Raw genomic sequence first — 45,433 nt, 5'->3', positions numbered from 1 at the left:
TCAAAACAGATCATTTATTTTTATTCGAAATGGGGTTGCTGCGCAGACTCCCGTTTGAAGTAATTAAACATATGAAAAATGAAAACCTATATTAAACTAACATTAATTTCATTATTGATTATTTCTTGTTCTTCAAATGAAAATGATACTACTAAATCAATAACATATCCTTCATTTGGTTCTGAAATAGAAGTGACAATTAATGGTTTATCGTTTGATGCAATGGAACCATTCGTCTCACCTAATGGTAATTATCTGTTCTTCAATAATTTAAATGATGGAATTAATACAAAACTTTATTATGCGACTAAAGTTAACGATTCAACCTTTAATTATGTGGGAGAGTTAATAGGGCCAAATCAAACAACAACACCTCATTTGGATGCAGTTGCCGATTTAGATAATAACGGAAATTTCTATTGGACATCTACAAGGAATTACCCTACTGAATTGAATAATCTCTTTCACGGAACTTTTGATTCTGGAAATGTTAGTAATATTGAAAGAGTTCAAGGAGATTTTAATAAGAGTATTCCTGGTTGGCTTGTTATGGATCACGGAATAAGTTTGGATGGACAGTATTTGTACTTCAATAATGCAAGGTTTGATGAAGCAAATTGCCTAGGCCCTTGTGAAACTACTTTAGGTGTTGCACAAAAAGACAATGCTTCAACATTTAATACGCTTCCAAATTCAGTGACAATCCTACAAAACATTAATGATTCAGATTATATTTATTATGCGCCTTGTATCAGTAGCGATAATCTCGAGTTATATTATACAAGATACTTAAAAGGACAAATTACTTCAAGCACAGTTTTTGAAATATGCGTTGCAGTTAGAAGTAATTCATTATCCGAATTTTCAGTTCCCAGAGTTTTATTTTCAGAAGTCATTTCTAATTTAATTGAAGCACCTACACTAACAGTAGATAAAAATATTATTTATTACCATCAAAAAACTTCTGATTCACATAAGATAATAATGAGATATCGAAATTAATTGTAAAATAGTAATGTGATACAAAAATTACTGCCGACACCTTATATAATTTATTGCTTGTTCAAGCATACTTGCAAAAATCCTCTCAGATTTTCTGTTCGGTTTTTATTTGCTTAATTTACTGATAAACCAACACAACCAATCTTATACAAAACCGTTGACAACAATATGAAAAAAATAGTTTACATAATACCTCTACTTTTAACTTGTTGCAAAACGACTGGTTTTATAAGAGAAATCAATACCTAAATCACGGAGTTAAAATCTAAAAAAATATATACGCTGACAACGTACCAGGAAAATGGAGAGCCAAAGAAATAAATACTGTTGCCAATAACGGCTATAGCAAATAGGGCAAAAAGAGCTAAATTTAATGGCTTCGGTGTATTTACTAAGTCCGACAAATCCTTTGGATTTGGCTTTTAAAATGAAAAAGTTAAATCAAAAGGATTTTGCTATGTGTTTGCACAAAAATTCAAAAGTGAGATTGATTGCAAGTTATAAGCCAATTATTAACAACCATAAAGTTTTGCAATAGTTTAATAATCAACTTATACTAAAACCAGTAAACTAAAAATGATACAAAACGATTCGAAGAATACCCTTAAAATAGGAATGGCTCAAATCTCTCCTGTTTGGCTGAACAAACAAAAGACTATTGATAAAATAAAAACATATATCAAGAAAGCTGCTGATGATAATTGTGAGCTTCTGGTTTTCGGAGAAGCATTGCTTCCTGGTTATCCTTTTTGGATCTCACTAACTGATGGGGCCAAATTTAATTCAACCACCCAAAAAGAAATACATGCACATTACATCAGGAATTCGATACAAATTGAAGCTGGTGAACTTGATGATATTTGCGCTTTAGCGAAAGATAAGAATATGGCCATTTATTTAGGTATTATGGAACGTGCCAAAAATAGAGGCGGTCATAGTATTTACTGCTCGCTTGTATATATTAACGCGAACGGTGAAATTAAATCTGTCCATAGAAAATTACAACCTACTTACGAAGAGCGATTAACTTGGGCACCAGGTGATGGTAACGGACTAAGAGTTCATGATTTAAAGGATTTCTGTGTCGGCGGATTGAATTGTTGGGAAAATTGGATGCCGTTATCAAGAACAGCTCTTTATGGTATGGGCGAAAATCTACATATTGCTGTTTGGCCAGGGTCTGATTATAATACGCTCGACATTACACGGTTTATAGCTAGAGAATCTCGTTCATTTGTTGTGTCAGTTTCTAGTTTGATGCGTATAGAAGATTTCCCAGATGATACTCCACATCTCCAAGAAATCCTTAAAGATGCCCCTGCGACTATGGCGAATGGTGGTTCTTGTATTGCTGGTCCGGATGGAGAATGGATTATTCCTCCAGTTATTGATAAAGAGGGACTAATTACTTCTACCATTAATTTTAATCGAGTTCTAGAAGAAAGACAAAACTTTGATCCTGTTGGTCATTATTCTCGCCCAGACGTCACAAAACTCACTGTTAATAGAGAGAGACAATCCATATTAGATATTAAAGATTAGAAGTAGAAAGAGAAGAGCTTTAAATCAGGCTGGCTTTAATTATAATCGAAAGTAAAAAGTTTACTTTTTTTCAATAACACTTATATTCAAATTACGACAGCTTCAAAAAGAATCAAACATGGAAGGAATAGGAAATACACCTCTTATAAAACTAAATCATCTTACTGGTTCTAATGACGCCGATGTTTATGTAAAAATTGAGGGGGCCAACCCTACCGGTAGTATGAAAGACCGAATGGCACTAGCGATGATAGAAGGTGCTGAAAAAAGAGGCGATTTGAAAAAAGGAGGAACTGTTGTCGATTATACTGGTGGTAGCACCGGTAGTTCTTTAGCAATGATATGCTCCGCTAAAGGTTATAAAGCCCATTTTGTTTCGTCGGATGCCTTTGCCAAAGAAAAGCTACAGACTATGCGGGCCTTTGGTGCAAAGCTTGAATTGATACCTAGTGAAAATGGCAAAATTACCGCCAATGTTATTGATAAGGCACTTGAAAGAGTTAGAGAAATAGCAAAACAACCAAACACTTTTTATACAGATCAGTTTAAAAATATTGATAACCGTAATGCCTACCATAAAATGGCACAAGAAATAATGGCTGTTTTAGGAACGGACATTGATGAATTTATAGCTGGTGTAGGCACTGGTGGTTGCTTTTCTGGAAATTCGGAAATATTTAAAAAGGAAATCCCTAAAATTAGATGCATTCCTATTGAACCTTATAATGTGAGAACATTATCAGGCGGTGATACGTCTGGCACTCATCGTCTCGAAGGTATGGGAGCGGGATTCATTCCTGAAATTTGTCGATTAGATTTAGCTGACGAAATTATAGCTGTGAAAGATGAAGATGCCTATGAAACTGCCAGAAAATTAGCCAGAATTGAAGGTGTTTTTGGTGGCATTACCTCTGGTTCAAATGTTTGGGCAGCCTTACAAAGAGCAAAAGCAATCGGCAAAGGAAAAACAATTGTCACCGTAATATGCGATTCAGGATTAAAATACTTGAATGGCGATTTATACTCTTAAAGAATATACTCCAAAACGAAATACCCAATCCTAAATCACACTAATAGATTACTAATCAACTAATTAATCTATACATCCTCATTATTCAATTCACGCATAATTTCTGCAAATAGTTTATATGATTTAATACGATCATTGCCATCGTAAATATTAGTAACCGCAATAAGCTCATCTACCTGAGTATCTGATATAAATTGTTTTACTTGCTTTTTAACCGTCTCTTTACTACCAATAAAAGAATATTTAAGCATTTGCTGTACCGATGGGTTTTGACTCAACTCGCGTAAATCATCTGTCATATCAGTTGGGGCTTGCATAAACCCTCTGTTACCGGTTAATAAGCCAATAATCATTCTATACAATGAGGTTGAAATACGTTCTGCCTCTTCATCCGTATCTGCCACGATAATATTCACCCCAGCTAATGTATACGGTTTCTCTAATTCCACAGATGGTTGAAATTCATTGTGATATATCTTGAGAGCATTCATTAAATGTGTTGTCGCAAAATGACTAGCAAAAGCATAGGGCAGACCTTTTTTAGCTGCTAAATGAGCACTATCGGTACTTGAACCTAGTATATATAACGGTACCTCTACTCCTTCGGCCAGCGTAGCACGAACTTTAGCATCAGCATTATCGGTTGAAAAATATTGCTGTATTTTTTGTACCTCGTCAGGAAAAGACATGGCGGCCTGATAAAAATCTGACCTAATCGCTTTTGCTGTTTCTTGATCTGTACCTGGGGCTCGTCCTAATCCCAAGTCTATTCTATTTGGATAAAGAATACCCAGAGTCCCGAATTGCTCTGCAATTATTAACGGAGAATGGTTAGGAAGCATAATACCACCAGAACCTACTCGTATTGTTTTTGTTCCTTCAGCAATTTTACCTATTAAAATTGATGTGGCACTACTACCTATTGCTATTGAATTATGATGTTCTGCCAACCAAAAACGTTTATACCCTTCGGCCTCAGCTTCTTGAGCTAATACCAAAGAATGATCAAATGTTTCTAATAACGAACTCCCTTGAGATACTATTGCAAGATCAAGTATAGAATATTCAATTTTTTTCATTAAAATAATTTCATTTATATATTTAAAAGTTTCAATATATTATTGAAAAAATATTACAGATTCTTCAACGTTAAAATATAGTTGTCCCATACCTCATGATTGAGTGAGTAATGATAATTTCGCCCAATCTTATGTTGATTAATAAGTTGAGCCTCAACTAATTTTTTAATATGATGACTAATAGATGGCTGTGCTAAATCAAGCAATTTACAAGCATGGGTACATTCGACCTTTCCTTGATTCTTCTGCATGAATTGCAATATTTTTAAACGATTGACATCACTTAATGCTTTAGATAATTTCTCTACTTGTTTTAGCTCCATGATATCTTTAATACATTGATATATGCAAATGTATTGATTATTTTATAATGATATTAAATGACTATTAATTTCTTATAATTAAATTAACGTTTTTAACTCAATGCAATCTGCTTTGATTGAAATCGATAGAAAAAAGGAGGTTCAACTAAATATTTAGTCAATAAAAACAGTATAATACTAAAGTTAGAATTGGCAAAATATGATACCCTCTAAGGGCGAAATCGAAGTAGAAAGCTTAAAACAGACAGGGAGTATTTTGGCATAATTTTAACCTATACACGGTTGAACAAACACGCTATTTAATCATTGTTTTTTGATAAAAAGTCTAAATTTGCGCTGACCAATTTAAGACCTAAATAACAATGAACCTTACTATTGAAAACATACTACTAATTGGTTCTATCTTACTATTTATCAGTATTATAGTAGGTAAGACTTCATATAAATTCGGCGTACCTACCTTAATACTCTTTTTAGCCATTGGTATGCTTGCCGGATCCGAAGGTATTGGCGGTATTAAATTTGACGACCCAAAGCTTGCTCAATTTATTGGTATTGTATCCCTTAACTTCATTTTATTTTCTGGCGGACTTGACACGAATTGGAAGTCTGTTAAGCCTATTTTAAAAGAAGGCCTTGTCTTATCTACGCTAGGTGTTTTACTCACAGCAATTTCCTTAGGTACATTTGTTTATTTCGTTACCGATTTTACTATCTATGAAAGTTTGCTGTTGGGATCTATTGTTTCCTCTACAGATGCGGCAGCTGTATTTTCTATTTTACGTTCAAAAAACTTGGCGTTAAAGAGTAATCTTAGACAAACGTTAGAACTAGAAAGCGGTAGTAATGACCCAATGGCCTATGTACTAACACTTGCCTTTTTGACTTTAGTTATTAACCAAGATTTAAGTATTCTCTCAATTATTCCTTTGTTTTTAAAACAAATGATTTTGGGTGGTATTGGCGGATTCGCATTCGGAAAGTTGAGTGAAATCATCATCAACAAAATCAAACTCGGGTTCGAAGGTCTTTATCCGGTTTTAGTCATTGCACTTATGTTTATTACATTTTCTGCAACCGATGTCGTCGGCGGTAATGGGTTTCTAGCTATTTACATTTGTGCTGTTTATTTAGGTAATCAAGATTTAATACATAAATCGACTATTTTAAAAATGTTCGATGGTATGGCCTGGTTAATGCAAATTGTGCTGTTCCTTACCCTAGGATTACTTGTTTTTCCTTCTCAAATTATGCCATATATCGGTATAGGGCTACTGATTTCAGTATTTCTTATTCTTGTTGCTCGACCGGTTAGTGTTTTTTTAAGTTTGATGTTCTTTAAAATGAAACTTGGACGAAGGTTCTACATTTCATGGGTTGGTCTGCGAGGTGCTGTTCCAATCGTATTTGCCACCTATCCCCTATTAGCAGGTATTGACAAAGCAAATATAATATTCAGTATAGTATTTTTCATATCGGTATCATCGGTTCTAATTCAGGGAACAACATTATCCATTTTTGCTAAGTGGTTAAATGTAGCCTTACCCGACGAAGTAAAGCCCATCGCAGAAAATGAAAGGTACATTCTAAATTTACCAAAATCTGCAATGGAAGAAGTTACTATACCTATAGATAGTTACGCCGTTAATAAAAGAATTATTGATTTGCATTTTCCTAGGTCTGCATTCATTGTAATGATCAAACGAAATAGTAAATTTGTACGACCAGGAGGAGCAACAATAATCGAAGCTAATGATATATTGGTTCTCTTGTTAGATAATGAAGATAGCTTGAAAGAAGTTAACGAAATACTCGACCAAGGTGTTATAGTGTAATATGAAAAGTCCGAATCAAATATTTAGGGTTCTTCTACTCGTTTCAATTTATTGTTTCGGGGTTTATAGTTCTGCCAATTCATTACCATTTTCTAATGAGATTTCTGTTGACCAAAAAAATGAACAGAAAACGTATTTTACTGCCTCAACTAAGCTACTATCGCCTCATTCACAACAATCGGAAGTTTCAATATCTGATGTAACTGAGAATGTAACTCCCAATTTCAAACTACCGTTTGCGAGTGTTTCAATAAGCTTAAAATCTAATGAAGTACTGTTTAATTCAAAATATAAGCAGTACCAAAATTACGCAAACACCTTATTGATTAGGCATCGCAAGACTGACCTAATTTTTCCTTTCCATAATTTCTGGTAACCCATTTTTCTTCAAAGCCTACTATTTAGGTAGCAACAGGTAATATATTGATATGTTGTGATTTAACACAACATACAAAAATTAGCATCTCAAATTTAAAAATATATAAAATGGAATTAGGAATAGCCGCTATAGGCATAGCATCTGTTGCACTTTGTGCAATGCCTTTTGTTATAACAAACAGAAGTAGAAAAATTAAAGAAAAAGTAGTATTAACTTCTCTAAAAGAGGTTGCACATCAACATAACTGTGAAATTTCTGAACATGAAATTTTTGGTCATTACGCTATTGGTGTAGACCGAACTAAAAACTTCGTATTCTTTGTTTTAAAAATAAAGGAAGCTATTCAGCAGCAGTATGTTGATTTAACTACAATAAAAACATGTGAAATAGCGAATATTGGTAAATCTTATGCACGGAAGGAAAAAATCATTGACCGATTAAAGCTAAATTTCTTTCCGGTCGATAATAACAAACCCGACACAGTTTTTGAGTTTTATAATGCTGATATAAACTACCAATTAAGTGGTGAAATTCAGTCTATAGAAAAATGGAATTCGTTAATAAAAAATATGCTGAAAAATAAAGAATAAGCATTGTAGTTATTTTAATTATTGAATAATGGCAGATGAATTACGTTTTCAAAAATTGGCGTATGAAATCTGCCATTTCTATTATACATATTCTAGTGCTTATACTCACTATGATATTTTACTTGGTTGCCGTAATACTGATTCTTATTAAAAAATTACCTGCAATCTCATTAATGATTATATAGTTGATTTTTAAAGATTAAGTCACGCGTAAATTCAAATTAGAAAGTACGGGTTTTACATATCATTTTGAGCGCAGAAGAATAGTGTTGCAGATACACGTAGAAATAGAGTAACTTGTTATCTTATATAAATGTTAATGGTGCTTACACCAACGATTAACATATAATAATCATTTCTTCTAATTATGAAATTAAAAACTATTCTTGTTTTATTCCTTTTCCTAGTAATATCAATTAACAGCTTTTCGCAATTAACCAGTAAGGAAAACACCTTATCAGAAATTCGCAATGAAGGATTCAATAATTCTGAAGCCATGAATATGTTGAGTCAGTTCACTGACATATACGGCCAGAGGCTTACAGGAACTAGAGAGTATTACAAAGCTGCAGAATGGATTTCTAATGAGATGAAAAAAATTGGTCTTCAAAATGTACATTTTGAAAATTATTGTTCTGATTGTAGAGGTTGGAATGTTAACACTTTTAATGTTGAAATGATTGCTCCAAACTATATGAAAATTTCAGCGTATCCTTTGGCGATGTCTAAAAGTACAGATGGCATTGTTTCTGGTACAATCATAAGTATTGAAAGTTATGCTGATATGAATATAGTGCGAAGTGAATTTTCTGGTAAACTGAAGGGAAAAATAATCCTTTTAGGAAAAGAACCTAGAAAGAAATCGCTGTTAGATACCATTGAATCTAGATATTCAGAAACACAATTAAAACAAATGGAGCAAAAAGTAACCGCCAAGGTTAAAGCAACTCCATTACCTGAACTTTTTGAGCAATGGAAAACTGACGATTTTTCCGATGAAACTTTCCTCAAGTTTATAGAAGCTGAAGGCGCTATAGCCGTATTAACTACAAGGCCTATGTATTTAGGAGTTTTACACCCTCAAGGTACTTATTATTATAAAGAGGGTGATTTAAAACCTTTACCGTATTTCACTATCATGCCTGAGCATTTTGGAAGAATATACCGTATGACAAAATTAAATGCAACACCCACTATACGCCTAAATTTGGAAACAGAATTTTACAGTGAACCCGAAAATAATGTAAACATCATAGGGGAAATTTCAGGTAATGATGCTAAACTAAAGTCAGAAAGTATAGTATTAGGAGCTCATTTCGATTCTTGGCATTCTGCCACAGGTGCTACCGATAATGGTGCTAATTGCATAGTTTTAGTAGAAGCTTTACGCATTCTAAAGCAGATTGGCTATGAACCCAAAAGAACTATTAAAATTGGTTTTTGGGGAGGTGAAGAACAAGCTTATTTAGGGTCGGCTGCCTATGCTAAAAAACACTTTGGAGATTTAAATGAAAAACCGAATATAGCATCTAAAAAAATAGCTGCATATTTAAATTTAGATAATGGTGCCGGGTTAATAAGGGGCGTATTTTTGCAGAATAATGAATTGGCAAGACCCGTTTTTGAAAAAGTATTTGAGCCAATTTCTACTATAAGTTCTGGAGCTATTGCTATTGAAAATACGTTATCTACCGATCACGAAACCTTTGATCACTACAATATCCCATCATTTCAATTCATACAAGATGATTTAGCTTATGGGTCTGCAACTCATCATACAAATCTTGACTTTTTAGAATATGTTCCTGAAAATGACATTATGAAAAATGCTGTGATTTTAGCTTGGACAATTTATTCTTTGGATACTATGAAAGAAAACATCCCTAGAAAGAAAAAATAACTAGCCGTAACACCATTTAAAATAGATTGCTAGTGCACCCCTATTCTTGAAAATCCTGACAGATTTTTCCTTGTTATGTGTATGCTATAAATTAAGTGTTAATAAAGGAAATTCATCTTATATGCACAGTCTCAACTCTTAAAAAAACATTCTGCATACAATGAAATTCATAAATACAATCTTTACTATTCTTAGAAATTTATTCCTATTAATATTTCTGATGATAAGTATTTCCTGCCAAAATTCAATAAACAAACCGAGTACAACTAAAAGTGAATCTATAGGTCCAAAAAACGGTGCGTTATTAATTGGTGGTGGCGGAATGACCGATGACATGTGGCACGTATTTCATGATTTAGCTGGTGGTGAATCTGCAAGACTTGTTATTATCCCAACTGCATTCGACGAAAACTCCATCAACTACGACCCAGAATTTAAAATTTTGGAAAGACAATTTAAAGCTCGTGGATTTGATTCTATTCAATTTATGCATACAAGGGATACAGCTATTGCAAATAGCGATGAATTTATAAAACCCTTAAAAACTGCAACAGCGGTTTGGTTTACAGGTGGTCGGCAACATAGAACAGCAGATACATATCTAAATACTAAAACTCACACCGCATTGAACGAAGTTTTAGAGCGAGGTGGGATAATTGGCGGGCATTCTGCAGGAGCGTCAATACAAGGCTCTTATTTAGCTCGTGGCGGCCGCGGATTAAATGACAGTTATAAACTAATCAGTAATCCTGAAGTCGGTTTCAGTTTTGTTACCAATTCAGCTTTTGACCAACATCATCTCGAAAGAAACAGACACTATGATATGTTTGAATTGTTGAAAATTAAACCTGAATTATTAGGGATAGGTTTAGACGAAAACACTGCCGTACTTGTACAAGGAAATGAATTTGAAGTAATTGGAGATAAATATGTGGCCATCTATGATGGAACATTTTGGTCGAACTATTTTAACGAGATTGATACTTTGGAAACCGGTAAAAACAAGTTCTATGTTTTGAAAAATGGTGAAAAATACAATCTTAAAGAAAGACGTGTTCAGCGTAATAAGTTTTTAAAACCAAAAAATCTAACTTCTAATGAACAGAAAGAATTTGCGGGCACATATCTGTTTGAAAAAAGTAAAGTTCTTTGGAATAATATTGTGGTTGAGAATGATACCTTGAAATTTCAAATTGTAAGACGAAATATTGTTCGAGAACCAATTCCCATTTATGCTTACGAAAAAGATTTGTTTTATGACACCGATGCTGAATTATGGTTTCATTTCAAAAGAGATAGCATAGGAAACATTATCGGATTCGATAAAAGAACTCACAAATTTATAGATGGTCTTAATCAGCGATTCAATAAGATTGTTGAGTAAAAACCAAATACTATAAGCTCCATAGTTAAAAGTATATAAGTTCTTAATTAAATGACTTGGCCTTTCCTATAAAAAACCTTCTACTCTTAGATGTAATAGAATAGTCCGTCAAAAATGTTGAATCTTAATAAATTCTAACTTATGGTCTTCACTGATTTTAGTACTTTCACAATAATCACGCAAAACAATTTATGAGTAGCAAGAATCGGGTTTTATAACCTGTTGTTGTAAAATACATTTGACATGTAAAATGTAAAGAAATGACAACACAAGAAAACATAAATTATAATCGAATTGCCGAAGCGATAGACTATATAAAAGTAAATTTCAAACAACAACCTACTTTAAATGAAATAGCTGCAAGCGTTCATTTAAGTCCGTATCACTTTCAGCGCCTTTTCACAGATTGGGCAGGCGTAAGTCCTAAGAAATTTATGCAATTCATGAGTATTCAATATGCTAAACAGTTACTAAAAAATAATCATGCTACTTTGTTTGATACTGCACATGAAACTGGACTCTCAGGTACGAGTAGATTACATGACCTATTTATCAATATTGAAGGAATGACACCTGGCGAATTTAAAAATGGGGGTGAAAACCTCATCATTAAATACAGTTTTGCAGAAAGTCCGTTTGGAAATATTATCGTTGCATCGACCCAAAAAGGGATTTGCCATATGGCTTTCTTTGATAATGAGGAGGAAGCGCTACAGAAATTGATAAATAGATTCCCAAAGGCCACTTACAATCAACTGGTCGATAATTTGCAACAAAATGCCCTATTCATCTTTAAGCATGATTGGAGCAAACTACACCAAATAAAATTGCACTTAAACGGAACTCCATTTCAGTTAAAAGTATGGGAAACATTGCTAAAAATTCCAGTCGGTGATTTGTCTACTTACGGCGCAATCGCCAAGGAAATTGACAAACCAAAAGCCTCAAGAGCAATTGGTACGGCAATAGGCAGCAATCCGGTTGCATTTTTAATTCCTTGTCATAGGGTTATTCAATCAACGGGAAACATTGGTGGCTACATGTGGGGAAATACCCGTAAAACAGCTATTATTGGTTGGGAAGCTGCAAAAATAAATTCAAAACAAGTATAGCAAGTTTCGGGTTTTAAACCCATTCTAATCGCCAGAACTTTGTGTTATAATCTTAACACATAGAGCAATGAAAACCTTTATCTTAATACATGGTTCATGGCATAGCGCATGGAACTGGCACAAAGTAATTCCCTTATTAGAAGAACAAGGGCACAAAGTTTTTGCTATTGATTTGCCCGGTATGGGCCGTGATAATACGCCTATTGAACAGGTAACATTTTCTAATACCGTTTTAAAATTATGCCATTTGATTGATAGTATTGAAGGGCAGATTATTTTAATTGGACATAGTAAAAATGGTATTATGATTTCACAGGTGGCAGAATACAGACCTGAAAAAATTGAAAAATTGATTTACTTGGCGGCATACTTGATTCCGAATGGCAAAACCCAGTCCGACTATTCCTCACAAGATATTTATGGGGTTCTTAAACCTCATGTAACCATGCATCTAGAAACCAAATCGCACACATTACAGCCAAAAATTTATAAAGAGGGACTTTATCATGATTGTGAGGATGAAATTACAGAAATGGCTAAACTAGTATTAAGTCATGAGCCTATTGAATCTGGTATAACACCCTTCATTAACTAATGAAAAATTTGGTAGTGTTAGAAGATTCTATATCGAATGCACTGAAGATAGAGCCGTTACTCCATTCATTCAACATAAAATGTATAGTGAAACAGTTTGTGAGAAAGTGTTTAAAATACAAACCAGTCATTCGCCATTTTTCAGTAAACCAAAGGAACTCACTACTATTTTCCTTGAAATAGCATCATTGTAATTATGACAGAAAAATTAAATAAGATAAACTGGCCTTCAGTCGCTGAAGAGATGCACGAGAAAGGTTATGCCATACTCCCTAAACTACTTTCAAGTGATCAATGTCAAGTATTAATCAAATCATACAACACTCCCGCATTATATAGAAAAACTGTTATAATGGAGCGATATCGTTTTGGATTGGGTGAATATAAATACTTTGATTATCCGCTGCCAGAATTAATTCAATCATTACGTGAAAACTTCTATCCTATGTTAACGCCAATAGCTAACTTATGGATGAAGGCTTTAAAAATTAATACGGAATTCCCAACCACATTAAAAAAACTTCACCAGCAATGTCACGAGAATAATCAGATGAAACCTACTCCCCTAATTTTAAAATATGGAAAGGGAGGTTTCAATACCTTGCATCAAGATTTGTATGGTGATGTATATTTCCCCCTTCAAACGGTACTGTTTTTAAATGAACCAGGTGTGGACTATGAGGGTGGCGAATTTGTACTTACCCAACAAACACCAAGAGCGCAGTCTAAAGCCATAGTGCTGCAACCCAAAAAAGGAGATTTGCTTATTTTTACTACGAATTTTCGTCCTATAAAAGGTACAAAAGGCTATTATAGAGCTACCATGAAACATGGTGTTAGTGAAGTAAAAAGTGGAGAAAGACATACCTTAGGTATCATTTTTCACGATGCAACGGCATAATTATGATACATCATACTTCATTTAAAGATAAAGAGATACGAACCAAAATTAGAACTGGTGATATCAAGTTTGGTGGAAATAAGAATCTGAAAATTTATGGCACGTTAAATTGCAAATCGGGCTTACGAATGAAAAGAGAAAACAAAGTATTTTTCTCATCAATAGAAGAAGCTATTAAAAGCAATTTTCGACCTTGTGGAAATTGCATGAAGGAAGCCTATAAAAAATGGAGAAATGAAATTGTTTGATATAAAAGTAGACCCTACTAAAAACTTACTCCCACAGGGTGGAACTGTAAATTACTATGGTAAAATTCTTAATGACCTGGAAGCAGCTAGTTATTTAGACCTATTACTAAATCATATTGAATGGAAAAACGACGAGGCAATAATATTTGGCAAGAAAATAATAACAAAGCGCAAAGTGGCATGGTACGGAGAAAAACCGTTTGAATACACCTATTCAAAAACCACCAAATTGGCACTACCCTGGACTACCGAATTAGTATACTTAAAAAATAAAGTGGAGCAAGAAACAGGTGAGACCTTTAATTCGTGTCTGCTCAATCTTTATCACGATGGCAACGAGGGAATGGCCTGGCATAGTGATGGTGAAAAAGATTTAAAAAAGAACGGAGCCATTGCCTCTTTAAGTTTTGGCTCAGAACGAAAATTTGCCTTTAAACATAAAGAAACCAAAGAAAAAGTTGGATTGATTTTAGAACATGGCAGCTTATTAGTTATGAAGGATGAAACCCAAACCATTTGGTTGCACCGATTACCACCTACAAAATCAAGCACGCAACCCAGAGTCAATTTGACTTTCAGAACGATTATAGAAAAATAGTAATACAAATATATCTCAATACAGCATTTTTAAAACTCCATAGTTTACATCGTCTTTTTTACTTTAATTTTGCAGCATGGTCAGAAATGTACAGTTACGATTAACGTTAAAGGAAGAAGCTACCCCTAATGGTTTAGAAATACGTACTGCAAAATATCTTGGACTTGTAGATGGTACTTTTAAAATAAGGGTACTTAGAAAATCTATAGATGCACGTAAACCTAAAATAGTTTTCAATTATAATCTGGCCGTTTATATCAATGAACCCGCCCCAAGCGATGCCTTATCATTTAAATACAAAGATGTATCAAAAGCCAAACCTATTCATATTATTGGTTTTGGACCTGCAGGCATGTGGGCTGCGCTTCGTTGTTTAGAAATGGGGTACAAACCCATTGTAATTGAAAGAGGCAACAATGTAAAAGATCGTAGACGTGATTTAAAGGCAATCAACCAAGACCATCTAGTGAACCCAGAAAGTAACTATTGCTTTGGAGAAGGTGGTGCTGGTACGTATTCTGACGGAAAATTATATACCCGAAGCTTAAAACGTGGCGATGTACGTCGCATATTTGAAAGTTTGGTTTTTCATGGTGCTACAGACCAAATATTGGTAGATGCACATCCGCATATCGGGACAAACAAACTCCCGAAAATTGTTCAGAACATTCGAGAGGTTATTCAACATCATGGTGGCGAAATTCATTTCAATACCAAGGTGACTGATTTTGTTATCAAGAACAATACGCTAAAAGCTATCATTCTCAATGAAAAGGATGAAATGGCCGTAGATCGGGTCATTCTAGCTACCGGACATTCCGCACGTGATATATTCGAGCTATTACACAAAAAAGATATTGCATTAGCCGCAAAATCTTTTGCTATGGGTGTTCGTGTAGAGCATCCGCAACATATCATTGACAGTATTCAATATCATTGTTCTGGTGAGCGAAACGAACTGTTACCTGCCGCTTCTTATAGTTTAGTTGAACAGGTGAAAGAGAGAGGCGTATACTCTTTTTGTATGTGTCCCGGTGGATTCATTGTACCAGCTGCAACCGCACCCGGAGAAGTGGTTGTGAATGGTATGTCACCGTCGAAACGAAATAATTTGTATGCAAACTCTGGTATCGTTGTAGAAATTAATGTAGATACCGATATACCTAAGTACGAAAAATTCGGAGCCCTAAAAGGATTGGAATATCAAAAAGACTTGGAACGTTTGGCTTTTACTTCAGGTGGAAGAACACAAACTGCACCAGCACAACGGTTAACTGATTTTGTTGATGGAAACCTATCCGTAGATTTGAACCCTACCTCCTACCAGCCCGGATTAAAATCAGCTCCCTTACACTCCCTTTTACCAAAATTAATAGGCAGTAGACTGCGTCAAGGTTTTAAGGCTTTTGGCGATAAAATGCATGGATACTATACTGCAGAAGCAAATATCGTTGGGGTAGAATCACGAACCTCATCGCCAGTAAGCATCCCAAGAAATGAACAATTAGAACATCCGGACATTAAAGGTCTTTTTCCATGTGGTGAAGGTGGTGGCTATGCTGGTGGTATTGTCTCAGCAGCTATGGATGGCGAACGCTGTGCCGAAGCAGCCATGAAGGGACTATAAAAGTTTAAGAATCAAGTCCAAAATTTAAAAAATCAAGTTCAAAAAAGTAATGGGTAATTTAGTTTTTGAATTTGGCTTAGCTCTTTATTTTCTTATAACTCAATTATACTAAATAACCTTAACACAATTTCTTTATGCTTTACACTTCAAACTGAATACTGAATACTGAATACTGAATACTGATGTTTAAGCCATTTTAGGCTTGTTTGCTTTAGTGATAAAGTTTAACTCTTTTTTTATTTTTGAATTTTTGAATTTGTATAAACGAGCTACTTCAGTTTTAGACTCAAGGTTTAACTCATACGTTGTTTCAGTAACAATTGTCATTTCAATAGTTTCAACCTTAACTTCGTTAGTAGCGTTTTGAGCTTGTGCAGTTAAGCTTAAGAAGATGATAAAGATGATGGTTAGTATTGTTTTCATGACTTGCATTTGTTACACTTATAGAACGTAGCAGACCTTGTTGCACTAGGTGGTGAATCGCTGAAAAACACATATTACTCGTTAGTTTACATGTGTTAGGTTTAAGTGTAAAATCTTGTCGATTAACGACATCATATGTAAAATCAGCTGAACGATAAAAGAGGTCGTTTAGCGATATATTCGGTAGAAATATTTAGAAGGAGATAGTTTTTAGTGCAAATGGTTTTCTATTCTCTCCTTTCTATTTTGCACCTCCAACTTAATAATCAATACTTTGCACTAATTACTAATATCAATTTGCTTCCATTTTTAAGCGTACCTTTGCCCCTTATTAAAATTTTATGACATTTAAAGAACTCGGCATAGCCGAACCAATCCTAAAAGCCTTAGAAGCTGAAGGTTATACTCACCCTACTCCAATTCAAGAACAATCTATTCCTATACTTCTAAATGGCAAAGACCTTTTAGGTGTAGCTCAAACAGGTACTGGAAAAACAGCTGCCTTTGGTATTCCGATTCTTCATCATTTATATGAAGGTATTAGCCTAAGTCAATCTAAACGAAAAGTAAAAGCATTGGTGGTTACACCTACTCGTGAACTTGCCATTCAAATTGGCGAAAGTTTTACCGCTTATGGTAAACACACTGGTTTGAGAAATACTGTTATTTTCGGTGGTGTTAAACAAGGTAAACAAGTAAGCGCCTTAAGAGGCGGTGTAGATATCCTTATTGCAACTCCTGGGCGTTTATTAGATTTAATGAACCAAGGTTTTATATCCTTTAGAGATTTAGAGTATGTTGTTTTAGATGAAGCCGACCAAATGTTGGACATGGGTTTCATACATGACATTAAAAAAATCATTGCCAAACTACCTGCAAAAAGACAGTCACTCTTCTTTTCGGCTACCATGCCAAAAGATATCGTAGAGCTTTCTCGTAAAATGTTGGGCGATTTTGAACGCGTAACGATTAAACCAGAACAGGCTACGGCAGAGAAAGTTGAACAAGGTGTTTACTTTGTAAGTAAAGGAAACAAACCTAAGTTGCTGGTGCATTTATTAGAACAACAACCACAATCTTCTGTATTGGTATTTTCACGTACAAAACATGGCGCCAATAAGATCGTTAAGAAATTAGAGCAAGCTGACATTCGTTCTGCAGCTATTCACGGTAATAAATCACAAACTGCACGACAAAAAGCATTGGGTGATTTTAAAGATGGTAAATTAAAAGTATTGGTCGCTACTGATATCGCCGCTAGAGGTATTGATGTTGAAGAATTAGCATTGGTGGTGAATTATGACCTACCTAATGTTTCTGAAACTTACGTGCACCGTATTGGTAGAACAGGTCGTGCCAGTGCTAGTGGTACCGCACTTTCTTTCTGTGATAGAGAAGAAAAACCATACCTACGCGATATTGAAAAACTGATTAAACAAGAAGTACCTCGTTTAGGAGCGCATCCTTTTATGGACGATACTCCTGAAGAAAAAGATGACAGACCAGCAAGAACCCCCAGAGGTCCTGGTAAATCTGGTAATAAAAATAGACCTGGCGGCAACAACTTCCGTGGCAAAAATAATAGGAACACAAGTAGACCTAAAAAGAGAAATGACACTACTAGTAGAGACTAGCTTAAGTTATAGATTTTACAAATAAATAAACCCCCCATGACTATAATCATGGGGGGTTTTAGTTGTATAATTATAAATGGATTTTTTAAATTTTCTTTATTAACGTGCCATTTTAATCAATTGGGCCATATAAACATATTTCATATCTCTTGCAGCTACGCCTTCTTGCATTAACTTAGTTTTTGCAGGAGTTGCTCCTTCATTGAAATTGATATTCTGATTTAAAGCCTGTTTATAATCTTTAAACATACTTACCGTCATATGCGAAGCGTAGGTGTCGCTTCCAATAGGGTTTATAAATCTAATCAACCCCCAACTTAACTTCTCTTCTGAATCGACTGCTTTTTGATGTAAAGGCTGAAAAACCTTTTCCTCAGCATTTTCATAGGTATTATAATGTTCAAGGGCTACTTTCATCATATCTATTTGGGCAACTGTGCCTAACACCATTTCATTTGGAGATGAACCCGTTGTTGTTGCAATTTCATGAGCAAAGATTCGTACGGCCAAATCCCTAGTTTTTGCCGAACCGTTAATTTTAGCGGTAATATCTTCTTCAGTCATATTAGGGTAGGCTGCCTTAGCCCTTTCCCATAAGTTTTCCCAACTACTACCATCCATCATTTTTACGGGGTCGTTATACAATGACACGGTTAGGTATTGAAAATCCTGCATTTCTCCTCCAGGTTGCAATGACCATAAATCCCAACCGATAATATCTCCTGATTTTACCCGTTGTTGTTGAATTTTTTCCCAGAATGTTTCAGTCTCATCGTAGGCCGTCATTTGTTCGTTATCGACCTTCATAAATTCAAAAACAAGATATAATTCTTCTTGTGCGTTGGTCGTAAGACCAAATAGTGTTAATGCGATAATTAGTACGACTTTTTTCATGTTCTTATAATTTAGTGGTTAAATTAAATATGATTCACATGAACCATCTGTAATACTACCCGATTATTTCGAACAAGAGATTGTGATAAGGACCAACCTATATTATAAGTGTCCTAAGTTATATTTTAAATTATCGAGAAGATTTTTAGGAGAACGCAACGAGTTAAACAGTACGTATTCGACTCAATAATAATTCTTTATGTGATTTTCCTATGGGAATCACTTTTCTTCCGATTTCCAAATGTCCATCGGCTAGAACGTCCAATTTTGAGATATTAATAATAAAGGAGCGGTGTACTCGAATGAAACTGGATTTTGGCAGCCTCTCTTCCATTACTTTTAGCGTACATGATAGCATATGCTTAATTTTAGAGGTAATTAAAACACAATAATTACGATCGGCCTCTATGTAGAGTATATCTTCTAAAAGTAATTTTTCCATCCTACCGTTATGGCGGACAAAAATTCGATCTTCGAGAACTTCTATGTCCTGCGTAGTTTGACTCGATTCTTCATCTTCTTTAATTTGTTCAACAACCAAGGCGATGGTACGCTGTAAACTTAGTTTGTTAAAGGGTTTTGTAATAAATGCCTTCGGTTGGGTTTCCTTAGCCTTCTCAAAAGTGGCATCGTCACTATTGGCTGTAAGATATATTATGGGAATATCCTTAAATTTTTGAATGGCTCTGGCGGTATCTATACCGTTGAGTGCACCTTTTAGGTTGATATCCAATAGCAGTATATGTGGAGAATGCTCTTTAACATGTATAATAGCCTCTTCTCCCCTAGGTAAAATGCCGGCAACCTCATAACCGAGACTGGTCAACTGAATAGACAGGTTAGCAGCAATGATCATATCATCCTCAACTATCAATATACATACTTTCTCATTTTTCATTAGGCAGCCTTTGTATTTTGAAATTCTATGCATACGGATGTACCTTGATCGGTAACCAAAATCATTTTTCCATCCAATTGTTTTACCAATAAATCTACCAAATGTGTTCCAAAACCAGTCTCTCTGACGAGATTTTCCGATTGCATACCAATGCCATTGTCATTAACCTCCAATACTAATAGGTTACCATTCAGTTTTAAGGCCAAATGTATAACGCCATTCCTTTCCTCTGGAAAAGCATATTTTAAAGAATTTGTAATCAACTCATTGACAATAAGACCTATGGGTATTGCCATATCGACATCAAGTTCAAGTTCTTTCATTTCTAAATCAATGGTGACCTTATTATTTTTACCATACGAATGAACGATATAGTCGGTTAGATTATTAAAGTAATCCTTCATTTCTACCGTGGCTAGTTTTTCGCCCAAATATAATTTTTGATGAATCATGCCCATACTATGAACACGATGCTGACTTTGCTCCATAACATCCAAAATATCAGGATCCACAATTAGTGATGCCTGAAGGGATAGTAAGCTCGAAACAATCTCCAGATTATTCTTTACGCGATGGTGTATTTCCTTCAATAAGAATTCCTTTTCAGAATTTTTCTTTTGTAAAAGCTTGTTCTTTTTTACATTATTAGAAATAGCCTTATATGCCAATAGTAGCAACAATAATAATAAGACCGTTATAATAATGATAAGTTGTTGCCTTGTTTGTTGTTTTTTTATTTGGATTTCTTGAAGTTCAATAGTCCCCTCTTTTTTAGCCAAATCAAATTCTGTTCTCAATTGAGAAATTCGATGATCGGCTTCAGCAGTAAATACCTCGTTTTTTAGAGAATCATACTTAGAAAATGCACTATAAGCATTTTCATAATCGGTATTACGGGCATATGCATTTGCTAATTCTTTGTAAGCGTCGCTTAAATAATAGGCATCACCAAAATCGTCAGTCGCAATGGTTATCGATTTTTTGAGTCCCTCAATAGCTTTGCTATAGTTTTCCCTCTTATTTTGCATTTTTCCAATTGCTAGCCAAGAACGCATTACCATAAAATTGTTTTCCAGAAGTTCGGCATATTTAACAGCGTTACGACCGGCTTCACTAGCATTCTCAAATTCACCTAAATAGGAATAGAGATCCACTAATGAAATATAAACATCGCTTAGGTTATTATAAAACCCATAGCGCTCACCAATGATATTGGAATGTTCATAATATCTACGTGCCTCTTTATAGTTTTTTAAAGCCAAATAATTATTGCCGGTGATATATAAAGTAAAGCCATAATCCAAATCGGTAATGCCCCAAGTTTCAAATAATTTTAAGGAACGAAGACCATATTCCACACCGGATTCAAATTTTCCCTGCTTCCAAAAAAGGTTACTTAAATCGCTAAAAGCCATAGCTTTTGCCTTGATATCGTTTAGTTTTTCACCTAAATCTAGTGATATTATGGCATAATCTGCCGCTTTGTCCAATTGACCTCTACGCTCATATACATAGCCCAACTGCGTGTTTAAAAAAGCTAAATCAGATTGCATAACCTTAGCTTTGGCCAATTCTAGAACTATTTGTGCACTGTCTAGTTTTTCCATTCGTAAAAGAATGGCCCCTTGGGTGATTTGAAACCTACCATGCCATAAGGTATCACCATTTACCGTTGTAAGTTTCAAACCCTTATTAGTGAAGGTCATTGCCGTATTTAAGTTTCTGGTATGCCAATAATAAGCCAAATCATTAAGCATGGAGAATTTAACCGAATCAGTTTTTATTTTAGGGTAACCCTGTTCTAAAGTGTCTAAATAAGAAGCCCCGAAATTATCGGTTTCTACAAATACCTTTTTATAAGGATGATCGCTTTCTAAGTCAACTATTTGACCAAAACTGAAACCGAGTCCCAAAAAAGACAAAAGGACAGCGTATCCGATTTTTTGATAAATGATACTCATTTGGCAAGTTGATTCTCACTGAGGGAAAATGATGTTCCAATAAATGTACAACATTCTAGGCAGTAACCTCCCGATCATTAAATTGGATAGTTCGGACAAAATAACCAACTACTCATCCTTTATCTCCCTTTTATTCAATGGTTTATCCTTTCTTTTAGGATAATGAGATATTTGGTAAAAAGTTCATCATGAAAAAACTTAATTTCATCTTTTTTTCAATTATAATGATTTTGGTTTTTGCGTGTAAGGACACCAACTCCATTGAAAAAAAGGAGACTTCGAGGGCTGAAAATACGATCGCTACAACGCTGAAAAACACTACAAAAACCTATTTAAACGCTTGGAGTGAAAATGACACCACCGTACATCGATTGGTTACTACAAAAAATCTGGTACGAAACGTAAATGGTAAAATTGTTTCCATCAATCAAAAAGAACTTTTTAAGACAATGAATTTTTGGCATCGGGCCATGCCTGATTTGAAAATTGATGAAAAAGAAATTAGTGTAATCGGAACTAGGGCTTACGTTAATTGGATAGGTAGAGGCTCTAATACTGGAATGTTAGGTAATACTCCCCCAACGGGGAAAAAAGGCTATATCGAAGGTATGAGCATTCTTACATTTGATGATGCGGGCTACATAGTACACGAGGCTACTTTTTTTAATCTTTTGGGGCTAATGGAAGAATGGGGCTACACAATGTCACCCCCTATTATGGAATAAAAAAAGTACCTATTCGAGAACATTGAAAAATAGTGGGTATTTACCTTCTATTTAATTCTAGAATGGATTAATTTGTCTTCATGAAAAAGCAACTTTTGATTTATGGTAGTGGAAGACATACCGTTCCCTTTTTAAAATATATGGCAGACGCTACCGGTAAGGAAAAACCTAACCTTTGCTTTATACCAACTGCTAGCGGAGAAGACCAAGATTATATAGATTCGTTTTACGATGTATGTGCACAAATTAATGTGGTACCACATGTTCTAAGTGTTTGGATAAACTCTTATGATCAAAAAGAATCATTTGAAGAAATAATTTCTAGAATGGATGCTATTGTTGTAGGCGGTGGAAACACGTTGAATATGTTGGCGATTTGGGAAGCCCAAGGTATTGATGCGGCACTAAAAAACGCATACGAGAAAGGTGTTATAATGGGCGGCGGCAGCGCGGGTTCTTTATGTTGGTTCAATGGTGGCACGACAGATTCTAGACCTAAGGAATTAAGTATTGTTGAAGGCATGCGATTCATTGATAAAAGCCACTGTCCGCATTACAATTCCGAAAAATCTAGAAGACCCCTGTACCATAACAATATTATCTCTGGTCAGCTTACAGATGGTTATGCTTGTGATGATCGCTCTGCCATCCATTTCATTGATGAGGAAGTTTATACCTCAATTTCTTTAGATGATGAGAATCATTCTTATTATGTACACTTGAATAAGGAAAATATTATCGAAGAAGAACGACTACCTAGCACTATTGTATCATAAAACTTTATTTCCCTAACTAGATAAAAAAATAATATTAGAATTATTTGATTGATATTAAGCACTATCAGCATTTATAAATTCATTTATAAATGCTAAATACATTTTCATTTTAAATACTGACCTTTCAGTTATAAAATAAATTGGTATAGAATACTTTTTGGTAGTTATTTAAAATAGGATTGAAAAATAGTTAACACTTGTTCTAATCCTTCTATATACTTCCGTTAATCACCCTTTTAATTTTAATCAATTTCCTCCTATTGTAAAGCCTTGATAAAAAAATAAGGGTATTCGGACAGTTTAAAATCCTGTCCGTCCAAAACCAATTGTATTTAAAACGGAATATTAATTTCTTTAAAATAATTCCTCCACTTAGAATTTCAAAAAGTTGTATTAATCAGTAAATCGAGAAATTATGAAAAGATTAAAAATCACATTTCTTTTTGTCACCCTAATGTTTGGAGTAACATTAAGTAAAGCTCAAGAACATACGGTGTCCTTAGATTTTGACAACGGGCAAACTGCAACGGAAACCCTTAAAAAGTACGTAACAGCACTACAAAATGCCGATGTCGAAGGCGTAGCGGCTTTAATGACCAAAGATGCAATGGTCTATGGTCTTGGTGGCGGCTTAGACTCTTTGAATACAACACAACATAAAGCATATTGGGTCAATAGCCTTGCCAACTACAAACATAATATTTCAAATGACCTGTATTTACCTGTAAAGGTTGAAAATAATTGGAATGAAGGAGAATGGTTACTAACATGGGGCGTAAACACCCTTGAAAATAATAAAACCGGAATAATAACCCCTGTACCTTACCATATAGCAGCAGTCGTCGTCGACGATAAAATAGCGGCCATGCATTACTATTTAGACTACATCAGCTTATTGACAAAACAAGGATATACGGTAATAGCACCCTCTGAATAGTTTATAGTACTCAACCTAGTACATATTAATTTCCCACTAACTGCAGTAGACCTAAAGAATGTTGGTCTTCTGACTGTATTAAAAAATAACAGGCAGACAAATTTCGGAAGAACCTTTTTTGTCAACATATGTTTCAATTTATGTTTTTTGAATATTAGCCACTTATCAATTGACAAATTGAGTCTGTCTGTTTTTTAACTCATTGAGAGAATAAAATAACTAAACCAAAAATTATAATTTAAAGGGAACACCATGAAAAAAATAATTATAGTACTCGCTTTGATGATATCATTCATCACAATTGCTCAAAAGAAAAATGGAACGGTTTACATTGAACATCCAACAATTGATGTTGTAGCATCTTTCACAACGGCACTTGTAACTGGAGATACCACCAAACTAGCCAGTTTATTAACTGAAGATTTTAAAGCCTTTAATGGGGTTTCTACAAATCCCGATGCCAAAGGCACCGAAAAGACAAGGTTCATTAAAAATTCATACCGTTGGTTTGATGAACTAGATTACTTCTCCATAACTGATTATCCTGGGGCGTACCCAGATGCAATTGAATACAAAGAAGACAATAAAGACGATGAAATTTGGGTGCAAACTTGGGAATTGCTAAAAGGGGTTCATAAAACTACTGGCGTAAAATTTTCATCTCCGGTACATCGCCTTATTGTAGTTACCAAAGACAATAAAATAAAGACGGTTATCAATTATTACAACGAAGGTATTTTTGATGAAATGGCACAAAGTTTTTCAGACCGTACTAACGGTAAAATTTACAATCATCATGATAATATTAATACAGTACGTAAAGCTGTCTATTCATTTGAAAATGCAGATTTAGATAAGGCAATTGCTTATTACAGTGAAGATGCACGGTTTTATAATATTAACGATGATTTTAATGTGACGAGTTCTAGAGATGAAATAAAAAAAATAAGACAAGAATTTTTAGATAATTTTCAAATTAAAAGTATAGAAATGGTCGGCTACCCAGATTATCTAGAATACGAAATGGGTAATGGCAGATCTGTATTGTCTTGGTGGAACTTTCATTTAATCAGGAAAGCTGATAAAAAGGAAATAGTGCTTCCCATGCATATCAATGATGATTTTGATGAAGATGGAAAAATAACATCAGAGATGATTTATTTCAACCGGACTTTATTGGAAAAATGATTTATAATGTTTAGAAGAATATCCAAATTCTTATAAACATTTTTAAAAGAGCTATCAAGTCTATAGAATTTAACCTGCTTATTTCTTTACCAAAAAACATAAAACTAATTAGAGCTAAAATGGAAGATGAAACAATAAGTAAAAATGTAACCGTGGTAGACAAACTATACAATGGTTTCGCAACAGGTGATATTCCTACCGTTCTGGGATTAATGGATGAGAAAATTATTTGGAACGAAGCAGAAGGTAATGCATTGGCAGATGGCAACCCATATATAGGGCCAGAAGCTGTATTGAATGGCGTATTTGCCAGACTTGGGGAGGAACATGAATACTTTAACCTTAAAGACATCAACCTGCATAATATGTATAACGACAAAGTGCTCGCAACCCTAAGGTACGATGCGAAAAGGAAAAGTAATGGTGCTTTATATGACGCTCAAGTCGCTCATTTTTGGACATTAAAAAATGGAAAAGTGGTCGCATTTCAGCAATATGCCGATACCAAGCAATTAGCGGATGCGGCAAATAAATAATCGACAACTACCTAAAACAAACCAAAATGGTCTCGGGCAGCCTGTTTCGACCTAATAACACCGTATAAAATTCCAATCATAAAATCCTGACATTCAATTAATTTCAAAGACGCCATCCAAACCATGAACACAAGAAAACGCGCAGTAGCTTTTGAAAAGAGTGGTTATTATTTTATAGGTCTTTTTCTACTTGCCATGGCCGGCTTTTGGCCTTCCTATTTTACCAAGTTTTTTGATGGCACCGCCGATTTTACGTTCTATTTTCATTTCCATGCTTTCTTTGCGGTACTCTGGATCTTTATGTTGATAGCCCAACCTATTCTGATTTTTCAAAAGAAATTTGAACTTCATAAAAAAATTGGAAAACTATCGTACATCCTTGTTCCGCTTATTTTTATTTCCATTATCCTACTGGCCCATAGCACACTACGAGGTCCTCAAGAAAACTTGGGTCTAGAACTATGGGTTCCTGCAAAAGACATTTTGATTTTTTCAGTCGGATATGGTATTGCTATAAAATACAGACATGCCATGACCATTCATGCACGGGGAATGATAGTTGCGGGAATCGTATTAATAGAACCGGCATTGGTTCGTTTAATCCTCTATACATTTTTTCCGAATGAAGGTTTTGCTCTAAGCGGATATATTATCACATTAGTCATTCTTTATGGATTGCTATTAGCTTTGATTGTCGCAGAGCGAAAGCAAAAAACAGGTCGGTGGGTGTTCCCGCTTGCCCTTGCACTGTATGTTTTTGTACACTCCATACTCGTATTTCAAATTCGAATACCACCATGGCAGGCGTTCGCCGAATGGTTTGCGGCATTACCATTAATTTGATGAAAGGAACATTTATAATTCAATTTTAAAAACTAACATCATGGAAAGAAGAACATTTACAAAATTGGCAGGACTAAGCGCCGTTGCGATTTCCACCACAGGTTTTATCAAATTCAATGGCGAATCGTACATAGGCGACTGCGAGACGACAACGGACATTCTCGGACCGTTTTATAGGCCAGACAGCCCTATGCGAAATAATTTGGTTGTCAAAGGAATACCAGGAAAGCTAGTCCAACTATCCGGCATTGTGCGTCATAAAGACTGTACAACACCCTATAAAAATGCAAAAATAGAGCTTTGGCATTGTTCAGCAGATGAAGTCTATGACAATGATACCGATGAATATAGATATAGAGGCACAACACTTTGCGATGAAAATGGCAAATATAATTTTCAAACCCAAATGCCCGTACCTTATGATGCGGGAGGCGGATTTATTAGACCAGCACATTTTCACATGATGGTCTCTGCTCCAGGTTATCAAAGTTTGGTAACCCAAATCTATTTTACCGGTGACCCATATCTTAAAAAAGACGCATCTTCAGCATCTGCAGAAGCTAAAAACAGAATCCTCGAAGTGTATAAAGAAGATGGTATGCTCAAAGTTTCTTTTGATTGCAACATGAACGAACGTTTAAAGGTTTCGTATGGCTCACTTTCCCAAATTACCGGGAAATATAAAAACGATGAAACCGGTAAGATCCGTGAACTTTTTGAAAAAGATGGTCTACTCTGGTTACAGAATGAAGTTTTCGGGGAGAGTTTTGACTACGTTGGGGAAAACAGGTTTGAATACCCCGGTATGACCGAGGGAACATATGTTACACTACAATTTGATATTAAGCAGAACGATGCCGCAAAATGCATAATAACCACTGCTTGGGAAGTAGGAAAGGAAACTGTGGAGTCATTTACAAAAGTCTAAAATTTTATCTTAACGTATGCCAAGGAATTGGGGAAAGCTGAAAACAACTTAAAACAAACCAAAATGGAAAAAACATCATTATTTAGAAATGGAATTATCGCAATTCTAATATCAATTATTACGGCAGGCTGCAACCAACCAGTAAAAGAAAAAGTAACAGATAAAGTTGTGGAAGTAGTAGAAGTTAAATTAGAAGTACCAGAATATTTTCAACTGCGACCAGAGGTTGAAAAAATATTTGGCTATTCACATGCGGTCAAAATCGGAAATGATATAAAAATATCAGGTGCCGTTAGTATGGATGCCGATGGCAACCCTACTGCCGTCGGTGACTTTGAACAGCAAATGATAAATTGCTACGCAGATTTAGATAAAATTTTAAAACATTATGGTTGCACTTTTGATGATGTTATTGTAGAAAATATATTCACTACCAATATGCCCATGTTTTTAGAGGCAGCCGCTTATAGAAATGAGATTTATACAAAACAATTTCCAACAGGGTCTTGGCTTGGAGTAAAAGAATTGGCATTCCCAGAATTTCTAATAGAAATAGAATTGGAAGTCTATAAAGAAGAGTAAAAAAAACATATAGTATAATAGCTTATACATGAATTTTTCAATACCGATTACATGATTTTAAAAGATAACTGCATTCAATAACTAATAAATTATATATCATGGAAGCACTAGCAAAAACACAAGTTGACCCCTCAAAAATTATGCAAATAGGCACGGGATTTATGGCTACTAAGACCTTGCTCACAGCTGTAAACATGGAACTTTTCACCATCCTTTCGAGTAGAGAATTATCTGGTGCTGAAATTCAGTCAAGACTTGGCCTGCATCCTCGAAGTCTTTATGATTTTTTAGATGCATTAGTTGCGTTAGGTTTTTTAAAAAGAACTGGGTTAAAGGAAACAGCAAGTTATAGAAATGCAGAGGATGCCGATATGTTTCTTGATAAGAACAAGCAAAGTTATATAGGCGGTATTTTAGAAATGTGCAATAACAGATTATATCCTTTTTGGAACGATTTAGAAGAAGGGTTAAAAACAGGATTACCTCAAAATGAAACTAAAAATGGTGGCAAACCAGTTTTTGAAGAAGTATATGCGAACCCCAAAAAGCTAAGGGAATTTGTAAGTGCGATGGGTGGTGTTCAAATGGGGAATTTTATGGCATTTGCCAAACAATTTGATTTTTTAAGCTATAAAACCTTATGTGACGTAGGTGGTGCAGGAGGTTTTCTTTCTGCACATGTCTCCTTAAATAACCCACATATGCAATGTAGTTCTTTTGATTTGCCCCCAGTTGAACCAATTGCAAAAGAAAATATTAAAAACCTGGGACTTGAAAATAAAGTGAAAGTGCTGTCAGGAGATTTTTTTAAAGTTGATTTCCCAAAAGCAGATGTTATTACCATGGGCAACATTCTTCATGATTGGGGCACTGAAGATAAAAAAATGTTAATCAAAAAGGCATATGATGCATTGCCTAAAAAAGGAGCACTAATTATCATTGAAAATATAATAGATGATAATCGAAGTGAAAATGCCTTTGGATTGTTGATGTCTTTAAATATGCTTATCGAAACATTTGAAGGTTACGATTTTTCGGCTGCAGATTTTAGCATATTGGCCAAAGAAGCCGGTTTTCAAGAAGTCTCTATTATCACTCTTACGGGGCCAACAAGTGCTGTAATTGCATATAAATGATTTAAAAAGAAATCAACTTTATTTTAGTATTTGTTTGAATTAGCTATGTATCAAACCGGCCAACACTTTCAAGACCCGAATGTACATTTTGGGTCTTCTTTAAATAGAAATCAATGATTTAAACTAAAATAGCATATCGTGAAAATCTTTAAAACAGGATGCTGAGTATACAGACTTAATAAGAAATTAAACTTATGATAATTGATAATTTCAACTTTGTAACAATAGTATTTTTTGTTCTTTCGACCTCCAAAGTTGTTGAAACTAAAGCAAACATTTTGGTTGATACAATTGGCTTTTCTTTTCTTTATTTAAATCTATGTCATAGAGGATACATGAAATAAAAAAACATGAAATATTGGCGCGCTCGAGAGCAAATAATAATTAAAATAAAAAAATCAAAACAATGAGTAACCCAAGTAAAAATTGGTCAAAACATGAACTGAAGGTATATCTGTTATTATTATGTGCACAGGCAGATGCTGAACAGACCCCAGAAGAGATCAATTTAATAAAGCAAAAAACAGATAACGCCACGTTTGCATCCCTCTATAAAGAATTTAAAAAGGATGATGAAGATACTAGCTTTAAAAAAGTAGAAGCTTCAATCAGTGTGCTCGAATTTAGTCAGATGGAATTATCAGATCTAAAGAAGGAATTCTATGAACTCTTCCGTTCAGATAAAAAAGTCACAGCTGCAGAACAGTATTTGAATAAAATACTTGACAATATCTTGTACTAAATAATTAGGAATATTTATACAATCCAAATAATTTTAAAAGGACAGCAATGTACACCTTCAAAGCTATAGTATTCAATTGAACCCTAATCTGCAGTATTTTTCGTCAATATTTCAAATAACCCAAACTAAATGTTAAAATCTCTTCTCCTTAAAGTAAAACTTAAAGCTAATTTTCTTAATTTAAACAGCTACAAAGTCCCCCCTTTTTATTTAGAAAGTCAAATTATGACTGGTCATCAAATTGATCAATCATAATATATATTGATTTTTTGTTTTTTTTAAATTTTTGGAAATGCCTTAGATAACTAAATATTTTTTTAGTTGGCATTTTTCAAAATCAACAGTAGTACCGACCAAACAATGAAACCAACCAAAAAGATTGAGGCCGCAGTATTAGATGTTTATCATAAGTGGTTGCATAGTTACTTAAATGGCGATGTTAAAACTTATGACTCCTATTTTGACAATGCCTTTCATTTTATTGGCTCTACCGATAATGAAGAATTCTTGAACAGAAAGGATACTACAAATTTCTTTAAGGTTACCGCTGAACAACTCTCTGGAAAATCCCAAGTTCGTAATGAAACCAAAATAGTAGAACAGTTTGGTGAGCTAATTATCATTACCCACTTATTTGATGCTTGGTTTCTAAATGGAGAAGATTGGAATTACTACGGTCGCTTTCGATTTAGCAATATACTTGAGCAAAATAAAGATGGTTGGCATTTTGTATACCAACATTACTCTACGCCAGATGGTAAGGCAGAAGATGGGGAAACTATAGGTCTTGATCAAATAAGCAAGGAAAACATAGAATTAAGGGAGGCTATTAAGCGACGTACTATTGAACTCGAAGAAAAAAATAGGGAACTTGAAATTGAGGGTGCTTTAGAACGTATACGTGCCAAGGCATTGGCTATGAATGCCTCTGAAGATCTTCTGGATGTAGTGGTGACCTTGCGCACCGAATTTCTAAAATTAGGTCACGAGGCGCAATATTTCTGGCATATGATGTGGTTACCAGATAAATATGACAAAGCAATGACTTCTGGCGATGGTACCCGCATTGGTATGGTGATGGAACTGCCAAGACATATTCATGGGGAAATTCCCATGTTGGCCAATTGGGAAAAAAGTACCGACCCCATGGTCATTTATGCAATGGATACGGAAGCTGCTATTGACTATGTAGATAAAATAATTGCATTGGGCAACTTTCAACAGGTAGACCCTCAAGCCCCTACTCATGATGATATTAGGCATATTGGAGGACTAACTTTTATCATGGCCCGTACAACTCACGGAGAAATAGGATATAGTTTACCCGGTGTTGTTGCACATCCGCCTAAAGAAGACCTAGAAATCTTAGTGAAATTTGCCGGGGCTTTTGATTTGGCTCATCGTCGATTTCTTGATCTTCAAAAATCAGAAAAACAAGCGCGTGAAGTTCAGATTGAATTAGCATTGGAATGGGTTCGGGCACGTACCATGGCTATGCAAAAAAGTGAAGAATTGGCCGATGTAGCAACCATTCTGTTTCAACAAGTGAAAGAATTAGGTATTCAACAATGGACCTGTGGCTTTAATATTTGGGAAATTGGTGATACTGAATTTACTTTTTACCCAGGCGGTCCTGATGGCGAAATACTTCCATCTTGTAAAGTACCTCTTTTGGAGCATCCTATTTTTAAACAGTTCGATGAATCAAAAAGAAGGGGAGATGAACTTTTTGTCTATGAAAAAGAAGGAGAAATCCAAAAGGATCATTACAAATATATGCACTCTCTTCCTGGCATAGGAGATATGCTTCAAGGCATGTTGGATAGTGGTTTAGAATTTCCTGAGTATCAAATTGATCATGTTGTCAATTTTGCTTACGGTAATATGATATTTATTACTTACGAACCTCTTCCAGAAATGCATAATGTTTTTAAACGTTTTGCCAAAGTCTTCGAACAAACCTACACACGTTTCTTAGACCTTCAAAAAGCAGAAGCACAAGCTAGAGAATCACAAATTGAAGCGGCTTTAGAAAAAGTAAGATCCAGATCCTTAGCCATGCATAAAAGTGAAGAACTTCGCGAAGTCGTTCTCGAGATTCATAAAAAATTTCAGCAAATAGATATTTCCATGGAATCGAGAGTCGCCGTAATCGTGGTTTTTGATGAAGATTCCAAAAACTATAATCAATGGATAGCATCTGACGATATTTCAAATATTTTAATTTCAACACCCTACTTTAAACATAGGGTATTAGATGACTTTTGGAACGCGAAAGAAGCAGGCATTGATTTCTACTCAGGAACCTATACCGAAAACGAAAAAAATACGTATTTCCAATCTTTTTTTGAAATATCACATTATACAAGAACTCCAGAAATAAAAGCTCAAGCAGAATGGATTTATGATCAGAAATTTTATGCCTATTCCCCTGTATTTCAAAAAAACTCAAGTATTGGCATCGCCGATTTTTCGGGCATTCCTCTAACCCATGATGAGATAGACATCATAAAACGTTTTTCTAAGGTCTTTGAACAAGCCTATATTCGCTTTCTAGACCTGCAAAAAGCAGAAGCCCAAACACGCGAAGCACGGATTGAAAATGCCTTAGAACGTGTTCGAAGTCGAACCATGGCCATGCAACATAGCAATGAACTTCCTGAGGCCGCCAACGACCTATTTTTACAAGTTCAGGAGCTGGGCATTCCAGCTTGGAGTGCAGGCTATTGTATTTGGACAGAAAATAAAAAAGAAGCTACTGCATTTATGAGCAGTGAAGGCATTATTCAAAAACCATTTATATTACCCAACGTTGGTGTAGGTTATGATTTTGATAAGCCTTTACTAAACGGAGAAACTTTTCATATTGGTGAACTAGGCGGTGAACTCATTAAAGAACATTATGAGTTTATGCGTAAGCTACCCGTCTTTGGGGAAGTAATCGATGGTATACTTAAAGCAGGGCATCCACTTCCCTCCTTTCAAATATTCCATATTTGTTATTTCAAATATGGTTATGTGATGTTCATTACCTATGAAAGAGTACCAAAATCCCATGACATATTCAAACGTTTTGCCACGGTATTCGAACAGACCTATACTCGTTTTCTAGATTTACAGGTAAAGGAAGAACAGGCCACTGCACTACTTGCAGAAAAAAAGAGATTAGAAGACACGCTGTCTAACCTTCAAACCACACAAAAGCAATTGATCCAATCCGAAAAAATGGCCAGTCTTGGTGAACTAACTGCCGGCATTGCCCATGAGATTCAGAATCCCCTAAACTTCGTCAATAATTTCAGTGAAGTAAGCAATGAACTCATTGATGAAATGAACGATGAGTTGGATAAAGGAGATCTTGAAGAAGTAAAGGCTATTTCATTGGATATCAAACAAAACCTTGAAAAAATAAACCACCATGGTAAACGTGCAGACAATATTGTAAAGGGTATGTTGCAACACTCAAGAAGTAGTAGTGGCACTAAAGAACCTACGGATATAAATGCTCTTGCAGATGAATATTTACGCTTGGCTTATCACGGATTACGGGCAAAAGACAAATCATTTAATGCCGAACTGGTAACCGATTTTGATGAGCATATTGGAAAAGTAAATATGATACCACAAGACATGGGCCGGGTAATTCTCAATTTAATTACGAATGCTTTTTATGCCGTGAATGAAAAGAAGCAACAAAAACCTAAGGACTATAAGCCAACCGTTTCAGTTAGTACAAAAAGAGTTGGTGATAAAATAGAAATAAAAGTCACTGATAACGGCAATGGAATACCTAAACACGTTATCGACAAAGTTTTTCAACCCTTTTTCACTACTAAACCAACAGGACAGGGAACGGGATTAGGATTGAGTATGAGTTATGATATTGTCACCAAAGGGCATGGGGGGGAACTCCATGTAGAAACCATAGAAAATGAGAGAACGCAATTTAACATTACGTTGCCAGTATATGTGACCGAACCAATAAAAACGAAATGAAAGCAAAAACCAGATTCATTACTGCTCTAATCTGCCTAATAACTTCTTTTGCCTTTGCCCAAGTGAAGCAACAGCAGATAAACCCCACCTATTTAAGCATTGCCGATGGTCTTGCCTCTCCAGACGTAAAAGAGGTTTTACAAGATAGCTATGGTTTATTATGGATTGGAACAAGTAATGGCCTACAAAAATATGATGGCTACAGATTTGAGACGTTTAAACATGTACCAAACAACCCCTATAGTTTACTTACTAATGGTATTTGGGGCCTTGCAGAAGATGCAAACCATGATATGTGGGTGGCAACGGACGAAGGAGTATCCAAGTATGACCGAAAGAAAAATGAATTTATCAATTATGCTTTTGTGGAACTATTTGATTTACCCCCAGACGTAGGTCGTGTTTTTACCGTTTTTATTGATTCTCAACAACGCATTTGGGCAGCTACACAAGCAATGGAATTGGTGAAATATAATCCTGAAACTGATAGCTGGGGTTTTGCCGAGTATGACATCCCAAATATAACCGACCCAGACCATAATGGTTTTAGTATTGCAATAACCGAAGATGCACAAGGAGGTATTTGGTTTGGCTCCACCCTTTATGGTTTAATGCACATGAGTAAAGACGAAAAAACCTTTAAACCGGTAAAAGCTGATAATTTGGAAGGGTTTGACTTCGTAAATCCAAATAATCATATCTCATCAATATATTGGGATACCAACAATATACTTTGGTTAACCACTCGTAAAGGCATATACAAATTTAATCCGAAAACCAATAACCTAAAAACCCTTGTCGATTACAGTGATTCCGAAACTAGACTTTTCGATAGACTGAATAAGATTTTACCTGACCAACAGGGTAATATATGGATCACCAATAATTTTAAGGGAATATTAAAATTTGATGGAATTACGGATAATTACCAAGAAATTACAATCGCAGGAAAATTAAAAATGAATGGTACTATGTGGGACATTACAATAAGCCATTTCATTGTTGATCGTAGCGGTATTTTTTGGTTTGGGAGTTTGGAATCTGGTTTATTGAAATACGACCCGATCAACAAACCATTTTCCTATTTTTCCCATATAGAAGAGGACCCTCTGAGTATTAGCCCTAATGGCGTTTTTGGCATTCTTGCTTCTACCGTAAAACCAGGCACCATGTACGTTGGATCGAGAGGTGAGGGATTGAATATTTTTGACCCAAAAAAACGAAGCTTCGAAAAAGTAGCTTTTGATGTCGTTGATGATTATTTTGGTGGATCTGTAAGAAGTATTGCGGAAGACCCAGATGGCACCCTTTGGTTGGGTACTTGGGGCGATGGATTAATTGAACTGGATAAAAATTATCATGAAATCAACAGGTACAAATATGAAGCTGATAATACCAATACCCTATCTAACACGCAAGTACGTGTCATTAGGGCAGATGGGCGAGGCAAACTCTGGGTTGGCACCAATAATGGAGTAAATATTTTTGACCCTGCTACTGGAAATTTCCAGCGATTGATGAGCAAATTCACCCTTGCCTATCCACAAAATTTAGTGAAAGAATTTGATACATTATCCCGATCAGATCAAAGTATGGGACTCATTGATAAGGTCAAAGATTCTGAAGACCGCTCCCAAGCTATAGAAATAAATGAAGAGGACACCTATTTTATCATGTCTGTAGGGGAAGGAGATTCCAGAAGTATGGCTGATTATGGATGGATAGAGAACGCACAAAACGATACGATATGGAAATTTAACAACTTTGAAGAATCTTATTATGCTGGAGGTGCAGCAAAAAACAGGATTGTCATGGCGCCTATAACACTTCAACCTGGCTCTTATACATTACGATTTAAAGCAGATAATAGCCATGCCTATGACGCATGGAATGAAGACCCGCCGGATCAAACGTCCCTATATGGTTTATCACTTATAAGACCTTTAAGCGACAAGCAATCTGCATCGTTTGAGCAACGTATAGCCGAAAATAAAAAAGGTATTGTAATGGGAGGTAACAATATTTCAGACATTGAAATAGGCACTAAATATATATGGGTTAGTGCGAATGGGCAAGGCTTGAATAGAATTGATCCTGAAACCAATAAAGTAACCTATTATGACTTTGACCCAAAAAAGGAAAACTCATTGTCTAGTAATAGTATTTCAGACATCCTAGAAGATAGTAAAGGTATTATTTGGATGGCTACGTCAGAGGGAATTAATAAGCTTGACCCTGATACCGGAAAATTCACCCAATTTACAGAGACCGATGGTCTTCCCACCAACCTCACAGAGGTAATCTTGGAAGGTGATAATGGTGAAATGTGGATTGGTACACAAAATGGAATCTCACAAATGGTTACCAACGAAATTTTGGGTAAAGTAACCTTTATAAATTATAACACAACCGATGGTCTTGGTGGTGATATTTTTATACCCTTGGGCGCTGCACGCAGTACGGATGGTACTTTTTATTTTGGCGGCGATCATGGCCTCACCTCTTTCAAAAGTATCACGGCGAACAATACGCCGCCTGATTTACTTATTTCTAATGTGCTAATTTCAAATAAATCGGTTTTAGATATGGGATCGGAAAGTCCGCTGACAGCAAGTTTACTAAACACCGATTTGCTTAATTTATCCCATCAACAGAACAACTTGAGTTTTGAATTTTCGGCCTTACACTTCGCAAATCCAGAAAAGAATCAATATGCCCACAAGCTTATAGGGTACGATGAAGATTGGATCTATGACAATCGAAATTTCGCCTCCTACACCAACTTATATCCAGGTGAATATCAATTTGCCATAAGGGCTTCCAACGCCTATGGAATATGGAACGAAGAAGGAAAAATCTTAAATATCAATATTGCTGCGCCATGGTGGCAACGATGGTGGGCCTATGCATTGTATGCGGTAATAGTACTTCTTGGCTTTATTATGGTAAACCGCTTTATGCGGGCAAAAATCAAACGAAAAGAACAAGAACGATCACGTGAAAAAGAGTTGGCACATGCAAAGGAAATAGCAAAAGCCTACAACAAGCTAAAGACTACTCAGTCTCAACTCATCCAATCAGAAAAAATGGCCTCCCTTGGAGAACTTACAGCGGGTATTGCCCATGAAATTCAAAATCCACTGAACTTCGTCAACAATTTTAGTGAGGTAAATAACGAACTTATTGATGAAATGAACGAGGAACTGGATAAAGGGGATCTTGAAGAGGCCAAGGCTATTTCATTGGATATCAAACAAAATCTTGAAAAAATATACCACCATGGTAAACGTGCGGACAATATTGTAAAGGGTATGTTACAACACTCAAGGAGCAGTAGCGGCACAAAAGAACCTACGGACATCAATGCTTTGGCTGACGAATACCTACGTCTGGCCTACCACGGATTACGAGCAAAGGACAAATCATTTAATGCCGAACTGGTAACCGATTTTGATGAGCATATTGGAAAAGTAAATATAATACCCCAAGACATGGGGCGGGTAATCCTTAATTTAATTACGAATGCCTTTTATGCTGTCAACGAGAAAAAGCAAAAAGACAACAATTTTAAGCCCATAGTTTCTGTCAGCACTAAAAAGACCGGAGACCATTTGGAAATTAAGGTAACGGATAATGGAGGTGGAATACCCCAAAAGGTATTGGATAAAATATTCCAGCCCTTTTTTACTACGAAACCAACAGGTCAAGGTACTGGCTTGGGCTTAAGCATGAGCTACGATATTGTTACAAAAGGACATGGAGGAGAACTAAAAGTGGAAAGTAAAGAAGGAATAGGTACAAAATTTTTAATCTTAATACCCACATAGAAATATGCAACTAAAATAGTTGGCTTAACTTTTTATCTTTTATTTAAAAAATATAATACTATGTTGAATTCGATGTACTCTCTTTTAAAAAGCTGCAATCTCACTTTTTGTATTGGCGTATGCTTGCTTTTTTTTACAGAAAAGTCGTATTCACAAACGAGTAAAGAAATTGGAATTCCTCTCATTACAAACTATCCTACTTCTGAATATGGAGGAAACGGGCAGGTTTGGTCAATAATTCAAAGTGATGACCAATTTATGTATTTTGGGACTTCCACTGAGATTATGGAATTTGACGGAATCAATTGGAGGCAAATTCGACTTCCAGATAACCCTACGGGGGCTTCTTCAAGAGGATTGGCCAAAGATAAAAATGGTGTGATTTTTTATGGGTCTGCGGGAAGTATTGGTTATCTCAAAAGAAATAAATTTGGCGATTTAGAAGCCGAATCATTAAAATACCTGATACCTCAAGAGAACAGGAATTTTGAAGAAATCTGGTCAGTACAGTATGATGGGGAATTTTTATATTTTCAATCAAGAGAATACCTCTTTAGACTCTCCTATGATTTGGAGAAAGGGGAATTCGACCTGAAATCTTACCCAGCCTACAGTACATTTTCTCAGGGGTTTATCATTCATGGGGAGTACATCATCCATGATTTAGATACAGGCTTGTATAAGATGATCAATAATAAGCTAGAATTGATACCTGGCAGTGAGGTACTCGCAGGAGATAGGCTTTTTTCACTAGTCCCCTATCTAAATAATCCTGAGACAGGTAAAAAGCAGTTTCTGGCGGCAAGATTTTTTCAGAAGATCTATAAATACAACGGCGATAATTTTTCGATTTTTGATACTGAGCTCAATCAGTATGCTGAATCCAACCTATTGTATAAAAGTGCAGTGCTATCGAATGGAAATCTTGTTTCCTCCGTAATTGGATTGGGTTTGGTAGAAATGGATACCAATGGAAAATTGATACACGTGTTAACTGCCGAAGAGGGATTACAAGACCCTTCAGTTTATGCTGTTTACGTAGATCAAGATCAGACTGTTTGGGTGGGGCTTGACAATGGAATATCAAAGCTCGAGCTCAATTCACCAATCAGTATTTTTTCAAATGACCAAGGAATCACTTCTACAATTATAAGTATTATAAGAGCTGAAGGGCAATTATATATTACCACTGCAATTGGTCTATACAAGTATGATCCTAAATTGAAAAAGTTTATATCTATACCTGAATTAGGGGCAATTCAGATTTGGGATATGGTAGTGGATGGAAAAGACTTACTTGTCCCGGGTGAGGCTCTTTCAATGATCCGTGATGGTCAAATTTTAGAAATTGATCCCGAAATTAACGGGAGTCAAGACCTAATGATTTCTAAAAAATACCCTAACCTCCTATATGCATCTATCGATGATGGTCTTGCTGTTTTCATTCGTAAGGGAAATTTTTGGGAAAAATTTGGTAATATACTTGGTATGTCCCATACAATTTGGTCCCTGGCCGAGGGTGAAGATGGAACTATTTGGGGAGGAACTCAAGCAAATATGGCCTATCGAATTACTCCCGCTATAGGTTTAGATAGGCTCCCCAAAATTGAAGAATATGAAATTAAAACCTTTGGACCAGAAGATGGCTTAGTCAACTCACCTGGTTTGGCTTATGAAGTTAATGGAGACGTTTTTTTTACCGCATTTGGTGCGAGTTTACTTTATGATTCAAAGTCTGAAAAAATTGTTACTGACGAGAGGTTCGGTGTTGTTCCGGACGGTTTGGGACTTTCCGAGAATTTTTTCATTCAAGAAGATTCAAAAGGGCAAGTATGGATACCGATCGGTAATAGATTGAGACTTGCAATCCCCGGCCCAGACAAAACCTACACCATTAAAGAAAATCTATTCAATGCATATCCATGGCCGAGTATTGCAGCTTTACATTCTGAAGAGAACGGTATTGTTTGGCTTGGAAGTGGACAGGGTTTAGTTCGATTTGACCAATCAATCTCACCTATATCAAAAGGTGATTTTCCAGTTTCGATGCGTGGAGTCTTTGCAGGTTCAGATACCCTTAACCACCTAAAACAAGAGATTGACGATGATTTAGTGGATTTGACCTATTCCCTAAACTCGCTTCGCTTTACATATGCAGCCCAGTTTTTTCAGCAGGAACAACGTACTACCTATCAAACATTTTTAGAAGGATTTGAAACCAAATGGACAGATTGGAACAAAAGCCCATATAAAGAGTATACTAATCTTCATTGGGGCACCTATACATTCCGAGTTCGAGCCAAAAATGTATTCAATGAAATAGGCCAGGAAGCAGCATATACTTTTGTTATTTCTCCTCCTTGGTATGCAACTTGGTGGGCATACTTATCTTATTTACTACTATTAGTGTTATTTGTAGTATTAATAAGTCGCATTCAACGAGCAAAAGCAATCAACAAAGAAAGACAGCATGCCGCACTTCGTGAAGCTACTTTAAAGGCAGAAGCCGAAAATGATAGACGAAAAAACATTGAATTGATTAGCGAGATCGGGAAGGATATTACCAGTTCGCTTTCTATCGAAAACATAATCGATACCGTATATCAGCATGTCAATAAACTTATGGACGCCTCGGTATTTGGAATTGGAATTTATAACAAATCAAATAAAACACTAATGTTTCCTGCTACAAAAGAAAAAGGGAAGGTTTTACCACCATATAGCTATAGCTTAGCGGATAAAAATAGACTAGCAAATTGGTGTTTTAAAAATCAAAAGGAAATACTCTCCAATGACTTCGAAAATGATTACAAGCAATATGTAGAGTATATTCAAGCTACAGCAGCAGGAGAAGATACGCTGTCCATAGTCTACTTACCACTAATTAATAAAGACAAAATCATAGGTGTTCTCACTGCTCAAAGTTTTGCTAAGAACGCGTACACAGATTTTCATAAAGATATTTTGAGGAGTATTGCCAACTATGCTGCATTGGCGCTAGATAATGCTGAGGCCTATCGAGATTTGAAAATAACCCAGTCTCAACTCATACAATCTGAAAAAATGGCAAGCTTGGGTGAGCTCACGGCTGGCATTGCCCATGAGATTCAAAACCCTTTAAATTTCGTCAACAACTTCTCTGAAGTGAATAAAGAACTGATAGATGAAATGAACGAGGAACTTGATAAAGGAGATCTTGAAGAGGCTAAGGCTATTTCATTGGATATCAAACAGAACCTTGAAAAAATTAATCACCATGGCAAACGTGCAGATGCCATTGTAAAGGGAATGCTACAACATAGCCGAAGTAGTAGTGGTAAAAAGGAATTTACCGATATTAATGCCTTGGCAGACGAATACCTGAGGTTAGCTTATCATGGTCTTCGAGCAAAGGATAAGTCTTTTAACGCAACCATGGAGACTGATCTTGATGATTCTATCGGTAAAATAAACGTTGTCCCACAAGATATGGGGCGGGTAATTCTTAATTTAATTACGAATGCTTTTTATGCCGTGAATGAAAAGAAGAAAAAAAATGTGAATTATAAACCTATAGTTTCTGTCAGTACTAAAAAAACTGATCAACATATCACGATACGTGTTTCAGATAACGGTGATGGTATTCCAGAAAAAGTTAAAGACAAAATCTTTCAACCCTTTTTCACCACCAAACCTACTGGGCAAGGTACTGGCTTGGGATTAAGCATGAGCTACGATATTGTGACAAAAGGACACGGTGGAGAATTACAAGTGACAACAAAAGAAGGTGAAGGCACAACTTTCATAATTAACATAAGAATAAATGATTAAACAATCCCTACTATTCATCACGCTATTTTTCTGTATGATATTTACGGCAAGTGGGCAAGAAAACCCTGTAGATAAAAATGGATTGGCTCTTGATACAATCGTGCATTTTACGAAAGCAGATTTAGATTCAATTTTTGGTTTAAGGTTGACAAATAAAGCAGGTTGGATTTTTAAATCAGGAAATAAGCAAGATGCATCTCCTGTAGACATTGATTTAGCTGGTTGGGAACGATTAAGCCCCTCTCAAATAACCAATGATATGGCAGATGGTTCTGGCAAGTTTGAAGGCTGGTTTAGGTTGCAATTTACCATTGATAGTGCTTTTGCAAAGCTTCCACTCTACTTGGACAAAGAAGACCACGCAGCGGAAGATATTTATATAAATGGAAAGTTGTTCCGTCAATTTGGAGAAAAAGGGAAAGACAGAGCCTCATTTAAAGAGCATATTCAAGATTTCGAGATACGATCTCCTATTTTTTTAGAACCTGACACTACATATACATTAGCCATACATTATGTTGACTATAGTACCAATTGGGGCGTTGCAAAAATTGTTCCATTGGGCTCTACCAGATTTGTTACCAATGACTATTTTGATTATATGAGCTTTTTGGGATATAAAGTTTTGTTCAACTTAATTGGATCTTTCATATTTTTTATACTTTTTTGGCTTCTATATCTTCTGATCAGGGAGGACAGTGAACTGTTTATGATAGCACTTTTTTCCTCTTTGATGTTACTATTGAATATTTGTATCGCTTTCAACGGTGGAGACAGCTTGTTCTTTACGTTGCCCTCTAAGTATATGGTCATACTTTTATTCACTCGGGGCATTTTGTCTAATTATTTTTTCTTGTTCTGCTTTTTATTTGGATACAGAATTTTCTACGGTAAACATTCAAAGTGGTTCATTCTGGCTAGTATAATATTGATAATCATTCCATACTATGCTGCCTTAGTTCTTTACTTGGTCATTGGTATTTTCTTAGCCTTTTTATCAATCAAATCTAAAAAAAGAGAAGTATCAGTAAGAATACTGCTATACAGTCTAACATTATCTTATATCATAACTGCTACTGGCTTGATCTATAGGTATTCGAATTTAACCGATGATTTTACTCTAAGGTTAATAATGGTTTATAGTGATACGATTGGTAAAGCCATTCTCTTTTTAGGCATGTTGGCATTTGTTGCCTATCGCATGAGAGAAAAAAATGTAAATATGCAGCAAAATGCAATGGAACTTGTAAAGCTCGAAGCTGAAAAAAGTGCGCTTATTACTTCACAAAATGAAAAATTAGAATTAAAAGTAAAAGAAAGAACCTCTGCTTTAAATCAATCTTTAAATGACTTAAAAGCTACTCAATCACAACTCATCCAATCTGAGAAAATGGCTTCACTTGGAGAGTTAACTGCCGGCATTGCCCATGAAATTCAAAACCCGTTAAACTTTGTCAATAATTTCTCTGAAGTAAGTAACGAGCTTATTGATGAAATGAACGAAGAATTGGATAAAGGAGATCTTGAAGAAGCCAAGGCTATTTCGTTGGATATCAAACAAAACCTTGAAAAAATAAATCATCACGGCAAACGTGCAGACAATATTGTAAAAGGTATGTTGCAACATTCTAGAAGCAGCAGTGGCACAAAAGAACCTACGGATATAAATGCGCTTACCGATGAGTATTTGCGCTTGGCTTATCACGGATTACGGGCAAAAGACAAATCATTTAATGCCGAACTGGTAACCGATTTTGATGAAAGTATAGGTACTGTAGATATTGTGCCACAGGACATGGGGCGGGTAATTCTAAATTTGATTACGAATGCCTTTTATGCCGTAAACGAGAAAAAACAAAGAGATGTTAATTTTAAGCCCATAGTTGCTGTCAGCACTAAAAAAACGGATGATCGTATCACCATTAGTGTTTCTGATAATGGTGATGGCATTCCTGAAAAGGTTAAAGAGAAAATATTCCAGCCCTTTTTCACCACTAAACCAACAGGTGAAGGCACTGGCTTGGGCCTTAGCATGAGTTATGATATTGTGACGAAAGGGCATGGTGGTGAATTAAAAGTAGAAACAACAAAACATAAAGGAACCACATTCATTATAGAATTACCAAATTCAACCAACAACTAAATCAGTATGAAAAACACACCATTATTAAGGCCTATATTTTTAATCAGTATATTTTGCTGCCTATTTTTGGTTTCTTGCCAAAAGCAGAGCAAGTCTGAAACTGAAACTACGGTAGGTGATTATAAAGCTCCAAAAACCGTTCCTTTACAGTTTACAGAGCCAGAATCATTCGAATGGGAAGAAATAAGCAATGATTCACTGACGACCCCCATATCATATGATTTAAATGTAGATGCTTTACCTAGCAAACCTTTTGAACTAAACACGTTTAAAGCGCTTAAATCCCCAATGAAGGAATACGATTTGGATTGGGACGGTTATCTTACCGGGGAATTAAAGTTTGATTCCGTGCCCTTTACATTGACCAAAGCGCCCATAAAAAAACCAACTATAACCAAAATGAAACCACCAGCGAATATGACTGGTACAAACGTGAATGTTTTACAGCTTTCCACAAATGAAGGATTACCTTCTAACGATATTACCTCCTTTTTAGAAACTGAAGATGGTGGTATTTGGATAGGGTCTTCCGCGACCAATACACCACTAACCTACTATGATGGTGAGAACGCCTTTGTTTACGATTACCCAGGAGTCTATAAAATGACCTTTGACCAACAAGGTAAGCTTTGGTTGGTTAGTCCGGGGCCTCGTTTTTTAACAGTCTTGGATTTTAAGAACGATACGGCATATACGATTACCAAGACAGATAATTTTACACCTTTCGATATTCTTTGCGACCATACAGGGACGATCTACCTTAACTCTCTTACTGAAGGATTCTACGCAATGGATGGGGAAATGAAAAGTTTACGAAAGATTATAAATGAAGGCTCCAATAAACCTTGGAAGATATTTGAAGACAGCAAAAATAATTTATGGCTCAGTTATCAAGATGGTTTGAGCGTGTTGGATCCCTCCAGAAAAGAATTTAGAACAATTTCTAATATAGCCGAAATTAAACTTAACTCTATAGTTTGGGATATTAAAGAAGATGCCTATAATAATATTTGGTTAAGTTATCCTTACCCAACGCCTAATGGTAATTCCAATGCTTCTTCCAGTGTTTTAAGATTAGCAATAGATAAGCAAAAAGTTAGCGTTTTAGGTTCTGAAAACGGGTATACCATTACAGGTGATAAAATAGAAGAAGATGCCCAAGGCAACTTATGGATATTCGGATCGACAGAGGCCTTTCTACTTAGTAAAAACAGGGATGCTTCCAAAACAATTGCCCTAAACGCTGCTCTGCAAGGCTCTCTTAGGATACCAACCCCTTTAAAACGTAAGGATGGGTCTCTTTGGATTGC

The 45,433-nt window shown here is 35.5% G+C and carries 36 protein-coding genes; 30 read left to right on the top strand and 6 right to left on the bottom strand.

Annotated elements, in window-relative coordinates; genetic code table 11:
• Nucleotides 1-78: 78 nt before the first annotated feature.
• The 3 genes from AAC084_RS20470 to AAC084_RS20460 all read left to right on the top strand — a co-directional run bounded on the left by AAC084_RS20470 (nucleotide 79) and on the right by AAC084_RS20460 (nucleotide 3,574).
• Nucleotides 79-1,002 carry a hypothetical protein gene (locus AAC084_RS20470; protein WP_339842155.1) on the top strand — a complete coding sequence of 308 codons (924 nt, stop codon included), beginning with the start codon at nucleotides 79-81 and terminating at the stop codon, nucleotides 1,000-1,002.
• Nucleotides 1,003-1,578: 576 nt separating this feature from the next.
• The gene (locus tag AAC084_RS20465; protein WP_339842154.1) at nucleotides 1,579-2,544 is read left to right on the top strand and encodes a carbon-nitrogen hydrolase family protein; all 966 of its coding nucleotides are present in this window, start codon (nucleotides 1,579-1,581) and stop codon (nucleotides 2,542-2,544) included.
• A gap of 118 nt (nucleotides 2,545-2,662) precedes the next feature.
• Complete coding sequence (locus tag AAC084_RS20460; protein WP_339842153.1) at nucleotides 2,663-3,574, top strand: cysteine synthase family protein; 912 nt, start codon at nucleotides 2,663-2,665, stop codon at nucleotides 3,572-3,574.
• A gap of 68 nt (nucleotides 3,575-3,642) precedes the next feature.
• Here AAC084_RS20460 and AAC084_RS20455 read toward each other — a convergent pair whose 3' ends face one another.
• Together AAC084_RS20455 and AAC084_RS20450 are read right to left on the bottom strand one after the other, a co-directional pair.
• Nucleotides 3,643-4,659, bottom strand: coding sequence for an LLM class flavin-dependent oxidoreductase (locus tag AAC084_RS20455; RefSeq protein WP_339842156.1), 1,017 nt, complete (start codon nucleotides 4,657-4,659; stop codon nucleotides 3,643-3,645).
• A 47-nt stretch (nucleotides 4,660-4,706) separates the two neighbouring features.
• Nucleotides 4,707-4,976, bottom strand: a complete 270-nt coding sequence (locus AAC084_RS20450) for a winged helix-turn-helix domain-containing protein (RefSeq protein ID WP_339842152.1) — start codon at nucleotides 4,974-4,976, stop codon at nucleotides 4,707-4,709.
• 362 nt (nucleotides 4,977-5,338) lie between these two features.
• Here AAC084_RS20450 and AAC084_RS20445 point away from each other — a divergent pair, with 362 nt between their 5' ends.
• The 11 genes from AAC084_RS20445 to AAC084_RS20395 all read left to right on the top strand — a co-directional run bounded on the left by AAC084_RS20445 (nucleotide 5,339) and on the right by AAC084_RS20395 (nucleotide 16,144).
• Entirely contained in the window at nucleotides 5,339-6,811 is a 1,473-nt protein-coding gene (locus AAC084_RS20445) for a potassium/proton antiporter (protein WP_339842151.1), read from the top strand.
• A gap of 1 nt (nucleotide 6,812) precedes the next feature.
• The gene (locus AAC084_RS20440; protein WP_339842150.1) at nucleotides 6,813-7,187 is read left to right on the top strand and encodes a hypothetical protein; all 375 of its coding nucleotides are present in this window, start codon (nucleotides 6,813-6,815) and stop codon (nucleotides 7,185-7,187) included.
• Between the two features lie 110 nt (nucleotides 7,188-7,297).
• Nucleotides 7,298-7,780, top strand: a complete 483-nt coding sequence (locus AAC084_RS20435; RefSeq protein ID WP_339842149.1) for a hypothetical protein — start codon at nucleotides 7,298-7,300, stop codon at nucleotides 7,778-7,780.
• A gap of 367 nt (nucleotides 7,781-8,147) precedes the next feature.
• A complete protein-coding gene (locus tag AAC084_RS20430; RefSeq protein WP_339842148.1) occupies nucleotides 8,148-9,680 on the top strand; it encodes a M20/M25/M40 family metallo-hydrolase in 1,533 nt (510 codons plus the stop codon).
• Between the two features lie 220 nt (nucleotides 9,681-9,900).
• Entirely contained in the window at nucleotides 9,901-11,064 is a 1,164-nt protein-coding gene (locus tag AAC084_RS20425) for a cyanophycinase (protein WP_339842147.1), read from the top strand.
• A 260-nt stretch (nucleotides 11,065-11,324) separates the two neighbouring features.
• Nucleotides 11,325-12,176, top strand: a complete 852-nt coding sequence (locus AAC084_RS20420; protein WP_339842146.1) for a methylated-DNA--[protein]-cysteine S-methyltransferase — start codon at nucleotides 11,325-11,327, stop codon at nucleotides 12,174-12,176.
• Nucleotides 12,177-12,243: 67 nt separating this feature from the next.
• Nucleotides 12,244-12,771, top strand: a complete 528-nt coding sequence (locus tag AAC084_RS20415; RefSeq protein WP_339842145.1) for an alpha/beta fold hydrolase — start codon at nucleotides 12,244-12,246, stop codon at nucleotides 12,769-12,771.
• A gap of 195 nt (nucleotides 12,772-12,966) precedes the next feature.
• On the top strand, nucleotides 12,967-13,671 hold the full coding sequence (locus AAC084_RS20410; protein WP_339842144.1) for a 2OG-Fe(II) oxygenase: 705 nt from the start codon (nucleotides 12,967-12,969) through the stop codon (nucleotides 13,669-13,671).
• A gap of 2 nt (nucleotides 13,672-13,673) precedes the next feature.
• On the top strand, nucleotides 13,674-13,919 hold the full coding sequence (locus AAC084_RS20405) for an Ada metal-binding domain-containing protein (protein WP_339842143.1): 246 nt from the start codon (nucleotides 13,674-13,676) through the stop codon (nucleotides 13,917-13,919).
• A complete protein-coding gene (locus tag AAC084_RS20400) occupies nucleotides 13,906-14,517 on the top strand; it encodes an alpha-ketoglutarate-dependent dioxygenase AlkB (RefSeq protein WP_339842142.1) in 612 nt (203 codons plus the stop codon). The genes AAC084_RS20405 and AAC084_RS20400 overlap by 14 nt, the downstream gene beginning before the upstream one ends.
• Before the next feature lie 76 nt (nucleotides 14,518-14,593).
• Nucleotides 14,594-16,144 carry an FAD-dependent protein gene (locus AAC084_RS20395; RefSeq protein ID WP_339842141.1) on the top strand — a complete coding sequence of 517 codons (1,551 nt, stop codon included), beginning with the start codon at nucleotides 14,594-14,596 and terminating at the stop codon, nucleotides 16,142-16,144.
• 186 nt (nucleotides 16,145-16,330) lie between these two features.
• On the opposite strand, the gene AAC084_RS20390 is transcribed toward AAC084_RS20395, so the two are convergent.
• The gene (locus AAC084_RS20390) at nucleotides 16,331-16,567 is read right to left on the bottom strand and encodes a hypothetical protein (RefSeq protein WP_339842140.1); all 237 of its coding nucleotides are present in this window, start codon (nucleotides 16,565-16,567) and stop codon (nucleotides 16,331-16,333) included.
• A gap of 341 nt (nucleotides 16,568-16,908) precedes the next feature.
• Between AAC084_RS20390 and AAC084_RS20385 the strand changes: the two genes are divergently transcribed.
• The gene (locus AAC084_RS20385) at nucleotides 16,909-18,201 is read left to right on the top strand and encodes a DEAD/DEAH box helicase (protein ID WP_339842139.1); all 1,293 of its coding nucleotides are present in this window, start codon (nucleotides 16,909-16,911) and stop codon (nucleotides 18,199-18,201) included.
• Between the two features lie 99 nt (nucleotides 18,202-18,300).
• Here the strand turns inward: AAC084_RS20385 and AAC084_RS20380 are convergent, their stop codons facing one another.
• From AAC084_RS20380 to AAC084_RS20370, 3 genes are all read right to left on the bottom strand, one after another.
• The gene (locus AAC084_RS20380; RefSeq protein ID WP_339842138.1) at nucleotides 18,301-19,095 is read right to left on the bottom strand and encodes a hypothetical protein; all 795 of its coding nucleotides are present in this window, start codon (nucleotides 19,093-19,095) and stop codon (nucleotides 18,301-18,303) included.
• A gap of 163 nt (nucleotides 19,096-19,258) precedes the next feature.
• Complete coding sequence (locus tag AAC084_RS20375) at nucleotides 19,259-20,026, bottom strand: response regulator (protein WP_339842137.1); 768 nt, start codon at nucleotides 20,024-20,026, stop codon at nucleotides 19,259-19,261.
• Nucleotides 19,993-21,954, bottom strand: coding sequence for a histidine kinase dimerization/phosphoacceptor domain -containing protein (locus AAC084_RS20370; RefSeq protein WP_339842136.1), 1,962 nt, complete (start codon nucleotides 21,952-21,954; stop codon nucleotides 19,993-19,995). Before AAC084_RS20370 ends, AAC084_RS20375 begins: the two co-directional genes overlap by 34 nt.
• 188 nt (nucleotides 21,955-22,142) lie before the next feature.
• Here AAC084_RS20370 and AAC084_RS20365 point away from each other — a divergent pair, with 188 nt between their 5' ends.
• The 15 genes from AAC084_RS20365 to AAC084_RS20295 all read left to right on the top strand — a co-directional run.
• The gene (locus AAC084_RS20365) at nucleotides 22,143-22,679 is read left to right on the top strand and encodes an ester cyclase (protein WP_339842135.1); all 537 of its coding nucleotides are present in this window, start codon (nucleotides 22,143-22,145) and stop codon (nucleotides 22,677-22,679) included.
• 80 nt (nucleotides 22,680-22,759) lie between these two features.
• Nucleotides 22,760-23,455, top strand: a complete 696-nt coding sequence (locus AAC084_RS20360; protein ID WP_339842134.1) for a peptidase E — start codon at nucleotides 22,760-22,762, stop codon at nucleotides 23,453-23,455.
• 415 nt (nucleotides 23,456-23,870) lie between these two features.
• Complete coding sequence (locus tag AAC084_RS20355) at nucleotides 23,871-24,392, top strand: nuclear transport factor 2 family protein (protein WP_339842133.1); 522 nt, start codon at nucleotides 23,871-23,873, stop codon at nucleotides 24,390-24,392.
• A gap of 252 nt (nucleotides 24,393-24,644) precedes the next feature.
• Nucleotides 24,645-25,580 (top strand): nuclear transport factor 2 family protein, encoded by a 936-nt coding sequence (locus AAC084_RS20350; protein ID WP_339842132.1) that lies wholly within the window; start codon nucleotides 24,645-24,647, stop codon nucleotides 25,578-25,580.
• 119 nt (nucleotides 25,581-25,699) lie between these two features.
• Complete coding sequence (locus AAC084_RS20345) at nucleotides 25,700-26,116, top strand: nuclear transport factor 2 family protein (RefSeq protein WP_339842131.1); 417 nt, start codon at nucleotides 25,700-25,702, stop codon at nucleotides 26,114-26,116.
• A 123-nt stretch (nucleotides 26,117-26,239) separates the two neighbouring features.
• Complete coding sequence (locus tag AAC084_RS20340; RefSeq protein WP_339842130.1) at nucleotides 26,240-26,959, top strand: hypothetical protein; 720 nt, start codon at nucleotides 26,240-26,242, stop codon at nucleotides 26,957-26,959.
• 40 nt (nucleotides 26,960-26,999) lie between these two features.
• Complete coding sequence (locus tag AAC084_RS20335; RefSeq protein WP_339842129.1) at nucleotides 27,000-27,887, top strand: hypothetical protein; 888 nt, start codon at nucleotides 27,000-27,002, stop codon at nucleotides 27,885-27,887.
• Between the two features lie 63 nt (nucleotides 27,888-27,950).
• A complete protein-coding gene (locus tag AAC084_RS20330) occupies nucleotides 27,951-28,469 on the top strand; it encodes a RidA family protein (protein ID WP_339842128.1) in 519 nt (172 codons plus the stop codon).
• 98 nt (nucleotides 28,470-28,567) lie between these two features.
• On the top strand, nucleotides 28,568-29,605 hold the full coding sequence (locus tag AAC084_RS20325) for a methyltransferase (RefSeq protein WP_339842127.1): 1,038 nt from the start codon (nucleotides 28,568-28,570) through the stop codon (nucleotides 29,603-29,605).
• Between the two features lie 406 nt (nucleotides 29,606-30,011).
• Nucleotides 30,012-30,347 carry a hypothetical protein gene (locus AAC084_RS20320; RefSeq protein WP_339842126.1) on the top strand — a complete coding sequence of 112 codons (336 nt, stop codon included), beginning with the start codon at nucleotides 30,012-30,014 and terminating at the stop codon, nucleotides 30,345-30,347.
• 360 nt (nucleotides 30,348-30,707) lie between these two features.
• Nucleotides 30,708-34,343: an ATP-binding protein gene (locus AAC084_RS20315; RefSeq protein WP_339842125.1), complete on the top strand. Its 3,636-nt coding sequence runs from the start codon at nucleotides 30,708-30,710 to the stop codon at nucleotides 34,341-34,343.
• On the top strand, nucleotides 34,340-38,170 hold the full coding sequence (locus AAC084_RS20310; RefSeq protein ID WP_339842124.1) for a two-component regulator propeller domain-containing protein: 3,831 nt from the start codon (nucleotides 34,340-34,342) through the stop codon (nucleotides 38,168-38,170). The genes AAC084_RS20315 and AAC084_RS20310 overlap by 4 nt, the downstream gene beginning before the upstream one ends.
• A 123-nt stretch (nucleotides 38,171-38,293) precedes the next feature.
• The gene (locus AAC084_RS20305) at nucleotides 38,294-41,980 is read left to right on the top strand and encodes an ATP-binding protein (RefSeq protein WP_339842123.1); all 3,687 of its coding nucleotides are present in this window, start codon (nucleotides 38,294-38,296) and stop codon (nucleotides 41,978-41,980) included.
• Nucleotides 41,973-44,123 (top strand): ATP-binding protein, encoded by a 2,151-nt coding sequence (locus tag AAC084_RS20300; RefSeq protein ID WP_339842122.1) that lies wholly within the window; start codon nucleotides 41,973-41,975, stop codon nucleotides 44,121-44,123. The genes AAC084_RS20305 and AAC084_RS20300 overlap by 8 nt, the downstream gene beginning before the upstream one ends.
• A 6-nt stretch (nucleotides 44,124-44,129) precedes the next feature.
• Nucleotides 44,130-45,433: two-component regulator propeller domain-containing protein (locus AAC084_RS20295; RefSeq protein ID WP_339842121.1), on the top strand; the 1,304-nt coding region annotated here is incomplete at its 3' end.

The sequence above is a fragment of the uncultured Maribacter sp. genome (assembly GCF_963977385.1).
Classification (GTDB): Bacteria; Bacteroidota; Bacteroidia; order Flavobacteriales; family Flavobacteriaceae; genus Maribacter.
Note: the sequence above shows the minus strand (reverse complement) of the source record. Positions and strands in the feature narration are given on the sequence as shown.

Bases quoted from the DNA above. Each gene is read 5' to 3' on its own strand.
- AAC084_RS20420 (WP_339842146.1), top strand. From the start codon at position 11,325: ATGACAACACAAGAAAACATAAATTATAATCGAATTGCCGAAGCGATA.
- AAC084_RS20425 (WP_339842147.1), top strand. From the start codon at position 9,901: ATGATAAGTATTTCCTGCCAAAATTCAATAAACAAACCGAGTACAACT.
- AAC084_RS20465 (WP_339842154.1), top strand. From the start codon at position 1,579: ATGATACAAAACGATTCGAAGAATACCCTTAAAATAGGAATGGCTCAA.
- AAC084_RS20450 (WP_339842152.1), bottom strand. From the start codon at position 4,976: ATGGAGCTAAAACAAGTAGAGAAATTATCTAAAGCATTAAGTGATGTC.
- AAC084_RS20470 (WP_339842155.1), top strand. From the start codon at position 79: ATGAAAACCTATATTAAACTAACATTAATTTCATTATTGATTATTTCT.
- AAC084_RS20310 (WP_339842124.1), top strand. From the start codon at position 34,340: ATGAAAGCAAAAACCAGATTCATTACTGCTCTAATCTGCCTAATAACT.
- AAC084_RS20330 (WP_339842128.1), top strand. From the start codon at position 27,951: ATGGAAAAAACATCATTATTTAGAAATGGAATTATCGCAATTCTAATA.
- AAC084_RS20410 (WP_339842144.1), top strand. From the start codon at position 12,967: ATGACAGAAAAATTAAATAAGATAAACTGGCCTTCAGTCGCTGAAGAG.
- AAC084_RS20400 (WP_339842142.1), top strand. From the start codon at position 13,906: ATGAAATTGTTTGATATAAAAGTAGACCCTACTAAAAACTTACTCCCA.
- AAC084_RS20340 (WP_339842130.1), top strand. From the start codon at position 26,240: ATGAACACAAGAAAACGCGCAGTAGCTTTTGAAAAGAGTGGTTATTAT.
- AAC084_RS20430 (WP_339842148.1), top strand. From the start codon at position 8,148: ATGAAATTAAAAACTATTCTTGTTTTATTCCTTTTCCTAGTAATATCA.
- AAC084_RS20390 (WP_339842140.1), bottom strand. From the start codon at position 16,567: ATGAAAACAATACTAACCATCATCTTTATCATCTTCTTAAGCTTAACT.
- AAC084_RS20395 (WP_339842141.1), top strand. From the start codon at position 14,594: ATGGTCAGAAATGTACAGTTACGATTAACGTTAAAGGAAGAAGCTACC.
- AAC084_RS20360 (WP_339842134.1), top strand. From the start codon at position 22,760: ATGAAAAAGCAACTTTTGATTTATGGTAGTGGAAGACATACCGTTCCC.
- AAC084_RS20335 (WP_339842129.1), top strand. From the start codon at position 27,000: ATGGAAAGAAGAACATTTACAAAATTGGCAGGACTAAGCGCCGTTGCG.
- AAC084_RS20320 (WP_339842126.1), top strand. From the start codon at position 30,012: ATGAGTAACCCAAGTAAAAATTGGTCAAAACATGAACTGAAGGTATAT.
- AAC084_RS20440 (WP_339842150.1), top strand. From the start codon at position 6,813: ATGAAAAGTCCGAATCAAATATTTAGGGTTCTTCTACTCGTTTCAATT.
- AAC084_RS20435 (WP_339842149.1), top strand. From the start codon at position 7,298: ATGGAATTAGGAATAGCCGCTATAGGCATAGCATCTGTTGCACTTTGT.
- AAC084_RS20300 (WP_339842122.1), top strand. From the start codon at position 41,973: ATGATTAAACAATCCCTACTATTCATCACGCTATTTTTCTGTATGATA.
- AAC084_RS20355 (WP_339842133.1), top strand. From the start codon at position 23,871: ATGAAAAGATTAAAAATCACATTTCTTTTTGTCACCCTAATGTTTGGA.
- AAC084_RS20370 (WP_339842136.1), bottom strand. From the start codon at position 21,954: ATGAGTATCATTTATCAAAAAATCGGATACGCTGTCCTTTTGTCTTTT.
- AAC084_RS20415 (WP_339842145.1), top strand. From the start codon at position 12,244: ATGAAAACCTTTATCTTAATACATGGTTCATGGCATAGCGCATGGAAC.
- AAC084_RS20385 (WP_339842139.1), top strand. From the start codon at position 16,909: ATGACATTTAAAGAACTCGGCATAGCCGAACCAATCCTAAAAGCCTTA.
- AAC084_RS20365 (WP_339842135.1), top strand. From the start codon at position 22,143: ATGAAAAAACTTAATTTCATCTTTTTTTCAATTATAATGATTTTGGTT.
- AAC084_RS20405 (WP_339842143.1), top strand. From the start codon at position 13,674: ATGATACATCATACTTCATTTAAAGATAAAGAGATACGAACCAAAATT.
- AAC084_RS20315 (WP_339842125.1), top strand. From the start codon at position 30,708: ATGAAACCAACCAAAAAGATTGAGGCCGCAGTATTAGATGTTTATCAT.
- AAC084_RS20445 (WP_339842151.1), top strand. From the start codon at position 5,339: ATGAACCTTACTATTGAAAACATACTACTAATTGGTTCTATCTTACTA.
- AAC084_RS20460 (WP_339842153.1), top strand. From the start codon at position 2,663: ATGGAAGGAATAGGAAATACACCTCTTATAAAACTAAATCATCTTACT.
- AAC084_RS20345 (WP_339842131.1), top strand. From the start codon at position 25,700: ATGGAAGATGAAACAATAAGTAAAAATGTAACCGTGGTAGACAAACTA.
- AAC084_RS20350 (WP_339842132.1), top strand. From the start codon at position 24,645: ATGAAAAAAATAATTATAGTACTCGCTTTGATGATATCATTCATCACA.
- AAC084_RS20325 (WP_339842127.1), top strand. From the start codon at position 28,568: ATGGAAGCACTAGCAAAAACACAAGTTGACCCCTCAAAAATTATGCAA.
- AAC084_RS20375 (WP_339842137.1), bottom strand. From the start codon at position 20,026: ATGCATAGAATTTCAAAATACAAAGGCTGCCTAATGAAAAATGAGAAA.
- AAC084_RS20380 (WP_339842138.1), bottom strand. From the start codon at position 19,095: ATGAAAAAAGTCGTACTAATTATCGCATTAACACTATTTGGTCTTACG.